This window comes from Streptomyces sp. NPDC002926, assembly GCF_053591755.1.
In genome coordinates, this window is sequence record NZ_JBSFUK010000010.1 from 112,773 (window position 1) to 170,443 (window position 57,671).

38 protein-coding genes (2 of these 38 cut by a window edge) are annotated in these 57,671 nt (G+C 69.2%); 24 read left to right on the forward strand and 14 right to left on the reverse strand.

Translation table 11 applies throughout. From position 1 onward, the window contains the following. The 6 genes from ACWDZ6_RS18395 to ACWDZ6_RS18420 all read left to right on the forward strand — a co-directional run. Window positions 1–143: the 3' end of an SMI1/KNR4 family protein gene (locus ACWDZ6_RS18395; protein WP_451503690.1), read on the forward strand. The gene continues 871 nt to the left of window position 1, outside the view; the window shows 143 of its 1,014 coding nt (coding positions 872–1,014); the start codon falls outside the window, past its left edge; it ends in the stop codon at window positions 141–143. A 7-nt stretch (window positions 144–150) separates the two neighbouring features. Next, window positions 151–2,805, forward strand: a complete 2,655-nt coding sequence (locus ACWDZ6_RS18400; protein WP_451503691.1) for an SUKH-4 family immunity protein — start codon at window positions 151–153, stop codon at window positions 2,803–2,805. Window positions 2,806–3,191: 386 nt separating this feature from the next. Beyond that, a complete protein-coding gene (locus ACWDZ6_RS18405; protein WP_451503692.1) occupies window positions 3,192–4,082 on the forward strand; it encodes a cellulose-binding protein in 891 nt (296 codons plus the stop codon). 136 nt (window positions 4,083–4,218) lie between these two features. Continuing rightward, entirely contained in the window at window positions 4,219–4,578 is a 360-nt protein-coding gene (locus ACWDZ6_RS18410) for a hypothetical protein (protein WP_326650420.1), read from the forward strand. After that, a complete protein-coding gene (locus tag ACWDZ6_RS18415; RefSeq protein ID WP_451503693.1) occupies window positions 4,575–8,894 on the forward strand; it encodes a DUF6531 domain-containing protein in 4,320 nt (1,439 codons plus the stop codon). The genes ACWDZ6_RS18410 and ACWDZ6_RS18415 overlap by 4 nt, the downstream gene beginning before the upstream one ends. Further along, window positions 8,894–9,364: a hypothetical protein gene (locus ACWDZ6_RS18420; RefSeq protein ID WP_451503694.1), complete on the forward strand. Its 471-nt coding sequence runs from the start codon at window positions 8,894–8,896 to the stop codon at window positions 9,362–9,364. The genes ACWDZ6_RS18415 and ACWDZ6_RS18420 overlap by 1 nt, the downstream gene beginning before the upstream one ends. Before the next feature lie 227 nt (window positions 9,365–9,591). On the opposite strand, the gene ACWDZ6_RS18425 is transcribed toward ACWDZ6_RS18420, so the two are convergent. Beyond that, window positions 9,592–9,939: a hypothetical protein gene (locus ACWDZ6_RS18425; RefSeq protein WP_366731819.1), complete on the reverse strand. Its 348-nt coding sequence runs from the start codon at window positions 9,937–9,939 to the stop codon at window positions 9,592–9,594. A 305-nt stretch (window positions 9,940–10,244) separates the two neighbouring features. On the opposite strand from ACWDZ6_RS18425, the gene ACWDZ6_RS18430 reads away from it, so the two are divergent. Together ACWDZ6_RS18430 and ACWDZ6_RS18435 are read left to right on the forward strand one after the other, a co-directional pair. Further along, window positions 10,245–10,718 (forward strand): hypothetical protein, encoded by a 474-nt coding sequence (locus ACWDZ6_RS18430; protein ID WP_451503695.1) that lies wholly within the window; start codon window positions 10,245–10,247, stop codon window positions 10,716–10,718. 5 nt (window positions 10,719–10,723) lie between these two features. Further along, window positions 10,724–11,062, forward strand: a complete 339-nt coding sequence (locus tag ACWDZ6_RS18435) for a hypothetical protein (RefSeq protein ID WP_451503696.1) — start codon at window positions 10,724–10,726, stop codon at window positions 11,060–11,062. A gap of 112 nt (window positions 11,063–11,174) precedes the next feature. On the opposite strand, the gene ACWDZ6_RS18440 is transcribed toward ACWDZ6_RS18435, so the two are convergent. The 3 genes from ACWDZ6_RS18440 to ACWDZ6_RS18450 are packed head-to-tail and all read right to left on the reverse strand — an operon-like array spanning window position 11,175 to window position 11,726. Continuing rightward, window positions 11,175–11,357: a hypothetical protein gene (locus ACWDZ6_RS18440; RefSeq protein WP_451503697.1), complete on the reverse strand. Its 183-nt coding sequence runs from the start codon at window positions 11,355–11,357 to the stop codon at window positions 11,175–11,177. A gap of 19 nt (window positions 11,358–11,376) precedes the next feature. Next, a complete protein-coding gene (locus ACWDZ6_RS18445; protein WP_389182442.1) occupies window positions 11,377–11,502 on the reverse strand; it encodes a hypothetical protein in 126 nt (41 codons plus the stop codon). After that, the gene (locus tag ACWDZ6_RS18450; RefSeq protein WP_451503698.1) at window positions 11,499–11,726 is read right to left on the reverse strand and encodes a hypothetical protein; all 228 of its coding nucleotides are present in this window, start codon (window positions 11,724–11,726) and stop codon (window positions 11,499–11,501) included. Before ACWDZ6_RS18450 ends, ACWDZ6_RS18445 begins: the two co-directional genes overlap by 4 nt. 116 nt (window positions 11,727–11,842) lie before the next feature. Here ACWDZ6_RS18450 and ACWDZ6_RS18455 point away from each other — a divergent pair, with 116 nt between their 5' ends. After that, complete coding sequence (locus ACWDZ6_RS18455; protein ID WP_451503699.1) at window positions 11,843–12,691, forward strand: helix-turn-helix domain-containing protein; 849 nt, start codon at window positions 11,843–11,845, stop codon at window positions 12,689–12,691. Next, window positions 12,667–12,873 (forward strand): DUF397 domain-containing protein, encoded by a 207-nt coding sequence (locus ACWDZ6_RS18460; RefSeq protein WP_451503700.1) that lies wholly within the window; start codon window positions 12,667–12,669, stop codon window positions 12,871–12,873. The genes ACWDZ6_RS18455 and ACWDZ6_RS18460 overlap by 25 nt, the downstream gene beginning before the upstream one ends. A gap of 67 nt (window positions 12,874–12,940) precedes the next feature. On the opposite strand, the gene ACWDZ6_RS18465 is transcribed toward ACWDZ6_RS18460, so the two are convergent. The 4 genes from ACWDZ6_RS18465 to ACWDZ6_RS18480 all read right to left on the reverse strand — a co-directional run bounded on the left by ACWDZ6_RS18465 (window position 12,941) and on the right by ACWDZ6_RS18480 (window position 18,104). Continuing rightward, entirely contained in the window at window positions 12,941–13,645 is a 705-nt protein-coding gene (locus ACWDZ6_RS18465) for a hypothetical protein (protein ID WP_451503701.1), read from the reverse strand. Between the two features lie 2 nt (window positions 13,646–13,647). Then, window positions 13,648–15,933 (reverse strand): DUF6571 family protein, encoded by a 2,286-nt coding sequence (locus tag ACWDZ6_RS18470; protein WP_451503702.1) that lies wholly within the window; start codon window positions 15,931–15,933, stop codon window positions 13,648–13,650. A 33-nt stretch (window positions 15,934–15,966) separates the two neighbouring features. Further along, window positions 15,967–16,407, reverse strand: a complete 441-nt coding sequence (locus tag ACWDZ6_RS18475) for a hypothetical protein (RefSeq protein WP_351453457.1) — start codon at window positions 16,405–16,407, stop codon at window positions 15,967–15,969. A gap of 152 nt (window positions 16,408–16,559) precedes the next feature. Continuing rightward, window positions 16,560–18,104 carry an MFS transporter gene (locus ACWDZ6_RS18480; protein WP_451503703.1) on the reverse strand — a complete coding sequence of 515 codons (1,545 nt, stop codon included), beginning with the start codon at window positions 18,102–18,104 and terminating at the stop codon, window positions 16,560–16,562. A gap of 347 nt (window positions 18,105–18,451) precedes the next feature. Here ACWDZ6_RS18480 and ACWDZ6_RS18485 point away from each other — a divergent pair, with 347 nt between their 5' ends. The 3 genes from ACWDZ6_RS18485 to mfd all read left to right on the forward strand — a co-directional run bounded on the left by ACWDZ6_RS18485 (window position 18,452) and on the right by mfd (window position 25,717). Next, on the forward strand, window positions 18,452–19,240 hold the full coding sequence (locus tag ACWDZ6_RS18485; protein WP_366731826.1) for an ABC transporter ATP-binding protein: 789 nt from the start codon (window positions 18,452–18,454) through the stop codon (window positions 19,238–19,240). After that, window positions 19,237–21,807 (forward strand): ABC transporter permease, encoded by a 2,571-nt coding sequence (locus ACWDZ6_RS18490; RefSeq protein ID WP_451503704.1) that lies wholly within the window; start codon window positions 19,237–19,239, stop codon window positions 21,805–21,807. The genes ACWDZ6_RS18485 and ACWDZ6_RS18490 overlap by 4 nt, the downstream gene beginning before the upstream one ends. Window positions 21,808–22,186: 379 nt before the next feature. After that, window positions 22,187–25,717, forward strand: a complete 3,531-nt coding sequence (gene mfd / locus ACWDZ6_RS18495) for a transcription-repair coupling factor (RefSeq protein WP_451503705.1) — start codon at window positions 22,187–22,189, stop codon at window positions 25,715–25,717. Here the strand turns inward: mfd and ACWDZ6_RS18500 are convergent. Then, on the reverse strand, window positions 25,695–26,303 hold the full coding sequence (locus ACWDZ6_RS18500; RefSeq protein WP_451503706.1) for a TetR/AcrR family transcriptional regulator: 609 nt from the start codon (window positions 26,301–26,303) through the stop codon (window positions 25,695–25,697). The two genes, mfd and ACWDZ6_RS18500, sit on opposite strands and share 23 nt — an antisense overlap. 94 nt (window positions 26,304–26,397) lie before the next feature. Between ACWDZ6_RS18500 and ACWDZ6_RS18505 the strand changes: the two genes are divergently transcribed. Both ACWDZ6_RS18505 and ACWDZ6_RS18510 read left to right on the forward strand, forming a co-directional pair. After that, window positions 26,398–27,264 carry an SCO6745 family protein gene (locus tag ACWDZ6_RS18505; RefSeq protein WP_451503707.1) on the forward strand — a complete coding sequence of 289 codons (867 nt, stop codon included), beginning with the start codon at window positions 26,398–26,400 and terminating at the stop codon, window positions 27,262–27,264. A 308-nt stretch (window positions 27,265–27,572) separates the two neighbouring features. Continuing rightward, window positions 27,573–28,358, forward strand: coding sequence for an HNH endonuclease family protein (locus ACWDZ6_RS18510; protein ID WP_451503708.1), 786 nt, complete (start codon window positions 27,573–27,575; stop codon window positions 28,356–28,358). A gap of 72 nt (window positions 28,359–28,430) precedes the next feature. Here the strand turns inward: ACWDZ6_RS18510 and ACWDZ6_RS18515 are convergent, their stop codons facing one another. Next, entirely contained in the window at window positions 28,431–29,285 is an 855-nt protein-coding gene (locus ACWDZ6_RS18515) for a DUF4352 domain-containing protein (RefSeq protein WP_389182412.1), read from the reverse strand. 225 nt (window positions 29,286–29,510) lie between these two features. Between ACWDZ6_RS18515 and ACWDZ6_RS18520 the strand changes: the two genes are divergently transcribed. The 3 genes from ACWDZ6_RS18520 to ACWDZ6_RS18530 all read left to right on the forward strand — a co-directional run bounded on the left by ACWDZ6_RS18520 (window position 29,511) and on the right by ACWDZ6_RS18530 (window position 33,901). Then, window positions 29,511–31,625 (forward strand): N-6 DNA methylase, encoded by a 2,115-nt coding sequence (locus ACWDZ6_RS18520; protein ID WP_451503709.1) that lies wholly within the window; start codon window positions 29,511–29,513, stop codon window positions 31,623–31,625. Between the two features lie 114 nt (window positions 31,626–31,739). Beyond that, window positions 31,740–32,387: a hypothetical protein gene (locus tag ACWDZ6_RS18525; protein WP_451503710.1), complete on the forward strand. Its 648-nt coding sequence runs from the start codon at window positions 31,740–31,742 to the stop codon at window positions 32,385–32,387. After that, on the forward strand, window positions 32,384–33,901 hold the full coding sequence (locus ACWDZ6_RS18530) for a serine/threonine-protein kinase (protein ID WP_389182403.1): 1,518 nt from the start codon (window positions 32,384–32,386) through the stop codon (window positions 33,899–33,901). The genes ACWDZ6_RS18525 and ACWDZ6_RS18530 overlap by 4 nt, the downstream gene beginning before the upstream one ends. 13 nt (window positions 33,902–33,914) lie before the next feature. Here ACWDZ6_RS18530 and ACWDZ6_RS18535 read toward each other — a convergent pair whose 3' ends face one another. From ACWDZ6_RS18535 to ACWDZ6_RS18545, 3 genes are all read right to left on the reverse strand, one after another. Further along, the gene (locus ACWDZ6_RS18535) at window positions 33,915–37,268 is read right to left on the reverse strand and encodes a LamG-like jellyroll fold domain-containing protein (protein ID WP_451503711.1); all 3,354 of its coding nucleotides are present in this window, start codon (window positions 37,266–37,268) and stop codon (window positions 33,915–33,917) included. A 130-nt stretch (window positions 37,269–37,398) separates the two neighbouring features. After that, the gene (locus tag ACWDZ6_RS18540; protein ID WP_451503712.1) at window positions 37,399–39,372 is read right to left on the reverse strand and encodes a tachylectin-related carbohydrate-binding protein; all 1,974 of its coding nucleotides are present in this window, start codon (window positions 39,370–39,372) and stop codon (window positions 37,399–37,401) included. 87 nt (window positions 39,373–39,459) lie between these two features. Then, a complete protein-coding gene (locus tag ACWDZ6_RS18545) occupies window positions 39,460–41,874 on the reverse strand; it encodes a YfhO family protein (RefSeq protein WP_451503713.1) in 2,415 nt (804 codons plus the stop codon). 124 nt (window positions 41,875–41,998) lie between these two features. Here ACWDZ6_RS18545 and ACWDZ6_RS18550 point away from each other — a divergent pair, with 124 nt between their 5' ends. Both ACWDZ6_RS18550 and ACWDZ6_RS18555 read left to right on the forward strand, forming a co-directional pair. Beyond that, window positions 41,999–42,976 (forward strand): glycosyltransferase family 2 protein, encoded by a 978-nt coding sequence (locus tag ACWDZ6_RS18550; RefSeq protein ID WP_451503714.1) that lies wholly within the window; start codon window positions 41,999–42,001, stop codon window positions 42,974–42,976. Next, the gene (locus ACWDZ6_RS18555; RefSeq protein ID WP_451503715.1) at window positions 42,973–43,404 is read left to right on the forward strand and encodes a GtrA family protein; all 432 of its coding nucleotides are present in this window, start codon (window positions 42,973–42,975) and stop codon (window positions 43,402–43,404) included. Before ACWDZ6_RS18550 ends, ACWDZ6_RS18555 begins: the two co-directional genes overlap by 4 nt. A gap of 46 nt (window positions 43,405–43,450) precedes the next feature. On the opposite strand, the gene ACWDZ6_RS18560 is transcribed toward ACWDZ6_RS18555, so the two are convergent. After that, window positions 43,451–45,346, reverse strand: a complete 1,896-nt coding sequence (locus tag ACWDZ6_RS18560) for a tachylectin-related carbohydrate-binding protein (protein ID WP_451503716.1) — start codon at window positions 45,344–45,346, stop codon at window positions 43,451–43,453. A gap of 279 nt (window positions 45,347–45,625) precedes the next feature. Here ACWDZ6_RS18560 and ACWDZ6_RS18565 point away from each other — a divergent pair, with 279 nt between their 5' ends. The 4 genes from ACWDZ6_RS18565 to ACWDZ6_RS18580 all read left to right on the forward strand — a co-directional run. Continuing rightward, a complete protein-coding gene (locus ACWDZ6_RS18565) occupies window positions 45,626–55,291 on the forward strand; it encodes a polymorphic toxin-type HINT domain-containing protein (protein WP_451503717.1) in 9,666 nt (3,221 codons plus the stop codon). Next, window positions 55,278–55,742, forward strand: a complete 465-nt coding sequence (locus tag ACWDZ6_RS18570) for an SUKH-3 domain-containing protein (RefSeq protein WP_451503718.1) — start codon at window positions 55,278–55,280, stop codon at window positions 55,740–55,742. Before ACWDZ6_RS18565 ends, ACWDZ6_RS18570 begins: the two co-directional genes overlap by 14 nt. Window positions 55,743–56,089: 347 nt before the next feature. Next, window positions 56,090–56,740, forward strand: a complete 651-nt coding sequence (locus ACWDZ6_RS18575) for a SurA N-terminal domain-containing protein (RefSeq protein WP_451503719.1) — start codon at window positions 56,090–56,092, stop codon at window positions 56,738–56,740. A 22-nt stretch (window positions 56,741–56,762) separates the two neighbouring features. Then, on the forward strand, window positions 56,763–57,671 hold the 5' portion of the coding sequence (locus tag ACWDZ6_RS18580; protein ID WP_451503720.1) for a nucleoside triphosphate pyrophosphohydrolase. 96 nt of this gene lie beyond the right edge of the window; only the first 909 of its 1,005 coding nucleotides appear in the window; the start codon lies at window positions 56,763–56,765; its stop codon lies beyond the right edge, outside the window.

Below are 57,671 nucleotides of genomic sequence, written 5' to 3' on the forward strand. Positions count from 1 at the left end.
AGCGGCTGCTGCTGCCGTGCGGCGACGACTTCGACGGTTTTCTGCAGCGTCTGGCGGGCAATCCGCCGGAGCTGGAGACCGTGGCGAACCTGATGGTGGACGGCGGCTTCAGCAGCGCCGTCCCGATCTCGGACGAGGGGTGACGGTCCGATGGTGACCTTCGCGCAGGCGCAGGAGCGCGCGGAAGAGTGGGTCAACGGCGATGTGCCCGCGTATCAGCACCGCGAGGTGCGGGTACGGGAGTTCGAGCTGGGCTTCGTGGTCTGGGCGGAGGACCGCGAGGGCGGGGTCCGTTCGGACGGCGGGCAGCAGCGGCTGGTGATCGCCCGGGACAGCGGTGAGGCGACGCTGTGGCCGGGACTGCCGGTGGGTGAGGTGATCCGCCGGTACGAGGAGGAGTACGGGATACAGGATGAGACCGCGGCGGCGCCGGAGCCGCCGCAGCGTATCGACCTGAATCAGACGTCGTTCCTGTTGAGCCCGCCGGAGTGGCTCCAGGAGGCGGCGGACAAGATCGGGATCCCGGACCGCAGGTCGCCGGAGCGCGCTTCGGGTGCGGCGTCCGGCGCGGATTCGGGCATGCCCTCGGGGCCGCCCTCACCTTCGGGGCCGTCTTCCAGTGCGCCTTCGGGGTCGCCGGAGCCCGCGGCTGCGGCTGCGCGCCCGCCGTCGGCGGGGGCCGACCGGTCCGCCCCCGGGTCACCCGCGCAGGACAGCAACGCCTCGCAGGCGGGCGGGAGTTCGTCCGCGCCGGGTTCGGCATGGCCCGAGGCCGGCTCCTCCGGTGGCAATGCCTCGCAGGGCGGGTCCGTGTGGCCCAGTGCCGGTGGTGGCGGCGACTACGAGCCGACGGCTTCCGAGGGTGTGCCCGCCACACCGTCCGGAGCGACTCCGTGGACGGACACCAGCGCCGGGTCCGAGGACGCGTCCGTCCCGTTGCCGGCCACGGTGTTCGCGCCGCCGATCTCCGGGTCCGACGACGACGACGCCCGGACGCCGGTCACCGGTGCGGATGCGCCCACCGCGCTGATGTCGGGCGGCAGCCAGCTGCCGCGGACCGCGGTCGCCCCGGCGCTGAACCCGCAGCCCGCCGGGTCCGAGACGCCTCAGACGCCCCAGACTCCTCAGCCACCGCAGGCTCCGTATGCGCTCCAGTCGCCCCGGACTCCGCAGTCGCCGCCGCCCGGTGCGCCCGCACGCCCGGGCCCGGGGGCCGGTGACATCGCCGACGCGGCGACGAGCAAGGCGGTCGTACCGCCGCGCGCCTCGCGCGGCAGCGGCCCCACGACTCCGCCGCCGCCCGGTGCCCCCGGTACTCCGGGTGTGCGGCCGGGAGCGACGCCGCCGCCGTCGGGTCCGGGTGCGCCCGGTGCACCGGCGGGCGGTTATCTGCCGACGCAGCTCGTCTCGCAGCTCGGCCAGGAGGGCCCGCAGCCGCCCGGTGCTCCGACGCCGCCCGGTCCGCCGGGCCCGCCGGCTCCGCCGGGTGGCGGTGTGCATCATGCGGCGACGATGCTGGCCGGGCCGGCGCAGATGGGTCCGGGCGCGCCTCAGCCGCCCGGTCCGCCGGGGGCTCCTGTTGCGCCCGGGGTCCCGCAGCCGCCCGGTCCTCCCGGTGCGCCTGGTGCTCCGACGCCGCCCGGTCCTCCCGGTGGCGGTGCCCACCATGCCGCGACGATGCTGGCCGGACCCGCGCAGATGGGTCCGGGCGCGCCTCAGCCGCCCGGCCCGCCCGGTGCACCTCATGGCGCGCCGCCCGGTTCCGTACCGCATGCACCGCTGCCGGGTGGCCCGCCGCCCGCGTACGGGTATCCGCAGCAGCCCAGCGGTATGCCGACCGTCGGCCCCGGCTATCAGGCCGTACTGCGCTACCGCGCGCCCGACGGCTCCGAAGCCCAGTTGATCCGCCGCTCGGCGCCGGGAACTCCGCACCCGGAGTGGCAGATCCTGCACGAGCTGCGCGCCATGAACGTGCCGCCGCAGCAGGTGCTCGAGCTCCACACAGAGCTGGAGTCGTGCGAGCTGCCCGGCGGCTACTGCGCCCGGATGATCCGGGAGACCTGGCCACAGGTGCGGATCACATCCGTCGCGCCGTACGGCAGGGATCACGCCAGCCGGCAGCAGGGCATGCAGCATCTGCTCACCCACCAGGGGGAGTTGCATCAGGTCGCGGACGGTCCGGCGCGCCCCGCGCCGGTCCGGGCCCCGCTGCCGCAGCTGCCGCCGGCCCCGCCGATCCCTCCGGAAGGGATCGCGCAGGAGCTGGTGGCCGCGTTCGGCCCGCAGGGCATCTGCCGGTTCGACCAGCGGGCCGTCTCGCGTCAGGGCGTACCGGAGATCGTGGCGGCCACCCTGGTCTGGGCGGGTCTGCCGGGCGACTTCAACCCGTTCTTCTGGGCGCAGCCGGCCCAGCCGGTCGTCCCTACGCTGGCGGAGCTCGCGGCGCAGCGTCAGCTGCAGCCGGCGGCGGACGCGGGCTCGTACCTGGTGGTGGGCAGCGACTTCGGCCGGGCGATCTGTGTTCAGTACGGCACGGCGCACATAGTGGCGGTACCGGTGGAGGCGGGCCCGGGCGGCCAGCCGGTGGCGCCGCAGTTCGTGAACAGCGGCCTGCCGGAGTTCGTACGGTGCCTGGCGCTGCTCGGCCGCATGTGGCGGCTGCGCTTCAACCTCAACCCGGAGCAGGCAGGCCGCTGGACGGTCGATTTCCAGGCACAGCTCGCGGCCCTGGACCCGGCGGCGCTGGCGTCGCCGGAGAGCTGGTGGTCGGTGCTGCTCGAGCAGATGTGGGACGGACTGCTGTAAGCGACGGTATGGATGAGGGGCGCCCGGCCTGTGCGACACAGGCCGGGCGCTTTCTTGTCCGCCGACGTGCTTGCCGTCGTCCGCCGCCGTCGTCCGCCGCAGTCGTCCGCCGCAGTTGTCGGCCAACGCACCGAGACGGTGCTCACCAAATCTTCACGAACATCACGCTCACTCAGGCGCCGGGGACGGGTTGGCAGGAGGGGCTGAGGAAGTACGGAGGGGCAATGGCGGGCCGGGCGCGCCGCCGTTTGTCCGGTTCCGGCTTCTTTCGCCGACTGGCGCATCCTTGACCGGTGCCGATGGGTAAAGTGTCGCGTTATGGCCACTTAGCTCTGATCCGGGAGGATGTGAGCCAATTGCGTTGTGCGTCGGAGAGGGCTTGAAGGATGAGTGCTGCATCGGTGTCACCTCACGGCTTCGTCGCCGTACGGGGCCGTGGCTACCACATGGGGAAGACCGACGCCTACGTCACCGCCCTGTCCCAGGACCGCGACGACGCCTGGGAGCGTGCCGCGCGTCTCACCGTCCTCGCCAGGGAGATGGAGGCGGAGGCCGTCGCCCTGCGCGAGGTCGTCAAGGCGCTTCCCCCGCAGACGTACGAAAGTCTCGGCAGTCGCGCCCAGTACCTGCTGGCGCTGACCGTTGAGCAGGCCGAGCAGCTGCTGGCCGCGACGCGGGACGAGGCCCAGGCCATCTGGAACGCTGCCGACGAGGGCGCTCGCCAGGTGTACGAAGAGGCACGTGTGTACGCCGAGGAGCTCCGGGCGGAGACCGAGGCGCGTGTTCAGCAGATCTCGCTCGCCGCGCAGACCGCGGCCGACGAGGCGCGTATCGAGGCCCGCCTCGAGGTGAAGGAGCGGCGTGGCGAGGTCGTGGCCGCCTGGAAGGAGACGCGCCGCCGCTGCGAAGGCCTGCTGGCCGACCTGGAGCGGGACCAGGCCGAGCGGTGGGAGGCGATGGAGCGCGAACTCGCGCACGACGAGGCCGAGTTGAATGCCCGCCACGCCGACCTCGCCGCGTATGCCGAGGCCGGGCTCGCCGAGGCCGAGCGGACCCTCGCCGAGGCGGACGAGAACACCCGCCCCGGCCAGGAGGACGCGGACGCGCGAGCCGCCGCGCTGATCGCCGAGGCCAGGGCCCGCGAGGAGCGGATCGCGCGCGAGACGGAGCGGGTGCTGCGCGAGCACGACAGGGCCCGCGAGGAGATGGACGCGCATATGGCGCACATCCGCAACAGTCTGGCGACGCTGACGGGCCGCGCGGCGGCGGAGGGCTGAAAGGCCGCGCGCCGCACGCGTGTTCGCGCAATTTGTGTCATCCATTGCCCTGGCATGGTCATCGCATGGGCAAATCTTGATCACGCTCTTCTAGGGTCGGGGTTTGCAGCGCGTGAAGACAACGGGGGTGCTTCGCATGGGCGATGGCAAGGGCGACGGCAAAGTCCTGGAAATCAACACGGCCGACATCAAGTTGACGGCGCCGGTCTTCCACGAGCAGGCCAAGAACCTCAGTACGGCTTTGACGACGCTGGTCACCACCCTGGACGGGCTCGGTGCGCCCTGGGGAGACGACGAGCCGGGCAAGAAGTTCTACGACGGATACCACCCCCAGCAGAAGGCCATCGAGCGGGCCGCCGGCATCCTCGTCCTCGGACTGACCAGCATTCACGAGGCGATGTCCGACATGGCGGACGGGCATGTCGACAACGAGCGTTTGATCGTCGGGATGTTCACCAAGGCGAAGGCGAAGATCGACGGCGAGGACGCCAAGTGAGCATCGAGGACGAGGCCAAGGAGATCCTGCTCAAGCTCGGCATGTGGTGGCCCGACGCCGATCCGGGCGCCCTGCGCAAGGCCGCCGACGCCTGGCGGACCTTCGCCGGTGCCGTCGACGACGTACGGACCCCGGTCAACAACGCGGCCACATCGCTCATCCACAACAACAAGGGTGAGGCGATCGACGCGTTCGAGGTGTTCTGGGGGCGCTACGCCAAGGGGAAGGACGCGGGCTGGCTCAGTGACATGGCGACGGCGGCCCGCAAGATGGCGGAGGTGCTGGACAAGCTTGCCGGCGCCGTCGATGACGCCATCAACAAGCTTCGGACAGAGCTGGCCATCGACGCCACCATCATCGTGGCAGGCCTCGGGCTCGCCTGGTTCACGGCGGGCATATCGGCGGGCGCCGCGGCCGTAGCGGCGGAAGCCATCCTCGAACTCGCCGGCACTCTGGGCATCGCCGTCACGGCCACGGTCGCGGAGATCGCCGCGGGCACGCTCGTCGCCGCGGCCTTCGGTGGCGTGGAGTCGGTGGCCGTCGATCTTGCCGTCGCCCAGCCGCTGAAGATCGCCACGGGGTTGCAGACGGGCTTCAGCCTGGACGAGATCAATGCCGCGGCGAAGGACGGCATGATCTTCGGCGGGGCGTTCGGCGCGGGGGGCGGTGTGGTCAAGGCCGGCGTCGAGGGGAGCCTGTTCGGGAAGTTCAGCGAGGTGCCGCTGATGCTGCGGCCGCCGACTCTGCGGCCCGACCTGGTCGAACTCGGACCTGCGGCCCGTCCGGCCAGGAGGACGCCGTGCGTCGGGGAGCCGATCGACGTGGCGACCGGCGCCATGCTGATGACGCAGACCGACCTCACGCTGCCGGCGAGCCTCCCACTGGTTTTTGAGCGCACCCACCTGTCCACGTACCGCGGGGGAATGTCCTTCGGCCCCACCTGGGTCTCCACCCTCGACGAGTGCATCCAACTCGACGCCGAGGGCGTCGTGTTCGCCGCCGCGGACGGCATGCGCCTCGTGTATCCGGTGCCCCGGGTGAGTGAACCCGTCCTCCCGGTGAAGGGCGCCATGTGGCCGCTGGAGTGGGACGGCAAGCCCGACGGTGTCATGACCATCACCGACCCGGACTCCGGGGTCGTACGAAGCTTCAGCAGTCCCGTTCCCTCGGACAAGCTCGGAACCGTCCACCTCCCCGTGGACAGCTGGCACGACCGCAACGGCGCGCGCATCGATGTCGAACGCACCGCTGACGGCATCCCCACCGGGCTGCGCCACTCCGGCGGCTACTACCTCGCCGTCGACACGCAGGGCCCGCGCATCACCGCCCTGCGCCTGCTCGACGAGACCCCGTCACGGTACGAGCCGACGCTGCACGACGGCGGCGGTACGGTCGTGATGCGTTACGGGTACGACGCGGCGGGCAACCTCACCGAGATCATCAACTCCAGTGGCGAACCACTGCGTTTCACCTACGACGCGGCGGGCCGGGTCACCTCCTGGACGGACCGCAACGGCACGTCGTTCGCGTACTTCTACGACGCCCGTGGCCGCGTCGAGCGCACCGAGGGCAGCGACGGCTTCCTTTCCGGAGCCCTCGCCTACGACGACGAGTCGCGCACGACCACGTACACCGACTCGCTCGGCCGGCGGTCCACGCATCGCCACAACTTTGAGGGCCAGGTCGTCGAGGAGACCGATCCGCTCGGCCACACGACGCGCACCGAGTGGCACGAGAGGGGCGACAGGCCGCTCTCGGTCACGGATCCGCTGGGCCGTACGACGCGCTACGCATACGACGCGGCGGGCAACCTCACCGCGGTAACCCTGCCGGACGGGTCCCTTGCCCGAGCCACGTACAACACACTCGGCCGCCCCACGGAGGTCGTCGAGCCCGGCGGTGCGACCTGGCGCCACACGTACGACGAACTGGGCAACCTGCTCATCACGATCGACCCCGCCGGTGCCGAAACGCACTGCGGCTACGACGAGTTGGGCCGACTGTCAGCGATCACCGACGCCCTCGGCGATACGCGCGGCGTCACGTCGAACGCGGCCGGACTGCCCATCGCCGTGACCGACGAGGTCGGGCATGTGACGCAGGTGCGCAGGGACACCTTCGGCCGGATCATGGAGGTGACCGACCCGCTGGGTCATGTCACCCGCATGGGCTGGACGACCGAAGGCAAGCCGGAGTGGCGCCAGTACGCGGACGGCGCCCGGGAGTCCTGGACCTGGGACGGAGAGGGCAACCTCCTCTCCCACACCGATCCCGCGGGCAATGTCACCCGCCACACCGCCACGCACTTCGACGTCCCGGCCACCCGGATCGACCCCGACGGCACGACGTACGCCTTCGCGTACGACACCGAGATGCGGCTGACGGGGGTCACCAACCCGCAGGGGCTGACCTGGTCGTACGCGTACGACCAGGCGGGCCGTCTGGTCGCGGAGACCGACTTCAACGGCCGGACGCTGACGTACACGCATGATGCGGCGGGCGGCCTGGTGTCGCGTACGAATGGCGCGGGCGAGACGCTGCGCTTCACCCGGGACGTGCTCGGCCGCGTGACGGAGCAGCGGACCGAATCGGGCGGCATCACCACGTACGCATACGGCACGACGGGCCATCTGACCCACGTGGCCAATGCGGACGCCGAGGTCGCCATGGAGCGCGACGCGCTGGGCCGTACGCTCACGGAAACCGTCAACGGCCGTATTACCAGCTACGCGTACGACGCTCTGGGGCGCCGGACCCTGAGGGTCACTCCGTCCGGGCTGAGCTCGGAGTGGACCTACGACCCGACAGGCCGCCCGACCGGACTCCGCTCCGACGCGGGTGAGCTGACCTTCACGCACGACGCCGCGGGCCGCGAGACGGAACGCCGCCTCGGGGAAGTCGTCACCCTCAGCCAGGCCTGGGATGTGGCCGACCGCCTCGCCACCCAGTCCCTGACGGCGCGCGCGGAGGACGCGGACCGGCTCCGCCAGCACCGCGCCTACGCCTACCGCGAGGACGGCTACCTCACCGAGATCCGCGAACTGACCTCCGGCACCCGCCGTTTCGACCTCGACCGCATGGGCCGGGTCACGGGCGTACGGGCGCACGGCTGGAGCGAGACATACGCCTACGACGCGGCGGGCAACCTGGCGCACGCCACGGCCCCCGCGCACGAGTCCCCGGGCGACCGTGAATTCGAGGGCACCCTCATCCGTCGCGCGGGCCGCACCTCGTACGAGCATGACGCGCAGGGCCGTCTGATCCGCAGGACCCGCAAGCTCCTCAACGGGCAGCGACACTCCTGGACGTACGCCTGGAATGCCGAGGACCGCCTGGTCGAGGCGGTGACTCCGGGCGGCGAGCGCTGGCAGTACACGTACGACCCGCTGGGCCGCCGAATATCCAAGCAGCGCTCGGCGGACGACGGCTCGTCCGCCGAGCGCACGGACTTCAGCTGGGACGACACCCGCCTGGCGGAGCAGACGGCGCCCGACGGCAGGGTCACCACCTGGGACTACGCCCCGGGCAGCCATCGCCCCCTCACCCAGACCGACCAGAAGCCCCTGGTCCGGGAGCCTGGCGCATCCCTGCTCTCGAAGCTGGCGGAGGACACGTCGGCCGACTACGGCACCCGCTTCCACGCCGTCATCACGGACGCGGTGGGTACCCCGACCGAACTGATCGCCCCCGACGGCGAATTGACCTGGCAACGCCGCACAACCCTCTGGGGCACGGCCTTCCCCGCCCCGACGGACGCGGCATCCGTGCACTGCCCTCTCCGCTTCCCGGGCCAGTACGCCGACCCTGAAACCGGCCTGAATTACAACCACTTCCGCTACTACGACCCGGAGACGGCCCGCTACATCAGTGCGGACCCGCTCGGTCTGGAGCCGGCGGACAACCATCACGGATATGTACACTCGCCCCAGTCCTGGGCAGACCCGCTGGGCCTATCGCCGTGTAACTATGGCGCGGATGACCTTTACAAAGCAGCGGCTGATATTAAGAAGGGTCAGCTTTCGCCGGCGGGCAGGGCGCTTCAGAAGCACGGTGATCCGAGTCCAGGAAATCTCGCCAAGCGTGGTCAGTCGCATGTGGACATGTACAATTTCGGCAAAGTAACAAACAGCGAGCGTACTGAAATCGCGAATGAGATGATCCAAGATATTCTGACCAATCCACGGGTTGTGGAAAAGGTCAACACTGCAGCTTCGGCGCAATATGGCGGGATTACCCGCGATTTCAGGGTGCCCGGCGGATGGGGTGCTCGGTGGAGTTGGCGGAATGGCACGCTCACATTTGAAGGGTTCCTGTGATGGGTGAGCGAGATGGCGTTGGGATGTCGTATCGCGCCGAGGATTTCGAGGTCGACGGGGCTCTCCGCGATGTCTGCATCCTTGATGCATCGATCGACGATTGGCAGCGTATCCTTGACGGGGTCAAGTCTGTTAATTGGCCCGTCTCCTTCGGGTGGACGTTGTCCGACTCGGACGATGAAGGTATTCCAGACGCTCGCGAATTGTTCAATCGTCTGGAGAGTGAGCCGGAGGAATCGGCCAGTTTGGCCGTAGAGGTAAGCGGTATCTGGTTTACTTGTTATTTCTTCGATATCGATGAAGTCGAATTCACATTCGATCCTGCCGATGTCGTAGACTCCGCGTCGTTTGGGCATGTGGAAGAATTTGTGCGGTGGCTTGGTGATGCGACACGTAAGCGGGTCGTAGTTACCATGGAAGGAACCGACCATAACGTTATGCCTGCGTTGCTCTACTATTCCCCGAGCTGATTGCGCTTCAGGTTCTCAATGTCGCTGCCATATCCAGGGTACGAATCTGTGTCACGCGTCGACGGTGAACTACTCGTCTACCCGAATTCAGTCCCGGCGGAATTGAGGTCTTATGGGGTGGAGGTGCGAGCCGCCGAATGGCCGGTGAGATTCGGTGCTCGCAATTCCGTGATTTCCCGCGTCGACCTCATGTGTCGATGGCAATCGCTCCGCGGGTTGGCCTATATTCAGGCAGTATCGGCTTCTTCCGCCTCGCCAGGACTATTGCAGGACATTGAGGTGCGTCCGAGCGGTTCGGTTATCGGCTCGGAGAGCTTTTCGCGATTGCTTGAGAGGCTGGAACGCAAGGCAAGGCAAGTTCCCGATGAGCTGCTGGAAATCATTCTGCGAAACTGCACTCCGCTGCTCGCGGGAGACCCGTATTCTGGATTTGCGGTGTCCGCAGGGTTGGCGTCGGGATCAATGCCATCCTTGGGAGATGGCATTGAACGAGCCGCGGCAATCAGCGGGTTCTGGTTCAGCGTGCCACAAGTCCGTCCTGCATTGGCCATGACATGGAATGTTTGCTCATTCATTGGGGAATGGTTGAGTTGGTCAGAGGGTGGACGGGGTGTGGACTCGGAGAAAAGTCTCGGGATCGGGATTCATCCCGCCCCGGAACGCCCTGGCCTTGAGGACTTGCCCAGCTGGCTCATGGAATTCTTCCCTTGGGGCTCTGCGTCGTCTGATCAGACGTGATCTGAATCGTTCGTTGACGGTCAGATATTGGGTTTTATGTACCTGGAAAAGCGGTGGGTATGACTCACGGAATGCGAGGCTTTGACGTGCAGTCGATCGCTGCGGCTGACGGTGCCGTCGCGAGCTTCACGAGCCTCACCGAATGAAATTCGTGAAAGCCGATTGGGACCCCGATCTGTGGGGGTTCAACCTGGACCCGAGCGCCTATCTGGCGGAACTCCCGAAAATGGGGGAAGTGTTGCCTGCCGGCGCTCGGGAGTTCGCCTTCGATGCTGGGCACTACAGCATGCGCAGCAGCCGGTGTGTGAAGGACCTGGAGCTGGCCGGGGTCCACGTACCGACGGATAAGAGCGGGGTTCTGACTCTCGAATTCGCGCCCAATCAATGGAAGCATGATTCGGGCCTCCAGATCCGATACTCGGGAGTGTCGCACTTCTCGATCGACTACGAAGGATCCATTGACTGGATGCAGGCAGATACGGTGCTGCTGGACGAGATCCTTCCGGATGGTGACGGTTGCGTTCATGAAATTGCTTTGACCGATGCGTCGATTATTGTTCGCAGTAGGGACTTGCGCGCTATCTGGGATGTCGCCGAGTCTCTTGGAAAGGTGTAACAGAAGTGAAACTTGAGACGCTGGCGGAGAACGCTGGGTTCGGCCCCGCTCAGGCCGCCGGGGCGCATGCGCCGTCGCCGGTGATCATCGCCGTTTTCGTCCTGGGCGGCCTGGTCGCGGTGTGGTGCGGTGCCAGCTGGGCGTTCAACGTGCGGGGGATCGCTACACGGCGGGCCGAGAACATCAGGCAGCGCTACCTGCTGGGCGGGGCGCAGCTGGGGCAGCTGGACAGGTCGCCCACGATGTGGGCTCAGCCGTGGTACCAACGGCTGATGGGGGCGTTCATGGCCTTCGCAGGCCTGGTGATGGTGCTCGCCGGCGGCGCGCTCTGGCATCTCGGCTGACGGAGGCACCTGCGCGGCCGGGCAGCGCGCCGGCCGCGCTTCCTGCGGGAGCACGGCCGCCCCGCTGCTCGGGCCCGGGTGAGCAGCGGGGCTGAGTTGCCGGTGGCAGCCCCTATGCCCGGGTCACTCGGATTGCGACGCGCACGCCGAGGACGTACGCATTGCCGTCCGCGAACTCCAGCCGCTTGCGCCGACCGCTCACCTCTCGTACGTCGCAGACGAGGTGCGGGATGCCGCCCACCGTGACCACGTCGCCTCTGCGTACCCCGTCAGCGGTGACGTTGACGATCTGCATGACTCACGTTCCTCTCGTCCTATCGGGGGCGGGCGAGGCTCTGTTTGTTGGCTTCCCGCACCTTGGCGAGCAGCTCTTCGCGGCGGCCGGCCTCGGCGTCGTCCTGTGCCGGCTGTTCGTCCGAATCGGGTTCGTCGTCGCTCATGGCGCGGATCCCCGCAGGACTGCTGCGAGTTGACGGGCGACGCTCGGGTTGCAGCGGCCGAGGTCCACGAGCGGCCGCGGTGCGTCGCGGGCAAGGGATGCGATGTCCAGTCCGAGCGAGGGCAGCACGACGCCGACCGCAGCGAGTGTGTCGCGCAGTTCGTCCCGCGCCGCCTCGGCGTCCTTGATCCGTTCAACTGCCGCTCTGTGTTCAGCCGTTCCCATGTCTGCGGTGCCTTCCGTGGTTACTCAACACCTTCCACTGATGAGCATCGGTGCGTAGAGCTACGATCACTAGGGGTAACAGTTTTCGAGGCGCGCGAGCGAAAACGGGGGCGGCCGTGCCTGCACCAAAGGAGCTTGATCCGTCGGCGTCTTTGGCCGCGCTGTACGGCACGAAGCTGCGCAAGCTCCGTGTCCGCGCCGGGTGGACGCAGCGGGACCTGGGCGACAAGGTCCCTATCGCCCACAGCCGGATCGCCCAGTTCGAGCTGGGCAACGAGACGCCTCCCGAGGACATCGACAGGAAGCTGGACGCGCTTCTGGGTGCGGATGGCGATCTGACCGACCTGTGGGGCCATGTCAGGCGGACGCCGTTCCCGGACTGGGCACGGACGTTCATGACGTACGAGGCCAACGCGAACGCCATGCATAAATACATGGCGCACAGCGTGCCCGGGCTGCTCCAGACCGAGGAGTACGCCCGTGAGGTGCTACGCCTCGGCCAGCCCTGGTGCACAGAAGGGGAGATCGAAGAGAAGGTGACTGCTCGGATGCGCCGACAGGACCTTCTGCGGGCACAGCGGCCCCCATTGCTTTGGGTCGTGCTCGACGAGGCGGTGATCCGGCGCCCCGTGGGCGGGTCGGCGATCATGTGCGATCAGTTGGCCCGCGTCGTAGAAGCGGCGAAGGTGCCCGGTGTTGAGGTGCAGGTCCTGCCCTTTGCGGCCGGTGGGCATTCGGCCATGGGCGGCTCGGTGACTTTGTTGTCATTCGAAAACGCGCCGGATGTGGCCTACCTTGAGGCGGGACACTCCGGGGAACTGGTGGAAGACAGGGCAGCGGTGGCCCGGCACTCCTATCGGTACGATCTTGTGCACGCCCGGGCGCTGCCGCCTGATGCATCAACTGCCTTGATCGAGCAGGCAATGGAGGCCTTCAGAGCATGCACGCCATACGACCTGGCTTGACTTCGGCTACCTGGCGCAAGAGCAGTTACAGCGACGGGGGCGGTGGCGACTGCGTTGAGGTCGCCGAGGGATGCCCCGGCCTCGCCCCCGTCCGCGACAGCAAGAACCCCCGCGGCCCTGTTGTGGTCTTCCCGGTCGGTGCCTGGGCCGCTTTCGTCGCCGGGGTGAAGAGCGCAGGGTAAGGACCCGGTTCCGCGTCCCGGCTCGGCGCGTGCCCCCGGCACCCGGCCTTCCGCCGGTTGTGCGGAGCTACTTCACCGACGCCGGGGGCTCATCCGGGACGACGGGCTTGTTCTCGCAGTCGAATCCGTCCGCCACCACCTTGGCGGAGTGCAGCAGACGGGTGAGATGGACTCGGGCGCTGGTGTCGCCGGTGAGCGTGTCGGCCATCAGCCCTTCGATCGGGATCTCGTTCTCCTGCTTCGCGGGCGTGCCGGGGATCTTGCACTTGACGTACACCCGGTAGCGGACCACCCCTTCATTGTCCTTCCCGTGGACAAGCTTGACGTCGGAGTTCACCAGTGTCTCGACTGTCTTGTCGCCGGTTGAGGAAACGTCATCGAAACGGGTGTCGAATGTGAAGTAGGAGGGACCGAACCGGATTTCGAGCTCCCTTCGTTCATCCGCGACGCTCGTCCTCGCCAGGCACACATCGGCCCTCTGGAATATTCGGACTCCGGTTTTCTCCGGGTCCCAGTTCTCCACCTGCCGGTAGAACAGGGCACGCGCGCTCTTCAGGTCGTCGGGGACCTTCAGGCGTGCCTTGCCCCCCGTGCGGTCCTTGAGCCATTTCAGTCCGGCGTCGCCCAGGAGTTCGTTGCACGTGGAGTCGTCGGGGGCAGCGTCCTCGGCCTTGTCCTTGGCCTTGCCCTCGGCCTGGTCCTTGTCGGCCGTGCACGCGCCCGCACCCAGCAGGAGCACGGCCACGGCGGCAAGCGTGAGATGCCTCTTCATGGTCACCAGCCCCGGGCGTCGTCAGTGTCGCCGATTTTTCCGCCGTCGTTGTACTTGGTCTCAGCCTGCGAGGCCCAGGATTCGAATTCCTTCCCGCTTATCCCGTGTGCCTCTGCGTAGTTCAGGAGAGGGGTCATCGCGTTTCTGCTTCCGTCGTACTTGGCCTTGTCGATGCCCGCGACCGAATCGTCGTAGTTGTCGAACTCGTGGTCCTGGAGCCACTGGAGCGTGTTCGTGGAGATTTGGGTGTTGGCTGCGCCCCCGATCGTCTCGATGGCAAGGGGGACGGCGACCAGCGCTGCACCTCCGGTGGGGACGATCATGGCGGTCGCAACGCCGACACCGACACCGACCGCGGCTTCGCCGGCGAACTTGCGCCACTCGCCCTGCTTTTCGAGTTCCAGATTCCTCTGGGTCTTGTCATCGGCGAATTCCTTGCCGATGGCCTCGGCGCGCGCCTCATCCAGAAGCCCGTGCATCCTGACGCTCTTCAGACCCGCGTTCATCGCGTCGTCGCGGTTGTCGCCGTGTGCGGACATCGAGCTGGCGCCGTACACCTGCTGGGCCGTGGAAACGGTCTCGTACGAACCCTCGTCGGAGGCCAGGGCGCGCAGGAAGTTCGTGCTGCTCGTCTCGCCGAAGTCATGGAGATGCCCCGCCTTGGCTCCGTAAAATGCGTCCCTGCCCGAAGCCTCGCCCGTGCCTCCCCAGTCGCCCATGGAGTAGTTGAGGCTGTCGATATGGCCGGCCGCCATATTTGCCAGGCTGTCGCGGATCCCGTCCTGCTTGTCGATCGTGTCGGCTGTCTTGTAGTGGTCGACGACCTGGTCCATGAGCAGGGTGCGCTGGTCCCGGGCCATCTTTTCCTCGTCGGTGTTCATCGGCGGGACGGACGGAGGGTCCTGGTCGTACGGGTACCCGAGCGTCCCCGACTCCAGTGCGTGACCCAGGTTCTTGAACCCCGTCGTCTTCCCGTCATCGTCGGTCGGCCACTCGCGCGCGCCCTCGCCGTCCTTGTTGACCAGGTAGTCCCAGTTGTTCATCGCGTCGTCGCCCTGGCCGGACGAGCCGTTGAAGAACTGCAGGGAGGCTTCCGGGTTGTGGCCGAGCGCCTCCATCAGGTTGGCGACCGGGTCGCTGTCCGGCTTGGTGCCGCCGGGCGGGTAGGAGAGCTGGGCCGGGTTGAAGCGGTTCTCCCAGAGCTCTTTAGGGCCGCCCAGCACCGGGTCGTCGGACTTGCGCTCGAACTCGAGCATCTTCTCGCCGTACTTGTTGAGGAAGTCCGTGTCCCACTTGCCTTCGGTCATCAGCGGGCCCAGGACCTGGAAGCCGTACGGCGCGCTGGGGATGCCGCTCCTGGCCTTGATCGGATCGTCGCCCAGCTCGATCATCCGGTCCTTCCACGCCTGCATTTCAGGGGTGTCGGCACGGGTGGCGTTGGCGAGGGTGATGCCCAGGTTGTCCTGCACCTTGGCGAGGATCTTCGCGCGATCGCCGTCCGGGTCCGGCGTACGCCCCTTGCCCGGGTCGGCGAGGCTGCGCCAGAACTCGAGCGTGCCTTCGGGTCCCAGCTTGGTCGCGAACCGCTCGGCGAAGGCGGGATTGTCGCGGTGGTACTTGGAGATCTCGTTGAAGCGCTTCAGCTCGTCGTCGGTCATCCCGTCGCCCTTGGACGCGAGCTTCACCATCGCGTCGGCGTCCTCGATGCCCTGCTGCCGGTCGGCGTCCTTGAGGCCCTTGTAGCCCGTCTCGTCGAAGTCGTACTTGCTCTGGGCGTGCTTGCGCAGCGCACGCGCGGCGATCCGGTCGGTCTCGTTCGCCGCCTCCAGGATCCTGCCGACCTCGCGTGCCGCCTGGTCGACCTCTTCCTGGCTGGTCTGCTCCTTGGGGCCGCCCTCCACCTCGCGTTGCGGGCCGGAGTACATCGCGCCGCCCTTGTCGTCGATGTAGACGTTCTTCTTGGCCCACGTGTCGATCGTGGTCTTCAGATCTTCCTTGTGCTTCTTCAGGTTGGCGTGGGCCTCTTCAAGGATCTTGTGGATGCTGCGGGCCTCGGTGACCATGTCGTCGAACTGGCGCGCCGTGGTGGTGGTGAACTGCTTGGTGACGGTGGCGTTGTCACCCTTCCAGTCCGCGGCGTTGGCCTTGCGCTCCAGATCGGCGGCGTTGATGCCGCCGTCACCGCCGTCGGCGAGGGTGACCAGCTTGTTGAGCATCTGCTGCCACTGCGTGACCGCGGTGTTCAGCTTGCTGAGGTTGAGATCCTGCAGTTCCTGGCACGTCACCATGTCGAGCTACCCGTTTCCCCGTTGCCCTCGTCGTTACTTGATCTGGTCGTAGATGCGCGAGATGGACATCGTCTTGCCGTCCGCGCCCTGCATTCCCAGAACGATCTTTTTCTCCTGCTTCGCGTGGGTGGAGCTCGAATAGTCGAGATGGTTGGAAATGTGCCCGCAGGCCTCCTTGAGGGTGGCCAGTTTGGTGCTCCAGGCGTCGTGCACCTCGAGGAGGCCCGCGCCCATGTCCAGACCGCCGTTGAAGAGCTCGTTGGAGGCTTCGAAGGTGGCCACGCGGGCATGGTCGCCGTCGGTCGACAGTTGCTCGCGCAACGAGCGCGCCATGTCGCCGAGCTTGCCCAACTCGTCGTCATGGACGGTCAGGTCACTGTTCCCGCCACCCGAGCCGCCGCCTTCGGCCGGCAGTTGATTCAGCCGGGTCTGCGCCGAACTGGACTTGGCCTGCTCCCACTCGTCCCATGCCATTGACAGCCCCCGTCACGTTCTCGTCATCTTCCTGCGATGTGCATGACCACACTCCGCTCCACGGTAGCCATGCGTCATGAGCAAAGGGCAAGGAGGGCCGTACTGGACGGAGGAACTTCACAGAGATCGCACAAAAGTGCGGCTCCTGATGCTCATTCGGGGTCGGCGAGGACCGGGAAGCGCCTCGGCGCGACGAGGACGAGGACCAGCAGTGCCAGGCCCGCCGCCGTTGCCGCGCCCAGGTAGACGTAGTCCACCGCCGCGTCCACCGCCCGCCGGAGATGGTCCGACGCCTCCGCCGTCAGCGAGGACGGATCAGCCAGGGCGTGCGCGACCGAGTCCAGGTCGCCCGCGGTGCCGAGGCGGGAGGCGAGGACCGTGTTGGCGATGGCGCCGAAGAGCGCGGCGCCCATGCTCTGGCCGACCTGGCGGCAGAAGAGGACGGAGGCCGTGGTGGTGCCGCGTTCCGACCAGCCGACCGTCGACTGGACGCCGACGATCAGCGGGAGCTGGAACAGGCCGAGCGCCCCGCCCAGCAGCAGCATGAGCAGGGCCGGCTGCCAGGGCTCGCCCGGGTAGGGGAGGAGCGGGAAGGCGGCAAGGATCAAGCCGGCCAGGGAGATGCCGATGATCGCGGTCTGCCGGAAGCCGACGCGGTTGTAGACATGGTTGGAGAGCGCGGCGCTGACCGGCCAGCTCAGGGTCATCACCGAGAGCACGAAGCCCGCCGCGATCGGGCCGAGGCCGAGGACGGACTGCGCGTAGGTGGGGAGGAAGACCGTGGGGGCGACCATCAGGAGTCCCAGCGCTCCCAGCGCGAGGTTCACCGCGGCGATGGTGCGCCGGCGCCAGACCCAGCCAGGGATGATCGGCTCCGCGGCCCGGCGTTCGATGACGACGGTGAGGGCGACGAGGACCGCGCTGGTGCCGAAGAGGGCGAGCGAGGGTGCGGAGAGCCAGGGCCAGGCGATGCCGCCCTGGACGAGTGCGGTGAGCATGAGGGTTCCGGCGCCGAAGATGGCGAGGGCACCTGGCCAGTCGATCCGGGGGCGGGTGGCCGGGCCCGTGCGGGACGGTTCGCGCAGATGGCGGGCGACCAGCCAGAGGGCGACCGCGCCGACCGGGAGGTTGATCAGGAAGATCCAGCGCCAGTCGGCGTACGAGGCCAGCAGGCCGCCGATCGCAGGTCCGGCCACCGCGGCACTCGCCCACACCGTGGACAACTTCGCCTGGATCTTGGGGCGTTCCTTGAGCGGGTAGAGGTCGGCGGCGATGGTCTGCACCGTGCCCTGGAGAGCCCCGCCGCCCAGCCCCTGCACCACCCGGAAGGCGATCAGCGCGGCCATGCTCCAGGCGCCGGCGCACAGCAGTGAGCCGAGGAGGAAGAGGACGATGCCGGCGATCAGGACGGGCTTGCGGCCGAAGGTGTCGGAGAGCTTCCCGTACACCGGAAGGGTCACCGTGACGGCGAGCAGATAGCCGGAGAAGAGCCAGGAGAAGACCGAGAAGCCGCCGAGGTCGCCGACGATCTGAGGTACGGCGGTGGAGACGATGGTGCCGTCGAGCGCGGCGAGCGCCATGCCGAGCATCAGCGCCGCGACGACCGGGCCGCGGCCGCGCGGGGTGGCGGAGGCCTCGGTCGCCGCCCCTGATGTCTCGCTGTCGGTGCTGTCGGTGCTGCCGCCGGTGGCGCCCACCCCTAGATCCTTTCACCTTGCACGTATTTCCCCGGACACCTTCTCACTTGAGCCTCACGCAGGGGGAGGGTGCACGCTCACCGAGTGCGGGTCCACCCGGAGGTGGAGTCCCCCTAGGGGCTCCTCCTTACTGATAGCCAGGGGACGTTCGTCCCGGGGGACGACGAGGAGGAGCGGCTCGATTCCTTAGCTTGTTCTTACGGCCGCAGCTGAGGACCGCACCACCGGGAGTGGGGAAAACCCCCGGTTCAAGACTGCGCTGCGCACCAGCGCGCCGGACCGCTTCCGCCGACAGACTCGAACCGCACGCGGCGACACCCGCTCATCACTGACTGAGGAGACATACCGTGACAACGGCTGTGACCATTCCCCCGCATGGGGACACCGGAGGGCGTACGGCCGTCGCCGCGCGAGGGCGTCAGGTCGTCAAGGCGTACGGCTCGGGGGAGACCCGCGTCGTCGCGCTCGACCACGTCGACGTCGACATAGCCCGCGGACAGTTCACCGCGATCATGGGCCCGTCGGGCTCCGGCAAGTCGACGCTGATGCACTGCCTGGCCGGCCTCGACACCGTCACCTCGGGCGAGATCTACCTCGACGACACCGAGATCACCAAGCTCAAGGACAAGAAGCTCACGCAGCTGCGCCGGGACCGGATCGGTTTCATCTTCCAGGCCTTCAACCTGCTGCCGACACTCAACGCCCTGGAGAACATCACGCTCCCCATGGACATCGCCGGCCGCAAGCCGGACGCCGGCTGGCTCAACCGGGTCGTGGAGACGGTGGGCCTGTCCGACCGCCTCAAGCACCGGCCCACCGAGCTCTCCGGCGGACAGCAGCAGCGCGTCGCGGTGGCCAGGGCGCTCGCCGCCCGCCCCGAGATCATCTTCGGCGACGAGCCGACCGGAAACCTCGACTCCCGCGCGGGCGCCGAGGTCCTGGGCTTCCTGCGCCGCTCGGTGGACGAGCTGGGCCAGACCATCGTGATGGTCACGCACGACCCGGTGGCCGCCTCGTACGCGGACCGGGTCCTCTACCTCGCCGACGGCCGGATCGTCGACGAGATGTTCCGGCCGACCGCCGACGCCGTACTGGACCGGATGAAGGACTTCGACGCGCGCGGGCGGACGTCGTGACTGTATGGAAGACCTCGATGCGCAACTTCTTCGCGCACAAGGGGCGGATGGCGCTCTCGGCGGTTGCGGTGCTGCTGTCGGTGGCCTTCGTATCGGGGACGCTCGTCTTCACCGACACGATGAACACGACGTTCGACAAGCTCTTCGCGGCGACCGCCTCCGATGTCACGGTCAGCCCCAAGGGCTCCGGCGACGACGACAATCCGCGTACCGGCAAGCCCGAGTCGCTGCCCGCCTCGCTCGTCGACAAGGTGGCGAAGGCCGAAGGCGCCAAGTCCGCCGAGGGCTCGGTCTCCAGCATGAGCGTGACCGTCGTCGACTCCGCGAACAAGGACATGGGTTCCAGCAACGGTGCCCCGACGATCGCCGGCAATTGGAACCAGAACGACCTCAAGGCGATGGAGATCAGCTCCGGCCACGCACCGCGCGGCCCCACCGAGGTGATGGTCGACGCCGACACCGCCGAGAAGCACCATCTGAAGCTCGGCGACGAACTGCGCACCATCTCCGTCACCGGCGACCTCACCGCCAGGATCACCGGCATCGCCTCCTTCAAGGTCACCAACCCGGGCGCGGCGGTCGTCTACTTCGACACCGCCACCGCGCAGCGTGAACTGCTCGGGAAGGAAGGCCTGTTCACGGGCGTCTCCGTGACAGCCGCGGCGGGTGTCAGCGACGAGCAGCTCAAGCGGAACGTCGCGAAGACCCTGGACGGCACATACAAGCTGCAGACGGCGAAGGAGGCCGCCGACTCGGGCCGTGAAGATGTCGGCTCCTTCCTCGACGTCATGAAGTACGCGATGCTCGGCTTCGCCGGGATCGCCCTCCTCGTCGGCATCTTCCTGATCGTCAACACCTTCTCGATGCTGGTCGCCCAGCGCACCCGCGAGATCGGCCTGATGCGGGCCATCGGCTCCAGCCGCAAGCAGATCAACCGTTCCGTACTGCTCGAGGCGCTGCTGCTCGGCATCTTCGGCTCCATCGCCGGCGTCGCCGCAGGTGTGGGGCTGGCCGTCGGGCTGATGAAGCTGATGGGTTCCATGGGCATGGAGCTCTCCACCAGGGACCTGACCGTGAAGTGGACGACCCCGGTGGTCGGACTCGTACTCGGCATCGTCGTCACCGTCGTCGCCGCGTACATTCCGGCCCGGCGGGGCGGGAAGATCTCCCCGATGGCGGCCCTGCGCGACGCCGGTACGCCGGCCGACGGCAAGGCCGGCCGGATCCGGGCCGGGATCGGCCTGCTCCTCACGGGTGCGGGTGCCGCGGCGCTCCTTGTCGCCACGCAGGCCGACAAGGCGAGCGAGGGCTCGATCTTCCTCGGCCTGGGCGTGGTCCTCTCGCTCCTCGGCTTCGTCGTCATCGGCCCGCTGCTCGCCGGTGTGGTGGTACGGGCGCTCAGCGCGGTCGTGCTGCGGATGTTCGGCCCGGTCGGGCGGCTCGCGGAGCGCAACGCGCTGCGCAACCCGCGGCGCACCGGCGCCACCGGCGCCGCCCTGATGATCGGCCTCGCGCTGGTGGCATGCCTCTCGGTGGTCGGCTCCTCGATGGTGGCCTCGGCAACGGACGAGCTCGACAAGTCGGTCGGCGCCGACTTCATCATCTCGTCCGGCAAGAACCAGCCGATCATGCCGCAGGTCGAGAAGGCCCTGCAGAAGGCCCCGCACATCGAACACGTCACCAACTACAAGGGTGTGGCGGCGAAGCTGACCGCCCCTGACGGCAGGACGGAGGACGAGGAAGTCATCGCCGCCGACCCGACGTACGCACAGGATCTGCGCCGCGAGACCGTCGCGGGCGAGCTGTCGGCGGCGTACGGCAAGGACGCGATGTCGGTGGGCGACCGCTACGCCAAGGAACACGGCATCAAGGTCGGCGACAAGATCGAGGTCGCGTTCAAGAACGGCCGGACCGCCGGGCTGAAGGTCGCGGCGATCACCTCCGACGACACGAACGTCGACAAGGGCGCGATGTACACCAACATCACGACCGCCGCGCAGTACGTCCCCGCCGACAGGATGCCGAAGAACATGATCATGTTCGCGAAGGCGGAGGACGGCAAGGAGAAGGAGGCGTACGCGTCCCTCAAGGCGTCGGTCGCCAAGTACCCGCAGTACAAGGTGCAGAACCAGACCGACTTCAAGCAGGACCTGAAGGACCAGATCGGCCAGCTGCTGAACATCGTCTACGGGCTGCTGGCGCTCGCGATCATCGTCGCGGTGCTGGGTGTGGTGAACACCCTGGCTCTCTCCGTGGTCGAGCGGACCCGGGAGATCGGCCTGATGCGGGCCATCGGCCTCTCGCGCCGCCAGCTGCGCCGGATGATCCGCCTGGAATCCGTGGTCATCGCGCTCTTCGGCGCCCTGCTGGGCCTCGGCCTCGGCATGGGCTGGGGCACGGCGGCCCAGAAGCTGCTGGCGCTCGAGGGCCTGGGAGTGCTGGAGATCCCGTGGACGACGATCATCACGGTCTTTGTGGGCTCGGCGTTCGTGGGTCTGTTCGCGGCACTGGTACCCGCGTTCAGGGCGGGCAGGATGAACGTCCTGAACGCGATCGCCACGGAGTAGGAAGCGTGGCGATACGGTAGGGGGCCCGGCCCCGGGGAGTTCCTCCAAACTCCCCGGGGCCGGGGTTTTTCTTGCGGCTTCGGGCCCGGTGCCCGAGGCGCCCCGGTCGGCGTGCCCGGCGTCGGCCCCGGTGGCTCCTGGGCGATCCGGTCGGCCCCGTCGGCCCCGTCGACCCGGTGAGCCGCGCCGCCGCCGCGCCCCCGTCATGGCCACGACATGGACAAGGAACGCGGCCGTGTCCGTACGCCGGCGGGCCGTGTCCCCGCCCCGCGAGGGTTCCGGACGCGGCTGTCAGTCGGCGGCCGTAGGCTGGAAGCACCCCGGCCCGTTCGACGTGTCGGGCCGTTCGCGTTGCCCACTCCCCGGATGGAAGCCCTTCATGAGCCTGCACGGTCTGCTCGATGCCGTCGTACGTGACCCGGCGCTCGCCGAAGCGGTGAAGGCTGCCGCGGACGGTCACCGTATGCATGTCGACCTGGTCGGCCCGCCCGCCGCGCGCCCCCTCGCGGTGGCCGCGCTCGCCCGGGAGGCCGGGCGCCCGGTGCTGGCCGTCACGGCGACCGGGCGCGAGGCCGAGGACCTGGCGGCCGCGTTGCGCTCGCTGCTGCCCGAAGAAGGCATCGCCGAGTACCCCTCGTGGGAGACCCTCCCGCACGAGCGGCTCTCGCCGCGCTCCGACACCGTGGGCCGCAGGCTCGCGGTGCTGCGCAGGCTGGCCCACCCGGCACAGGACGACCCCGCCGCCGGGCCGGTGTCGGTCGTGGTCGCGCCCATCCGCTCCGTACTGCAGCCGCAGGTCAAGGGGCTCGGCGACCTGGAGCCGGTGGCTCTGCGCACCGGGCAGTCGGCCGACCTCGGCGAGGTCACCGAGGCGCTCGCCGCAGCCGCGTACTCCCGGGTCGAACTGGTCGAGAAGCGCGGCGAGTTCGCTGTTCGCGGCGGCATCCTGGACGTCTTCCCGCCGACCGAGGAGCACCCGCTGCGGGTGGAGTTCTGGGGCGACGACGTCGAGGAGATCCGTTACTTCAAGATCGCGGACCAGCGTTCGCTCGAGGTCGCGGAGCACGGGCTGTGGGCGCCCCCCTGCCGCGAGCTGCTGCTGACCGACGACGTACGGGAAAGGGCCGCGGCCCTCGCCGAGCAGCACCCGGAGCTCCGTGAGCTGCTCGGCAAGATCGCCGAGGGCATCGCGGTCGAGGGTATGGAGGCCCTCGCGCCGGTCCTCGTCGACGACATGGAGCTGCTGCTCGATGTACTGCCCAAGGGCTCGATGGCCGTGGTCTGCGACCCGGAGCGGGTGCGGTCGCGGGCCGCGGACCTGGTGGCGACGAGCCAGGAGTTCCTGCAGGCATCCTGGGCGGCGACGGCCGGCGGTGGCGACGCCCCGATCGATGTCGGCGCAGCCTCGCTGTGGGGCATCGCGGATGTACGGGACCGGGCGCGCGAGCTCGGGATGATGTGGTGGTCCGTCTCGCCGTTCGCGGCCGACGAAGAGCTGTCGGACGAGACCGTCAAGCTGGGGATGCACGCCCCGGAGACGTACCGCGGCGACACCGCGCGGGCGCTCGCCGACACCAAGGGCTGGCTGGCGGAGGGCTGGCGCACGGTGTACGTGACGGAGGCGCACGGCCCCGCGGCCCGCACGGTCGAAGTGCTGGGCGGCGAAGGCATCGCGGCCCGCTTCGACGCCGACCTCGACGAGATCTCCCCGTCCGTCGTCCATGTGTCGTGCGGCTCGATCGACTACGGCTTCGTCGACCCGGGCCTCAAGCTCGCCGTGCTGACGGAGACCGACCTGTCGGGCCAGAAGGCGGCCGGCAAGGACGGCCAGCGGATGCCCACCCGCCGTCGCAAGACCATCGACCCGCTCACTCTGGAGGCGGGCGACTACGTCGTTCACGAGCAGCACGGTGTGGGCCGCTACATCGAGATGGTGCAGCGGACCGTGCAGAACGCCACCCGCGAGTATCTGCTCGTCGAGTACGCCCCGGCCAAGCGCGGCCAGCCCGGCGACCGGCTCTACATTCCCACCGACCAGCTGGAGCAGGTCACCAAGTACGTCGGCGGCGAGGCCCCGACCCTGCACCGGCTCGGCGGCGCGGACTGGACGAAGACCAAGGCGCGTGCGAAGAAGGCGGTCAAGGAGATCGCCGCCGACCTGATCAAGCTCTACTCGGCGCGGATGGCGGCGCCCGGCCATGCCTTCGGCCCGGACACCCCCTGGCAGCGGGAGCTGGAGGACGCCTTCGTGTATGTGGAGACGCCCGACCAGCTCTCCACGATCGCCGAGGTCAAGGAGGACATGGAGAAGACGGTCCCGATGGACCGGCTGATCTGTGGCGACGTCGGTTACGGAAAGACGGAGATCGCGGTACGGGCGGCCTTCAAGGCGGTCCAGGACGGCAAGCAGGTCGCGGTTCTGGTGCCGACGACACTGCTGGTGCAGCAGCACTTCGGCACGTTCTCCGAGCGCTACTCCCAATTCCCGGTGAATGTACGGGCGTTGAGCCGTTTCCAGTCGGACGCGGAGGCGAAGGCGACACTGGAGGGCCTGCGGGACGGCTCGGTCGACATCGTCATCGGCACGCACCGGCTGTTCTCGTCCGAGACCACGTTCAAGGACCTGGGACTGGTCGTCGTCGACGAGGAGCAGCGCTTCGGCGTCGAACACAAGGAGCAGCTGAAGAAGCTGCGTGCCAACGTCGACGTACTGACGATGTCCGCGACACCCATCCCTCGTACCTTGGAGATGGCGGTCACCGGCATCCGCGAGATGTCGACGATCACCACGCCGCCGGAGGAGCGCCACCCGGTGCTCACCTTCGTGGGGCCTTACGAGGAGAAGCAGCTCGGCGCGGCGATCCGCCGGGAACTGCTGCGCGAGGGGCAGGTCTTCTACATCCACAACCGAGTGGAGTCGATCGACCGGGCGGCGGCCCGGCTGCGCGAGATCGTGCCCGAGGCCCGTATCGCGACCGCCCACGGTCAGATGCCCGAGGCGGCGCTCGAGCAGGTCGTGGTGGACTTCTGGGAGAAGAAGTTCGACGTGCTCGTCTCCACGACGATTGTCGAGTCCGGCATCGACATCTCCAACGCGAACACGCTGATCGTCGAGCGCGGCGACAACTTCGGTCTCTCGCAGCTGCATCAGCTGCGCGGCCGCGTGGGCCGGGGCCGCGAGCGCGGTTACGCCTACTTCCTCTACCCGCCGGAGAAGCCTCTCACCGAGACCGCCCACGAGCGCCTCGCGACGATCGCCCAGCACACCGAGATGGGCGCGGGAATGTATGTCGCGATGAAGGACCTGGAGATCCGCGGCGCTGGCAATCTGCTGGGCGGCGAGCAGTCCGGCCATATCGCGGGTGTCGGCTTCGACCTGTACATCCGCATGGTGGGCGAGGCGGTGGCGGACTACCGCGCCGCGGTCGACGGTGGCGTGGAGGAGGAGCCCCCGCTCGAGGTCAAGATCGAGCTCCCGGTCGACGCGCATGTTCCGCACGACTACGCGCCGGGCGAGCGGCTGCGCCTGCAGGCGTACCGCGCGATCGCCTCGGCGAACTCCGAGGAGGACATCAAGGCGGTCCGTGAGGAACTCACCGACCGCTACGGCAAGCTCCCGGAACCGGTGGAGAACCTGCTCCTGGTGGCGGGCCTGCGGATGCTGGCCCGGGCGTGCGGGGTCGGCGAGATCGTGCTCCAGGGCCCGAACATCCGCTTCGCGCCGGTGGAGTTGAGGGAGTCGCAGGAGCTGCGGCTGAAGCGTCTGTATCCGCGTACGGTGATCAAGCCGGCGATCCACCAGATCCTGGTCCCGCGCCCGACAGCGGGCAAGATCGGCGGCAAGCCGGTGGTGGGGCGCGAACTGCTGGCGTGGACGGGCGAGTTCCTCACGACGATTCTGGGTTCGTAGGGCTCCTGTCGTCGCCGGCCGTCGAACCCTTCGGCCGGGCTCCGAAGGTCACGCCGGTCAGGGCGCGGAAGACCTCCTCGGGGTCACGGTCGCCCACCGGCCGGTCCAGGTTGTGGCTCAGCAGCAGCGTGGCGAATCCGTGGGCGACCGACCACGCCGCGATACCCATCAGGCCCTCGTCCTCGACGGGGGTGCGGTCCGCGACTCCCGCGCGGAGTTCCTCCGCGGCCCGGGCCTTGGCCGCCAGGAGCTCCGGGTCGTCGGGGCGGTACAGGTCCGGTTGGAACATCACCTGGAAGTGCGCGGGGTGCCCGATCGCGAAACGGACGTAGCGCACGCCCCGTTCGCGCAGGTCGGGGGCGTCGGCCAGGGAGGCGGCCAGGAGGTCGTAGCCCTCCGTCGCGATCGCCGTGAGCAGGCCGCTGCGGTCCTTGAAGTGGTGGGCCGGGGCCGCGTGGGAGACGCCCGCGCGACGGGCCAGGTCGCGCAGGCTCAGGGCCGAGGGGCCTTCGGTGCGGATGACGTCGAGGGCGGCGGTGAGGACGGCCCGCCGCAGATCTCCGTGGTGGTACGTGCGCTCGCTCATGGGATCAGGCTACGCGGAATCTAGTCATTGACAAGTTCGGAGTGGAAGGGCAATCTTGTCGGTGGCAAGATAAGAGATGGGTGGAGGAGGAGACATGTCCGAGGAACTGGGCCGGGTCCGTCAGATGTGGCATCTGCTGGAGCCTCTGCACGCCGTGCTCTACTACGCGCCGCAGGTGTTCGACGAGGTGGCCGCGCTGGGCTACGAGACCGGGGAGCGCTGGCCGAGCTACTTCGCGCTGCGGTCCGCTCCGCTCGGTTCGCCCGGAGCCCGGCGGGTGGCCTCGGCGTTCTACAGCTTCAGCCCGCGCATGGTCGCCGAGCATGTCCCCGCCGCGTGGGACATCGCCGCGCCGGACAAGGTGCTCGCGGCCCGGCTGCGCGGGATCGACCGGGCGTACCGGACGATATTCGGCGAGAACGTGGACAGCCCCGAGTTCGCCGAGGCCGCCGCCCTCGCCCGCAGGGCCGCTGAGGCTGTGAACACCGAAGGGCGGCCCCTCGCCGCCGCCAATGCCGAGCTGTCCTGGCCCCACGCACCACACCTCGTGCTCTGGCAGGCCGCGACCATCCTGCGCGAGCACCGCGGGGACGGCCATCTCGCCGCACTGCTGACCGCCGGTCTCGACCCCGTCGAGGCGCTGGTCTCCTTCGCGGGCATCGGAGCGGCCCCGGCGGAGACCTTCGCGAGCCGCGGCTGGAGCGGGGAGGAGTGGGACCGGGCGCGTGAACGGCTCGTGGCGCGCGGGCTCCTGGACGCGGACGGTGCGGCGACCGAGGCCGGGCGGGAGCTGCGGGCCGAGGTCGAGCGGCGTACGGACGAACTGGCCGCCGCGCCCTGGGCGGCTCTCCCGGACGAGGACCGCAACCGCCTCGTCGAGCTGCTCGGGCCGCTCTGGGTCGAGGTGCTGGGCACGGGCCTGCTGCCCGGAGTGACCACGCTGGGCATCGGCAAGGTGTGAGGCCACGGACAGCACCGGGCCGCAGCGCGGCGGCCCGGCGGCACAGGCCCGGAACGGCACACCGCCCGCGGGGGCCGGCTCGGCTCCGTGGGCGGTGCGTGTGTGGATGTGTATCTCTGTGCGCGTATCGCTGTTGCTCTCCTCGGGACAGGTGGATTGCAGACTTGCTTTCGACGCTACGCGCCCCCTCCGCCTTCCGCGCGCCGAAGCGCGGCGTGAACGGTCCCATAGCGGCGAATAGCAGAACATACGCTCCGTAACGCACCCGAACTGTCCTGCTCCGCACGGGACTTGAGTAGGGTGCGAGCGTGAACAGACTCGGGGTACGAATATCGCGCGTGCTCGCAGGCGGACTGACGGCAGTCGTGGCGGGGACACTGCTCGCAGGCTGCGAAGGCGGACTCACCGGGGACGCCAAACCCTCGGACGCCGCCTCCGCGCCCGCCGCCGGCGGCCCGGGCTCCGGCACCAGCCCGCTCGTCAACCCCCAGGGGACGAAGCCCGGCCTCGCACCCCTCGCCTCCGAACAGGACAGGGCCGCCGCCCGCCGGCTGATCGAGAAGGTGTCCACCAAGGGCCGCGGCCCGAAGACCGGTTACGCCCGGGACCGCTTCGGCTACGCCTGGATGGACACGGCCGACGGGGTGCCGCTGGCACGGAACGGCTGCGATACCAGGAACGATCTGCTCGCCCGCGACGGCCGCGAGCTGCGCTACCGCTCAGGATCCGACTGCGTGGTCATCGCGATGACGCTGAACGACCCGTACACCGGCACCGTCATCGACTGGAAGAAGCAGAAGGCATCGGCGGTCCAGATCGACCATGTCATCCCGCTCTCCTACGGCTGGCAGATGGGCGCGGCCCGCTGGGACAGGACGAAGCGGCAGCGGCTGGCCAACGACCCGTTGAACCTGCTGCCCGTCGAGGGCAGCGCCAACAGCTCGAAGAGCGACTCGGGCCCGGCGTCCTGGCTGCCGCCGAACAAGCGGATCCGCTGCTCGTACGCGGTACGGGTCGCGCAAGTGGCGGTCAAGTACGAACTGCCGGTGACGACGGCGGACAAGAAGACGATGCTCGCGCAGTGCGGCGGCTGAACCGGGCCGTGCCGGGGGAACGAAAAGAGGCCGCCTCGGAGGCGGCCTCTTCGCCCGGGGGGCGGCGGCGGGTCAGAGCTTCAGCTCCCACTGCGACGCGTCGTAGGAGATGCCGGGGCTGACCTCGACCGTGAGGATCGTGGCGTCGGCCGGAGCGTCGAAGGCGTACTTCACCGTGGCCTTCTTTCCGGGCAGGATCTTGCCGTTGAAGCCGTCGCCGACCCCTTCGTCGAAGATCTGCTCGGACTTGACGCCGTCCTTGCCGGCGCGGGCCTCGGCGGTCAGCAGGGCGGCGTCGAACTTCTCCTTGCCGGCGTTCTCGATCACGACGGTCACCACGTAGGCCTTGTTGCCCTTGGTGTGCCCGGCGGCGAACTCGCTGGGCGTGAAGTCCTTGGGCGCGGAGACGGTGACCTTCAAGTCGTCGTCGTAGATGGAGGTGTCGCCCGCCGCGAGGGTGTCGGCCGCCTTGGCCTTGTCGTCGCTCTTGGGCTTGTCCGCCGTGTCGCTCTTGCCCTTGTCACCCTTTCCGGCGGCCGGCGCCTTCGACGCCGTGGTGCCCGAGGTGGCCTTGTTGATCTCGTCCACCGCGTCGCCCACGGCCTTGAAGGTGATCACCGCGCCGACGATCGAGAGGATCAGCGCGACCAGTCCGAGGATCGCTCCGGTCGTGGTCACGCCCTTGTTGGCGGCCTCGCCGCGCTTGACGCGGCCGCGGCCCGACAGGCCCAGAATCAGGGCGATCAGGCCGAGAATGCCGGCCAGCCAGAAGAAGAAGGGGATCAGGCCGGAGATGGTTCCGATGATCCCGAGCACCAGCGCGGCCGTGCCGAGCCCACCCCGCAGCTGCTGCGGGGCCGGAGCGTAGGGGCCCGCGCCGGGCGGCTGCTGCGGGTCGTACTGGGGCTGCTGCGTGGAGTGGGACATGGGTGCCCTCCCTGACGTGGAGTGTGGTCGGGACCTCGGCGTGAGCCCCGTTCAGCGCGCCGTGCGGCGACGGGTCAATAAGAGCAGAGGCTGTGAACCGAGTCAACATGGTTCACAGAATTGTGCTTTGCTCACACTGTGAAGAGGTTTCTCTTGTATGCGCGGCTATGCTCGGCGACACAACAGGCAGGTGCGGATCAGCGCTCACGCGAGGGAGTCAGCCAGGTGCCGGACAGATCGAGCGAGGTGACGGCGGCCGAAATCGCCCGGCTGGCGGGAGTCGGACGCGCCGCGGTCAGCAACTGGCGGCGCCGTCATGCCGACTTCCCGAAGCCGGTCGGCGGCACGGAGACAAGCCCGTCGTTCGCACTCCCCGAGGTCGAGCAGTGGCTCCGTGACCAGGGCAAGCTCGCAGAAATCCCGCTCCGTGACAGGGTTTGGCAACATCTCGCGGATCATCTCGCGGGCCCCGTACCGGCGTTGGTGCAGGCGGGCTGCACACTGCTGCTCGTGAGGGACCGTCACCCGGCCTGGCTGGAGCTGACGGCGGTCTCGGACGAACGCCTGGCGGAGCTGCTGCCCGCCGCGCTGGAACAGGTCCTCACGGCACGCTTCGGCGAGGACGCGGTGGGGCTCTTCACGGAAGTGTTCACAGCACGGACGGGCTCGGCGACGCGCACGGAACCGTCCACCGAGGCAGTGGGCTCCTCCTCCGGACCGGAGGCTCCGTTGCCGGAGTCCGTTCCCTTCCTGCGTGGTGTCGCCGAGCTGGCCGCCGAACTCGGCGCACGTCAGGCCTTCGAGTTCCTGCTGGGGCGGTACCTGGACGCCAACCCGCGGCAGTACACCCTCACCCCGCCCGGACCCGCCGCGCTCATGGCCGGGCTCGCCGGGGCCGGCGCCCGCGACGTGCTCGATCCCGCCGCCGGGACCGGGACACTGCTGCGCGCCGTCGAACGCCCCAACGCCCTGTACGCACAGGACGCCGACCCCGACCTCGCCGCGCTCACCGGTCTGCGCCTCGCCCTGCACTCCGACGCCACCGTGCGCGCCCGCGCGGGCGACACCCTGCGCGGCGACGCGTTCCCCGAGCCCGCCTTCGACGCTGTGCTCTGCCACCCGCCGTTCAACGAGCGCAACTGGGGCCACGACGAACTCGCCTACGACCCCCGCTGGGAGTACGGCTTCCCGGCCCGTACCGAGTCCGAGCTGGCCTGGGTCCAGCACACGCTCGCCCGGCTGCGTCCCGGCGGCGCCGCCGTGCTGCTGATGCCGCCCGCGGCCGCGTCCCGCCGTTCCGGCCGCCGTATCCGCGCCGGGCTGCTGCGCCGCGGTGCGCTGCGTGCCGTCATCGCCCTGCCCGCCGGTGCCGCGCCCCCGTACGGCATCCCCCTGCACATCTGGGTGCTGCGCAAGCCGGATCCGGGCCGGGCGGCCCCGCCCGAGCTGCTGTTCGTCGACACCGCGGAGCTCGCCGGGGCGGGCGGTGGCCGCGACAAGCTCGACTGGCAGGCCGTCCACAGCGCCGTACTCGACGCCTGGCAGCCCTTCGACAAGCACGGCACGGCCGAGGAGCAGCCGGGCGTCAGCCGCTCGGTCCCCGTCATCGAACTCCTCGACGACGACGTGGACCTGGCCCCCGCCCGGCACCTGCCGCCCCCGGCCGCCGCCGGCGGCGCGGACGAGCTGCTGCGGGTGCGGGACCGGCTGGCCGACACCCTCCGGCTGACCCGAGAGCTCACTCCCGCGCCCGCCGCCCACGCGGAGCCCGTGCCCTGGCCCGCCACCACCGTCGGTGAACTGGCCCGCGCGGGAGCGCTGGTGATCAGCGCGGGCGGCACGGGCAGTACGAGCACCGAGGCCGTGCCCGTACTCACCGAGCAGGACGTGCTCTCCGGCACCGCGCCCTCGGGCACGCTCCCCGAAGGCCCCGACGAGGAGCCCGTACGCCTCGAGGAGGGCGATGTCGTCGTGCCCGTGCTCGGCGGCGGATCCGTTGTACGCGTCATCGACGAGGCCACCGCGGGAGCGGCCCTGGGCCGTAACCTCCAGCTGCTGCACCCCGATCCGGCCGCGCTCGACCCCTGGTTCCTCGCCGGCTTCCTTCGCGGCACCGCCAACACCCGGCAGGCCAGCAGCTATGCGTCGACCGCGACCCGACTCGATGTCCGCCGGCTCCAGCTGCCCCGGCTGCCGCTCGCCGACCAGCAGCGCTACGGCGAACGCTTTCGTGCGCTCGCCGAATTCGAGGACGCTCTCAAGCAGGCCGGGCGGCTCGGCGAGCAGCTCGTCCAGGGGCTGTACGACGGCCTGACGGACGGCACGGTCACGCGGGAGTGAGAGCCGGGGCGTGACGCATCGGACATCGGGTCCGTACAACCCAGGACCCGATGTCCGTGTCGGTGTATACGCTCGTCCCCTATCTGCCTCGTCCCCAGGCCCCCAGGAGCAGTAATGCACGGCCACGGCTATGCGCCGCCGCAGCCCAAGCGACCGCCCACCGCGCTGCTCATCGCCATACGCGTACTTTTCGTGGCGCTCGCGCTGCTCAGCTTCGGCATGCTCGCCTGGGGCACGATGCTACGAATAGCGATCCTGCGCCGCGGAAGGCTCGACTGGCTGCTGTTCTGGGTCAGCCTCGCCATTGCCGTCACCGCGCTTGTCGTCATCGGCGAGTTCGGTCCCGACGCCGGGGCAGAGTCGGCCAAGCAGGACGAGATGACCGCCCTCGACCTTGTGTTCCTGCCGCTTCTGCTCGGGCTCGCGATCGGAGTGCCCACGCACTATCTGGTGGCTGACATCCGCCATTACCAGGAACCCCGGACGGGCTGGGCGCCGCCGCCCTACGCCGCGCCGACCGTGCCGTACGGGCTGCCGCCCCAGCCGGGGCAGCCGCCGCACACATCCCGGACGCCGCACACGCCTCACCCATCCCAGAGGCCGGGATACGGCTACCCGCCCGTCCCGCCGCACTCCCAGCCCCAGGTCCCGCCGCAGCCCCAGCTTCCGCCGCAGTCCCCTGCCGACAAGCCCCGTATCGACCAGGTCCGTGCCGAGCTCGACGAGCTCAGCGACTACCTCCGCAAGGAGCAGGGCCGGTGAACGGACGCGTCATCGGGGGCCGTTACGAGCTCTCGACCGTCATCGGCCAGGGCGGCATGGGCCAGGTCTGGACGGCCTACGACGGCCGCCTCGACCGCCGCGTCGCCGTCAAGCTGCTCCGCCCCGACCACATGGCGGCGGCCACCGACGCCGACGAGATGCGCCGCCGCTTCGTCCGCGAGTGCCGGGTCACCGCGCAGGTCTCCCATCCCGGCCTGGTCACCGTCCATGACGCGGGCAGCGACGAGGACGACCTCTATCTCGTCATGCAGTACGTCGAGGGCGCGGACCTCGCCGACCATCTCGCCGAGCACGACCCGTACCCGTGGCAGTGGGCCGTCTCGGTCGCCGCCCAGCTCTGTGCCGTGCTCGCCGCGGTGCACGCCGTGCCGATCGTCCACCGCGACCTCAAACCGCGGAATGTGATGGTCAAGCCCGATGGCACGGTCACCGTCCTCGACCTCGGTGTCGCCTCCGTCATCGACACCGACACCACCCGTCTCACCCACACCGGATCGCCCATCGGCAGCCCTGCCTATATGGCCCCCGAGCAGGCCATGGGCGGCGCGGTCGGCCCGTACACCGATCTCTACGCGCTCGGTGTGCTGCTGCACGAACTCCTCAGCGGGAACGTCCCGTTCGCGGGCTCCACCGCCCTCGGCGTGCTGCACCGCCATCTCTACGAGCCGCCGCTCCCGGTCCGCCAGCTGCGCCCCGAGATACCCGAGCCGCTCGAAGCGCTCGTGCTGCGCCTGCTCGCCAAGGACCCGCAGCACCGCCCGTCCGGTGCGCAGGAGGTGTACGAGTCGCTCGCACCGCTGCTGCCGAACCGCGGTGCGCCCGGCGGTCCGCTCGACCCGACCCGCCCTTTTCTGCGCCCGCACGCTCCGTGGCCGGACCGGGTCACCAGCCCGCCCCCGGATCCGCGCTCCGCCGCCCCGGTGGCGCCCCGCCCGGACGTGGCGGCCGCGGTCGACGAGGTCAAGCGACTCCTCGGCGAGGGCAGTATCACCCAGGCCGTGGACATCCTCGGCGGGATCCTCCCGGCGGCCGCCGCCGAGCACGGTGAGCACTCGCCGGTCGTACGGATCCTGCGCAAGCAGTACGCGACGACGCTGCTGGACGACGGGCAGTACCGGCGCGCGCTGCCCGAGCTGCGGCGGCTCGCCGACGACCGGACCGCCGAGGCGGGCCCGGCCGACCCGCAGACGCTGCAGTTCCGCTACGACGCCGCACTCTGCCTCGAACAGCTGGGTGAGGCGGCCGCCGCGCTCGCGGAGTACCGGGCCGTGCTGCCGTACTACGAGAACCAGCAGGCCTGTGACCCCGCACGCGCCTTCGACGTACGCCACCGCATCGGGAATCTGCTGCTCGCGGTGGGCGACCATGCGGCGGCGCGGCAGCAGCTGCAGGCCCTGCTGTACGACGCGGAGCGGACGTACGGGCCCTACCACCAGCTGCCGGTCGAGCTGCGGCGTGCGCTCGACCGGCAGCAGCAGTTTCACAGCGGCTGACCGGGCCGGCCGGTCACATCCGGGCGTGCCCCTGCGGTGACAGCGTGTCGAAGGGCAGCCGGACGGTGGTGGCCGTCCCGGTGTCCGCGTTCGACGACCGCAGCGCGGTCAGCTCCTGATCGCTCAATGCCCGCCGCACCAGGCGGAATTCGTCCAGGGAGCCCTTGAACCGTTCCACGCCGTCCGGCCGCGTGCCCAGCTGTATCCCGGACACCGCGAAGCTGTCCCCGTACGTCACCGAGCCGGCCGGCACCGGAGCGTCGTCCAGCACCTTGCCGTCCACCGAGAGGGACAGCAGACCGCCGGAGCGCTCGAGTGCGACATGGTGCCAGGCGCCGTCGCCGAAACCGGACGCGCTGCCGCTGTCGGCCCCGTACAGCTGGACCGTGGCGGTGTCCGTCTGGAGGAGCGCGGTGAGCCGGTCCTGGGAGGGCTGGGCCCGCAGCCACAACTGCCGTTCCGCGCCGCCCATCCCGTAGGACCACAGGATGACCTGGCTGCCGGTTGTGGGGCCCGCGGTGTACTTCAGCCAGGTCGCGACCGTGAAGTCGCCGCCGCCCAGCGCCTTGTCGGCGCCGTAGGGCAGTTCGACGCTGTCGTCCGTGCCGTCGAGGGGCAGCCCGGGGCCGAACCTGCCCCCGCCCGACCAGGACGTGGGCAGTGCACCGCCCCGGACATAGGCGTGGCTGCAGTGGACGGACGAGTCGGGCGTCGCGGGCCCGGCCGCCGGCCGTGCGACCGAATGGACCTCGGTGTTGCCGGCCTCCATCGACCACCACAGCGCGGGCGCGTCGGCCGGATAGCCGCCGGCCGAACCCGCCGCGGACCCGGCCACCTTCTTCAACTCGGCTTCCGTGAGGGCACGCCGGTAGAGCCGGACGTCGTCGAGACGGCCGGTGAGGATGTCGAGACTGCCCGGCTTGGACCCGACCCGGACGCCCTCCGGATTCGCCGCGCCGGTCAGGGACCCGGACAGACCGCCCGCCTCGGTGGCGGGGGTCCCGTCCACGCTCAGCCGCAGCCGGTCACCGCTGCGGCTGACGGCCAGCAGATGCCATGTGCCGTCGCCGTAGGCGACCGAGGTCCCGGGGTCGGGCAGAGCGATCTGGACCGGCCCCGCCGCGGTCTCCGCCCAGGCGAACAGCCGGTCCTGGGAGGGCTGGGCGCGCACCCACAGGGCAGGCTGCCCGGACGTGGAGCCGTAGGCCCACAGCAGCGCCGAGTTCGGGGTCGACGCGGTCGCCGAGTACGAGAACCACAGTGTGTAGGTGAAGTCGTCCGCCCCGACATCGAGGCTGGGGACGTACGGCGTCTCGACACCGGGCCGGGTGGCCGAGACGCCGATCGCGCCCTTGCCGATCCGGCCCGCGTCCTCGTCGGGCAGTCCGCCGAGGAGGGTGCCGTCGGCGCAGTGCCCGGAGACGTCGTCCTCGACGCCGACCGACGTCAGCGCTGGCACGTCGGCGGTGTCGGCGACCTGGAAGGCCAGCCGGACGGACTGGGCCGCCTCCGCGTCCCGCGCGCTGTTCGCCGTACGCAGCGCATCCAGCTGAGTGTCGGTGAGGACTGTCCGGTGGACCCGGAATTCGTCGATCGAGCCGGTGAAGTACTCGCCGGCGCCCGCGTCCGGCTTGGCACCGAGACGGATACCGTCGACGCCCTTGGCGCGGGTGTCGGTCAGCGAGCCGGTGACCCCGGTCGCGATCGCGGGGAGCCTGCCGTCCACGGAGATACGGATCTGATCGGCGGAGCGCACCAGCGACAGCTGGTGCCAGGCACCGTCGCCGTACGCCGTCGAGGTCCCGGCGTCGGGCAGCGGTATCTGCACCGAGCCCGCGGCGGTCTCCGCGAGGGCCAGGATCCGGTCCTGGGCGGGCTGCGCGCGGATCCACAGCTGCGGCTTGCCCGTGCCGAATCCGTACGCCCACATCAGCGCCTGCTGGGGGCTGCTCGCGGTCGCCGAGTACCGGAAGAAGAACGAGTATGTGACATCGCCCGCACCCGGATCGAGGGACGGTGTGTAGGGGAGGTCGGCGAAGTCGCCCGTTCCGTCCAATGCCAGGCCCTGGCCGAAGCGCCCGGCGCCGAGCGCCGAACTGCGGCCCAGATAGGCGTCGTTCGCCTCCGGACCGGAGTCGGGCGTGGTGCGGCCGGCGGGCGGTGACGGCTGCGGATTCAGCGAGCCCGTGAAGGTGCCCGGCACGCCGACCGAGCCGGGCGTGAAGCGGTTGAAGTAGATGTTCGCGGCGGAGAAGTCGGTGCCACCCTCGTAGACGAGCCCGAGCTGTCCGTCACCGAGCTCGGCCATGTCCGAGTAGCCCGCGCGCTTGTTGTTGATCAGACCGCCCGACGCGTCGCGCCAGGTGGCGCCGCGGTCCGTCGAGTAGCGGATGCGCATGGACTGCCGGTCGGTGGCATGGGAGGGAGCGGCGAGGACGAGCGTGTCGCCGGGCACGCTCCGGTAGGTCTGCCGCAGCGCGAGCACGGAGCCCTGCACCTGAGGGGTGACCAGGCCGGGCACGAGCCGCTGCGCGGGGACGGTGACGCCGCCGTCGGTGCTCACCGCATGGCTGCGGTGTCCTGCGTCGGTGTTGTTCCGGGCGGCGATGTAGACACCGCCGTCGTCGAGTTCGGCGACGGCCGGCTCGCCCGGCAGCAGTACGTCCTTCTCGAAGGAGTCGGCCGTTTCGCTGGTCTTCCAGTGAGCGCCGTGGTCGTCGCTGTAGATGAGGCCGACGTACTGCGAATGGGACGTGGGACTCTCGTACGCGCCGACCACCAGCCTGCCCTTGGCGGGGCCGTTGCGCAGCTGGATGCCGTGCGCGGGCCCCGTGCCGTACCAGCCCACGTCCCCGCCGCTGAACCGCGGCAGGGGCACCGGAGTATCGAAGCTGAGACCGTCGTCCGTGCTGCGCTGCAGCCACGGCAGACGCTTGCCGCCGGGCTCGGCGGTGGCCGGCTCCGAGGTGGAGAGCAGGAAGACCTCCCCGGTCGTCCCGTCGGCGACGGGCGAGGCGTTGCCCCTGGTGTACGGAGCCTCCCGGTCGCTCTCGCTGCCGGAGAGCGCCACGCGCACCGGTCCCCAGGTGCGCCCCTCGTTGGTGGAACGGCGGACCACGATGTCGATGGCACCGCGGTCGGCGCACGAGGGGGACTTGCGGCCCTCGGCGAAAGCGAGCAGCGTGCCGGCCTTGGTGCGTACGAGGGAGGGGATGCGGAAGCAGCCGTAGCCCGCGGTACCGGAGCGGAAGAGGATCTGCTCGGTGCCGGTCAGGGCGTCGGCGGACTTCTGGGTGCCGCTGGCCGCGGCGGGTGGTGCGGTGACCGAAGGGGCGGCGGTGGCCGCGAGCAGGAGGCTCAGCCCCACCAGGGCGGTTCTGAGCCGGGTTCGTATGTGGGCCAAGGGATTTCGGGCCTTTCTCGTTATGGCCTCGGGCACAACGCCGACCGCCGTCCGGTCCTTGCGGGACCGGACGGCGGTGGGTGCGGTGCGCCGGTTACGGGCGGGGCAGCGCGCGGCCGCTGAAGGCCGGTGCCTTGTCCCCGGCGCGCATCGCGCTCAGCGACGAGGTCTGCTGCACCTGGTAGACGCGGGTCTGGTTGTCGGCCGTACGGAAGGAGTACGCCCAGGTCGGACCGGTCGCGTTGGTGTAGGTGAACGCGGTGGGCTCGGTGGCGGAGGCCTCGAAGGAGGCCTGCTGCCAGGTGCGCCAGGTGCCGCTGCCCTGGACGGTCTCACCCGTGTTGTAGGTGTAGCCGTCCTCGCCGCGTACGACGATCTCGGTGAGTCCGGTGAGCGGGGAGATCACGGCGCTGGGGGAGCCGTTGGCGGTGACCCCCTCGACGGTGCTCCACTCGCCGTAGGTGCTGCCCTCGGCGGACTGGGCCGTGGTCACCACCTTGCCGAGACCGTCCGTGGCGAAGACGCGGAGACGGTAGCCGGGGTAGATGACCACGGTCGGCGTGCCGGTGACGGCCTGCGCGCCCAGCGACGACCAGGAGGAGAGCGAACCGGCCTCCTTGAACAGCGCGGTGCTCAGGACACCGGAGGCGCTCTTGCCGAAGAGCTGGATGCCGTCCCGTACGGTCACGGCGGTGAAGGGGCCGGTGAATCCGGAGCCCGCGAGCGGCGTCCAGCCCATGAAGTCCACGTTGGCGCGCTGCTGGATGCGGTACCAGGGCTTGCCGTCCGCGTCCGCGGAGAACTGCACCAGGAGACCGGACGGGGTCTTGGCGGTGACGGCGTGCTGCGCCATCGCGCCCGCGAGATCGATCCAGTTGCCCCAGTCCGCACCGGACTTGGCGGTCTGGTTGCGCTGCCAGACGCTGCCGGAGGTGTTGTGCCCGGTGACGACCACGCGTCCGTCGGTGTGCTCGGCCAGCGTCGGCTGCCCGGAGAACGCCTCGTTGCCGGAGATGGTCGTCCACTGGACGCCGTTGATGTCGTTCGGATCGCCCACCCGGCCGTGCACGAGACGGCCGATGTTGTCGGTGTACGCCAGTTCCAGGGAGCCGGCCGAGGACTGCATCACCGAGGCCCGGCTGTAGTTCTCCAGCGGCACGGACGGCGAGGCCGGGGTGTGGTTGACATCGATCCGGCAGGCGTCGGGCGCGCCGGACACCGAGGTGAACGCGGCCCAGCCGCTCGCCTCGAGCTGCTTGTTGTAGACCGGGAAGTCGCGGATGCCCTCGTCGAAGCGGTAGTACGTGACCGCGCCGTTGCCCTTGATACGGAAGAGCGTGTCGCCGCCGAAGGAGGTGATCGTCCTGGAGTCGCTCCAGTCGGCCGCGGACTCCAGGACGTGCCGCTCGATCCAGCGCTGGCTGGTGATGTCGTAGCGGGAGCGGTAGAGCTTGCCGTCGGTCGCCGAGCGGCCGTAGATCACGCCCTTGTCGGCGGCGTAGATCGCGTCGTAGCGGTCCCAGCCCATGTCGACGATCTTTCCGCTGCCGGTGATGAAGTCCCCGGCAGCGGCGTCGTACTTGTACCAGCGCAGTCCGCCGGTGCTGCCGGCCAGTGTCCAGATGTAGCCGCCGCGGTCGATGGTGATCTCGTCGGTCTTGCCCGCGGCCTTGAACTCCGTGAAGCCGGAGCTGATCTTCTTGTGGTGGACGTCCCAGGTCGCCGAGGCGCTGATGCGATGGGAGTAGTAGAGGCCGTCCGACTTGATCCCGTAGAAGGTGGCGGCCGGGCCCGCCATCATCTGGCCGTAACCGGTCCAGGTGGTGTCGATGACGCTCCCGTTCGGCAGGGCGGCGCCCGTCATGGGCGTCGGCATGTCCTGCCGGTACAGCTTGCCCGCCGAGTCCAGCGTGTACGTCGGGCCGGTGGTCGTGCAGGTCACCGGCGCGTTGGCCGCCTGGGCGGTACCGGCGGGCAGCGCCACGAGCACGGGAACGGCGACGGCGACGGCAAGGGCTGCGGTCAGGGCAGTGCGTCTTATGTGAGCACGCGGTGAAATCCTCGTCATGGGCTGGACGTTAGGCGTCGAATGGTGAACGGTGCGGTGGCCCTCGGATGAACAAGATCTTTTGCAAGTTCACGAATTGATGAACAGTCAGTGTGCCTTCTGTGGTTGGCTGTTGTTTGTGTTGCTGGTGGTGTCCGCGGCTTCCGGAGCGCGGCGCGGCCGCTTGCGGACCCTGGTCAGCAACGCCATCAGTACGAGCCCCAGCAGGCCCGTGGATCCCATCGCCGCACCCGCCTTCAGGCCGGGAGGGCGGAACGAGCAGTCCACCCTCGTGGTGGAGCCGTCCAGCGGTACGGCGACGAGCCCCAGGTGGGAGCCGGCCGGCCTGCCGTTGCAGGTCCAGCCGGCGATCCGGGTCGCGGCGATGACGGCCGTCCCCTTGGTGCCGGGCGGGAGCTCTGCCCGTACGCCGCTGTCGGAGACCTCGACCGAGACCGCGCCGGTCTTCTTCAGCCGGTCCACGGCGGCGGTCAGCGTCGCCCGGTCCAGACAGCCGAGCGTCGTGCGATGGGGGTCCTTGCTGTAACCGACCTTCTCGTCCGGCGAGTTCACCGTCCCGAGCGAAGTGAGCGCGGCACGCCGCTTCGGCTGTCCGCCGCGCAGCGTCACCCACGGCGAGTCGCCGAGCCTTGCCCTGCCGGTGTAGTCGGGTGCCCAGAGGAAGACCTCGCTGCCGACCGGGCAGGAGCCACCGGCCGGGTTGTCGTAGACCGGGGAGCCGAGCAGCCGCTCCTGGTTGCGGAAGGGGTTCCAGTCGTACCGCGGCTCGGCCCCGGGCGGCCGCACGGTCACCAGCGGCGGCACCTGCCCGGCCCGGGTCACCTCCGGGTGCTTCCCGGGAGCGGTGCGCACCCGTGCGCCGACGGCGAAGATCGCGTCCGTGACCGGGTTGTCGAGGGACTGCACACTGCGGCCGTTGGACGTCCAGCCCGCGCCGAGTGCGGCCAGCGTGCGCGTGTACACATCGGGGGTGTGGCTGCTGTAGTACTGACCGCCCTGGCCGCCCAGCAGGACCGGATCGTTGCCGGTGATCTGGTCGCGGCCGGGGTCGGTGCGGTAGCGCGGCCAGCCGTCGGCCTTCGCCACCGCCGCCGCGCGCTCGCTGTGGGGCTCGCCCCAGGCCGGGTAGTCGTCCAGCCTGCCGAGCTTCATCCGGTCGGCGTATGCGGTGGTCGCCGCGGCCTGGCCGACCAGCGCGCCGGTGAACAGCAGCGCGGCGAGGACGGTGCATGTGCCACGGCCGGCCAGGAGCAGACCGCCGACGACCGCCGCGAACCCGGCCGCGAACAGCAGAAGCGTCCAGACGGTGACCAGCTCACTGGTGGCGCCGGCGAGCGCGGTCGCCGTGACCACGGCGCCGCCGCCGAGCAGGGCGCGGCGCCCCGGCCAGTCGGAGGAGAGACAGATCCAGGCGGCGATCACCAGGATTCCGGCGAGGACGAAGGTCTGCCGGTACGGGCTGCCGTTGGGCGTCGCGAAGACATGCCACACCAGATGGGTCGGCCCCCACTGGAGGGAGAGCGCGACCGACACGGCGAGACCGGTCCACACCCAGCGCTCGCGCCGCGGGACGGCGCCGTTGAAGGCGAGCGTGCACGCCAGCAGCAGCGCACCGCTGCCCAGGAAGACGGCGGGAGTGAAGAAGCTGTACGTCGCGGGCAGCGTGCGCGCGAACACATCGGCCCAGCCGGCCGGCGAGAACTGCCTCGTCCACCCCGGATAGGCGTGCTGGGAACCGAGAAAGACGGGGATGAGCACGGGCCCTGCCAGCGCGATACCGAGCAGTACGGTCCGGGTGGCCCGCAGCAGCGCCCGCATCCGCTCCCCTGCGTCCGTATCCGCCAGTAGCAGCCGCACCGCGAGAACCAGTGCGGCCCCGATGGTCGCCATGTAGGCGGTGTAGAAGTTGGCGATCCACGCCACCGCGACGATCAACGGGCCGAGCAGCGGACGCCGTGCCGTGCGCGCCCACTCGCCGGCCATGCACAGCAGGGGGAAGGCGACCAGGCCATCCATCCACATGGGGTTGTACGAGGCCTCGACGACCGACCAGCCGCACAGTGCGTACGAGCCGCCGAGCACCGCCGCCATCCACCAGCGTCCGCCCTGGTGCAGGGAGAACAGCAGCCAGGTCATGGCAGCGGCCGCCGCCGCCATCTTCAGCAGCGTGACCACATAGACGGCGAGATCGATCTCGTCCCGTGGGAAGATCCCGACCAGCAGGGAGAACGGGCTGGTCAGATAGGTCCCGAGGTCGGGAAGGAAGCTGGTTCCGTAGCCGGACTGCCAGTTGAGCAGCAGCCCGCCGTCCGCACGGCCGTGCAGCAGATCCCACAGATGGGCATGGAACGGCACAAACTGATTGCCGAGGTCGTTCACGCTGCGGGTATGCGGTCCGAAGGGGAAGCTGCGGGCGACGGCGTCACCGCCGCACACGGTCCCCACGGTGATCAGCGCGGCGAGGGCGGCGGCGCGGCCACGCGCGGATTGCAGAGTCGACATGATTCCTCGAATATGCCAGCGCCGATCGTGAAAACATCCACCGGGAAGCCCAGTTCACGCAATGGTCGCCTACGCGTCACGCAGGCAATCCGCACGGGTCATTCGGGTGGGATGTTGTTCTTCCGTGCTGATCTCGATAGTTGTTCCGTGCTTCAACGAAGAGGAGATCATCGGCCGCTTCCATGAACATGTGACCGCAGAACTCTCCCTGCTCGGGGAGGAATTCGAGTTGGTCTATGTGGACGACGGAAGCCAGGACCGGACTCTCCCTCTCCTCGAGGAGATCGCCGCGGCCGACCCTCGTACCCGCTATGTCTCCTTCAGCCGCAACTTCGGCAAGGAAGCGGCGATGCTCGCCGGCCTCCAGCATGCCGAGGGAGACACCGTCGTCATCATGGATGCCGACCTCCAGCACCCGCCGGAGCTGGTCCGGCGCATGCTGCAGCTGCACCGGGAGGGATTCGACCAGGTCATCGCCCGGCGCACCCGCAAGGGCGACCGGGTTACCCGCACCGTCACCGCCCGCGCCTACTACTGGCTGATCAACCGCCTCGTCGACGTGGAACTCGTCGACGGCGTGGGCGATTTCCGGCTGCTGTCGCGCCGTACCGTGGATGCGATCCTCGAACTCACCGAGTACAACCGATTCTCCAAGGGCATCTTCGCCTGGGTCGGATTCCGCACCACGACCTTCGAGTACGAGAATGCGCTGCGTGAGCAGGGCCGCTCCAAATGGAGTTTCGGAAAGCTGCTCAACTACGGCCTCGACGGACTTCTCTCCTTCAACAACAAGCCGTTGCGGGCCGCCGTCTATCTCGGGCTTCTGCTTGTCACGCTGGCCATGGCGTATGCCGCCTGGATTGTCGGTGTCGCCCTGGTGAACGGCGTGGACACCCCCGGGTATGTCACCCTTCTGGTGGCGGTCACCGCACTCGCCGGCGTGCAGATGCTGATGCTGGGGGTGGTCGGCGAGTACGTCGGCCGTATTTACTACGAGGTGAAGCGGCGACCGCACTTCCTGGTGAAGGCCACCAACGCCGACCTTCCGCACCAGCAGGAAGGAGAGCGGCGTACACGCACGGGGGAGCTCGTAAGACGATGACGGTCCAGGTCCAGATGGTCAGATTCGCCCTGGTAGGGGTGGTGAACACCGGGACGTACTACGGGATCTATCTGGCCCTGCTGACCTGGCTGCCGTATGTCGCGGCGCATGTCATCGCCTTCGCGCTCAGCATGGTCGGGTCCTTCTTCCTGACCTCGTACTTCACCTACAGGACCCGGCCGACCTGGCGGAAGTTCCTGCTCTTCCCGCTCACCAACGCGGCGAACTTCGTCGTCACCACGATCGGTGTCTATCTGCTGGTGGACGTACTGCACTTCGGAAGCCGCTACGCGCCGCTGATCGCGGCGGGCGCGGCGATCCCGATCACCTTTGTGGTCTCCCGGACGATCATGCTCCGGCCGGAGCCGGCCCCACGCGGGCGGGAGCCGGAGCCGGAGCCGGAGCCGGAGCGGGTCCCGCAGGCCTGACGCGGGTCGGACTCACTGGGGCGGCCTGGTGGCCGCCCCCGAGTCGTCACTGCTGGACCTGGTAGATACGGGTCTGGTTGTCGGCCGTACGGAAGGAGTAGGCCCAGGTCGGGCCGCTCGCGTTGGTGTACGCGAAGGCCGTGGGCTCGGTCGCCGCGGTCTCGACGCTCACCGACCTCCAGGTGCGCCAGGCTCCGCTGCCCTGAGTGGTCTCACCGGTGCTGTAGATGGTGTCGTCGGCGCCGCGGACGACTATCTCGGTGATGCCGTTGAGCGGGGAGATCACCGCGCTCGGAGAGCCTTTGGCCGTCAGGTCGCCGACCGGGGTCCAGTCGCCGTACGCCCCGCCCGCGGTGGACTGGGTGGTGCTCACCACAGTGCCGTTCGGGTCGGTGGCGAAGACGCGGATGCGGTAGCCGGGATAGACGACCGGGGCCGGGTTGCCGGTGATCGCCTGCGCGCCCAGCGGGGTCCAGGCCGAAAGGGTGCCGTCGTCCTTGAAGAGGGCGGTGCTCAGCACGCCGGAGGCGTCCTTGCCGAAGAGCTGGATTCCGTCCTGCACGACCGCGGTCGTGAAGGGGCCGGTGAAGCCGGTGCCGACCAGGGGCATCCAGCCCTTGAAGCTGCCGTTGGCCGCGGCCTGGAGGCGGTACCAGGGCTTCCCGTCCGTGTCCGCGGCGAACTGCGCCAGCAGCCCGGAGGGGGTCTTGGCGGTGACGGCCTGCTGCGCCATCGCGCCCGCGAGGTCGGTCCAGCTGCCCCAGTCCGCGGCGGACTTCGCGGTCTGGTTGCGCTGCCAGACACTGCCCGAGGTGTTGTGTGCGCTGACGACCACCCGGCCGTCGGTATGCTCGGCCAGCGACGGCTGTCCGGTGAAGGCGTTCTCGTTGCCGGAGAGCGTCGTCCACTGCACGTCGTTGATGTTGGACGGGTCCTTTATCCGGCCGTGCACCAGACGGCCGATGTTGTCCGTGTACGCGATCTCCAGCGATCCGGCCGAGGACTGCATCACCGAGGCGCGGGTGTACGTCTCCTGAGCACGCGCGGGTCCCGCGGGGGTGTGACTGGCCAGGATCTTGCAGTTGTCGGGCGCGGCGGAGACGCTGAGCAGGTTCTGCCAGCCCGAGGTGCCGACCTGGACCCTGCTCACCGGCCAGGTCCGGTTGTTCTCGTCGAAGCGGTAGTAGTACGCCTCGCCGGTGGTCTTCACCGCCAGCAGGGTGTCACCGCCGTTGGAGCCGAGCGACTTGAACTGGCGCCAGTCGCTCGTGCTCACCTCCACATGTCGCTCGGTCCAGCGCTGGCTGGTGGCGTCGTAGCGGGAGCGGTAGAGCTTGCCGTCGGTCGCCGAACGACCGTAGATCACGCCGTCGTCGGCCGCGGTGATCAGGTCGTAGCGGTTCCAGCCCGTGTCGACCACGCCACCGGTGGAGGCGGCGTTCCAGGCGTTGCCGGAACCGTCGTACTGGTACAGGTTCAGCTGGCCGTTGTTGAGCAGGACCCACATCCGTCCGGCTCGGTCGACGGTCACCTGGTTGCGGTCCGCCGCATCCGCCAGCCAGCCGAAGTCGCTGGTGATCTTCCTGACGCTCACGGGCCAGGTGCCGGTGGCGTTGTCCCGCCGGCCGTAGTACGTGCCGTCCGCCTTGAACAGGTAGAACTTCCCGTGCGGACCGGCGAGCACCAGCGGGTAGAGGTTCCAACTCGACCCGATGGTAGTGGGGTTGAGATAGCCGCCGGCCCCGTCGATCGGGGCCTTCAGCTTGTACTGGAGCAGCGATCCGGCACTGTTCACGGCGTACGTGGGGCCGCCCGCGACGCAGCTCGCCGCGTCGGCGGCCTGTGCGGTACCGGGAAGCGCGATGAGCAGTGGCAGGGCGGCGGCTGCGGCCGTGGCCACCACCGTCAGCCGGCGAGGTCTGCGGTGCAAGTTGAATGCCATGTGAATCCTTGCTGTCTTTCCGTCAAATACCGTGGTGCAGCTGCCTCTTGAGGCTCCAAGGCGGCGGAAGCCCCCCCATGTCAGCTGTGCCGCATGTGGCGACCACGAAACACTATGGCCGGGCGTGGGAAGGAAGATCACGACGAAATAACGCTCAGGTGAATGGTCTACACAAGCAGTCGACATGGTCATCACAAACAGTCAGGCTCCTTTTGCTCATTGACTCTTCGTCCTGTGGGGGGACCGCCGGTGTACCGGAGACTCGCGCGCAATTTCCTGATGACCAGGCTGCGCCGCAGCAGATGGTCGAAGGTCATCGGCGTCGCAGTCGCGATGGTGATCGCTGTCGGCTCACTGGCCGTGGCCGGCACTGGTTTCCCGTTCTTCCCCGATCCGCTGCCCGCCGCCAAGGGCCCCGGCCAGCGCTGGGGCAGCGCGGAGGGGCGCGGCCATGTCGCGGGCGGTGGGAGCAACACCGAGGCACCGCAGTCCCTGCGCGCCAAGTACCCGCTGAAGAGTCCGGCGGCGGCCAGGCCCGCGGCCGGGCGGAACACCGTCGCGGTGGGCACCGCGCCCGCTGCCAAGGTCAAGGGCTTCGACCGCAAGACCAGCAAGGAGATCGTCTCCGAGCGGGACGCGCGCAGCCGTACGTACGCCAACGAGGACGGCACCCGCACCAGCGAGCTTTCCACCACGCCCATCAATTACCGGGACGCGCACGGTGTTTGGCGTCCCATCGACGCCAACCTGGTCGAGCGGAACGGCAACTGGGTCAACACCGCCGACTCGGTGGACCTGCGGATCGCGGACCGCGCGGACGCGGCGCAGCTCGCCGCCGTCACCCTGCCCTCGGGCGAGTCCTTCGGCTACGGGCTGAGCGGCGCGGCCGCCGTCAGGGGCAGCGCGGAGGGCAGCCGGGTCTCGTACGAGAAGGTTCTGCCCGGCACCGACCTGTGGCTGGACTCGCAGGCGGGCGGCGTCAAGGAGACCCTTGTCCTGCGCTCCCCGGATGCCCCCGGAAGCTTCGTCTTCCCGCTCAGCCTGAGCGGACTCACGGCGAAGGCCAGTGCAGAAACGATTGTTCTCGCCGACGCCGAAGGCCGTACCAAGGCCGTCGTCCCGGCCGGCTTCATGGAGGACGCCAAAGGCGCGGTCTCGCACGCCGTCCGCTACGAACTGATCCAGCAGAGCGGCGGCCAGGCGCTCAAGGTCGGCGTCGATGCCGGCTGGCTCGCCGACCCGGCCCGTGCCTTCCCGGTCCGCGTCGACCCGTCCGTCGACACGACGGCCGCCTCCACCTCCATGTATGTCAGGAACGGCGGCGGCTCCGTCGTCGGCTCCAGCGAACTCCAGGTCGGCAAGAGCCCCACCGGCGCCACCTACTCCTTCCTCGGTTTCCCCGGCCTGGACGAGGAGTTGAAGCACCACAGGATCTTCGGCACGCAGCTGCAGATCGTGAACTTCGATTCGGCGTCCTGCAAGCCGCGTTCCGTCTCCGTCCACCCGGTGACCGGCGCCTGGACGGCCGGCACCGGCACTTCCTATCCCGGGCCCTCGGTGGGCCCGGCCCTCGCATCGAAGTCCTTCGCGTACGGCTATGTCGCCTTCGGACAGTCGCAGTCCGCCTGCCCCGCCGCCGGTGAGCTGTTCGACCTCGGCAAGGGCGGCCGCGACCTCGTGCAGCGCTGGGTTGACGGCTCCCAGCCCAACTACGGTCTGTCGCTGCGCGCTTCGGCCACCGACTCGCTCTCCTTCAAGAAGCTGACCGGCCACTCCACGGCCAACCCGCCGAAGCTGTTCGTCACGCACTCGCCGTACAGCGCGGCCTACGCCTTCCCCAAGCCCGTTCCGGACCCGCCGGTCCTGCAGAACCAGGCCGGCAAGGTGAAGGTCACCGTCACCAACAAGGGCGCGGAGACCTGGACGCCGAGCACGTACTACCTCGCGTACCGGGCCTACGACTCCAAGGGAAAGCTGGTCACCCAGCAGCGCGCCGCCAACCTGACCGGCAACGTGGCCTACGGCGGGAAGACCACCGTGGACGCGACGATCAAGGCGCTGCCGCCGGGCACGTACATGCTCGACTTCACGATGGTGCGGCAGGGCGGCAAGGTCTTCACCGACGAGCAGGTGCCGCCGGGCCGGCTGACTCTGCAGGTCTTCGACATCGCGCCGGTGGTCAAGGAGCAGTACCCGCCGAACGGTTACCAGGCGCAGACGCTGACCCCGCAGCTGTGGGCGAGCGGTGTGGACATCGATGCGCCGCCCGGCTCCGCGCTCCAGTACAAGTACGAGATCTGTGAGGCGGACAAGGACGGCAAGCCGACCGGCTGCACCACCTCCGCCTACCAGACGAGCTCGGCCTATCCGATTCCCGCCGGACGGCTGAAGTGGGGCAAGACCTATCTGTGGCGCGGCTTCGTCAAGGACGCCTCCAACGAGGTGCCGACCGCGCAGATCGCGCTGGTCGCCGCCGTGCCGCAGCCGGAGATCACCTCACGGCTCTCGGAGGCGCAGGGCAAGGAGTTCGACCCGAACGTCGGTAACTTCACCAGCGCGGCGATCGACGCCTCGGCCACCGGTGTGGGCCCCGAGCTCACCCTCGTACGGACATACAACAGCCTCGACCCGCGCCGTGATCTCGCCTTCGGCGCCGGCTGGTCGACCCGCTACGACATGCGGCTCACACCCGACGACGACGGCACCGGCAATGTCGTCATCCGCTACCCGGACGGCCAGGACGTCCGCTTCGGCAAGAACACGGACGGCACCTTCGCACCGCCGCCCGGCCGTTTCGCCAAGCTGACCTTCGACTCCACGGCCAACACCTACAAGCTCCAGGACAAGTCCGGCACGAGCTACGACTTCAGCACCACGGGACTGCTGACCAAGGTCACCGACCAGTACTCCAACGCCGTCACCTACACCTACAGCGGCGGCAGGCTGTCGACCGCGGTCAACGCCCGCAACAGCCGTTCGCTCACCTTCACCTGGACCGGTCCGCATGTCACCAAGGTGTCGACGAACGCCGTCGACGGAGCGGCGCTGAGCTGGAACTACAGCTACACCGGCGATCTGCTGGACAAGGTCTGCGATCCGCAGGGCGGCTGCACGCAGTACACGCACAGCACGGGCAGCCACTACGGCACCAGCGTGCTGGACTCCCGTCCCGAGTCGTACTGGCGCCTCGGCGAGGACGAGGGCGCCGCCGCGAACAGCACCATCGAGGCCAACCTCGGCAAGGACCGCGGCACGTACTCCAACGTCACGCTGGGCGCGGCCGGTGCCATCACCGGTGACCCCGGTACCGCGGCCACCTTCAACGGCACCACCTCACGCGTCGACCTGCCCAACGGCACCCTGAAGAAAGCCCGCGACGCGGCCGTCGAGGTGTGGTTCAAGACCATCGCGACCGGTGTCGGCGGACCGCTCGTCGGCTACCAGAACAAGGCGTGGGGCACCGCCCCCGGCGTCGGAGTCCCGGCACTGTACGTCGGCACGGACGGAAAGCTGCGCGGCCAGTTCTGGACCGGCACCGTCGCCCCGATCACCGACATCACCAAGAATGTCAACGACGGCAAGTGGCACCACGCCGTCCTGTCGGCATCCGGCTCCACACAGAGCCTCTACCTGGACGGCAAGCTCTCCGGCACCCTCTCCGGCCAGCTCGTCCAGAGCGATCTGACGTACAACCAGATCGGCTCGGCGCATGCGAGCACGCCGGCCTCCTGGCCCGGCTGGGGCGCCACCGGCGCCAAGTCCTTCGCGGGCACCATCGACGACGTCGCCGTCTACCACCACCCGCTGGGCTCCTCCGCCGTCGCCGGCCACTACCGCGAGGGCGGCCGCGCCGCCGACGTCCTGACGAAGACGACGCTGCCCTCGGGCCGTATCGCCTCCGAGGTGCAGTACGACACCACCCGCGACCGCGTCGAGGAGTACACCGACCGCAACGGCGGCACCTGGAAGATCGGCACCCCCGCCGTCTTCGGCAACGACAAGGAGCTGCGGCGCACCATCGAGGTCCACGACCCGATGGACGCCCCGTACTTCTACGAGTACGACGGCATGACCTCGCGGATGCTGCGCTACGGCGAGCCGATGGCGCTCGGCGCCCGCGAGCCCGCCACACCGTCGCCGTCCCCGTCCGGCACCAACCCGCCCGGTCAGATCTGCACCCAGCCCGACCCGGGCGACCCGGCGTTCTGCACCAACCCGCCCGGTGACGGCGGCAGCGAACCCGACTTCATCAGGCACCCTGCCGACGGCGTCGCGATCCGCCTCTTCGAGTACAACGACAACGGCTTCCAGACCGGGATCACCAGCGAGAACGGCGACAAGGTCAGCCTCGGCTACGACGACCGCGGAAATGTCACCAGCCGTACCACCTGCCGGGCCAAGGACGACTGCCAGACCTCGTACACCACCTACCCGGCGGCGACGGGCGACTTCGACCTGCGGGCCGACCAGCCCTCCGAGACCCGCGACGGCCGCTCGACCGGTCCCACGGACAACCGTTTCCGCACCCAGTACACGTACAACACGAGCGGCGCGCTGCTCCAGCAGACCGCGGCCGACGGCGGAACGGTCAAGCACACCTACACGACCGGCGTCGAGCCGGCCGTCGGTGGCGGCAACACACCCACCGGGCTGCCGCTGACCACCACCGACCCGCGCGGCAAGGTCACCCGCTACCAGTACTTCAAGAGCGGTGACCTGGCCACCGTGACCGAGCCGTCCGGCGAGGTCTCGAAGTTCACCTACGACGCGCTCGGCCGCAAGCTCACCGAGACCGGGATCAGCGACGCCCAGCCGGCCGGCGTCACGACGACCTTCACCTACGACAAGCTCTCCCGGGTCGCTTCCTCCACGGACCCGGCGGCGACCAACGCGGTCACGCTCGCCAAGCACCAGCAGAAGACGGCCACGACGTACGACGCCGACGGCAATGTGGTGCGCACCGAGATCACCGACCTGCTCGGCGGCGACCCCCCGCGGGTGATGACCTTCGAGATGGACGACCACGGCCGCCCCGAGAAGGCGATCGACGCCGAGGGCAGCGAGACGACATACACCTACGACGCCAACGGCAACAAGACCTCGATGGTCGACGCCAACGGCAACAGGTTCTCCTACGCGTACACCGCGCGGAACATGATGGCGGAGACGCGGCTGCACGACTGGGAGGACGACGGTGGCGACGACGACTACACGGTGATCCAGTCGTACGCGTACGACATGGGCGGCCGGGTCGCCCGGCACACCGACACCATGGGCCGGACCCTGAACTACGAGTACTTCGGGGACGACCTCATCAAGTCCATCACCATGAAGGACTTCCGCAACCCCGACGGCTCCAAGCGCGACATCGTCATCGAGTCCAACACCTATGACGGCGCGGGAAACGTCCTGACGGAGACGGCCAACAACGGCAAGCTCGTAACGCAGCACACATACGACGCCGTGGGCCGCGAGAAGTCGGTGGTCACCGACCCGAACGGGCTCGCCCGGCGCACCACGTTCACCTACGACCTCGCCGGCAATGTGGAGACCTCCGCGTCCAACGGCGCGCCCTCCAATGTGCCGTGGCCGACGAGCGTGACCCCCGAGACGGTCCGCTATGTCTACGACGACTCGGGCAACGCGAAGCAGGAGACGATCGAGAACGGATCCGACTCCCGCACCACGGTCTACGACTACGACCAGCGCGGCCTGATCAAGGCCAAGACCGACCCGGCGGGCAGCAGGACGGAGTACGGCTACGACGAGCTGGGCCGCTCGATCTCCACCAAGGCACCTGCCGTCCGGACCGAGTCCAACGGCAGCGCACCCGTGACGTCCCAGCCGATGACCTACACCGGCTACGACACCTACGGTGCGGTGACCGAGTCGGTGGACGCTCTGGGCAACACCAACCGCTCGACGTACGACCGACTGGGCCGGGTGCTGACCAGCACCGCGCCCTCCTACACGCCCCCCGGTTCGACCGAGACGATCACTCCCAGCACCAGCAGCACGTACGACGCTCTCGGCAATGTCGTGGAATCGACCGATCCGCTGGGCCGGGTCACCAAGTTCACCTATGACCGCCAGAACAGGATGACGGTCAAGGACGTACCGGTCGGCACGGGCGACGAGCGCGCCCAGTGGAAGTACACCTACACCCGCACCGGCGAGGTGCTCACGGTCACCGATCCGAACGGGTCGCGCGCCGAGACCACTTACGACGACCTGGACCGGCCGGTCACCTCGACACAGATCGAGCGGAAGCCGGTGCCCGGCGCCTTCACCACCCGCCACGAGTATGACGACGCGGGCAATGTGGTGAAGCAGACCGCGCCGGGCGGCGGCGTCAGCCTGTTCACGTATGACGCGCTCGGGCAGATGACGCGGATGGCCGACCCGTCCGGAGTGCTCACCCAGCTCGGCTACGACATGACCGGCCGCGAGGTGCGTCGCACCGACGGCCTGGGCCGTACCTCGTCCAAGCTTTACGACGGCCTCGGCCAGCTGGTCCAGGACGCGGACCTGGATCCGACCAACAGCCAGTTGCGCAAGGTGGGTTACGGCTACGACAAGGCCGGCAACCTCATCAGCTCGACCGACCCGCTCCAGCGGGTGACGACCTACGCCTATGACGCGCTGGGCCGGCTCAGCAGCCAGACCGAGCCGGTCTCGGCCACCAAGTCGATCACCACGTCGTTCGGCTACGACGCGGTGGGCAACCGCACCCGCTACACAGACGGCCGCGGCAACAGGACGCTCTACACGGTCAACACCCTCGGGCTGCCGGAGTCGGTGATCGAACCGTCCACCGCGCGCGATCCGTCGCCGGAGGCCCGCACCTGGACGACGGCGTACGACAAGCTCGGCCAGGCGGTGAAGCTGACCGCGCCGGGCGGGGTGGTGCGCGAGCGTGAGTACGACAAGGCCGGGGAGCTCGTTCGCGAGACCGGGACGGGAGCCGAGGCTGCCACCCCGGAGAAGAGGTTCCAGTACGACCCGGCGGGCCGCCTCACCAGGGCGTCGTCCCCCAAGGGCGACAACACCTACGAGTACAACGACCGCGGCTCGCTGCTGAAGGCGGACGGCCCCTCGGGCAAGGCGGAGTACGGGTACAACAACGACGCACAGCTCACCAGCCGCACCGACGCATCCGGCACGGCGACCTTCGGCTACGTCAAGCAGCAGCTGAACTCGCAGACGGACCCGCTCACGGGCGCGTCCCAGACCTACGGATACGACGGCGCGGGCGCGGTCAAGTCGATCAACTACGGTGCGGGGCAGTCGCGTTCCTTCACGTACGACGATCTGGGCCGCCTCGACACCGACACGGTGAAGAGCAGCGGCGGCGCCACGGTGGCTGCCACCGACTACGGCTACGACACCGACGACCACCTCACGTCGAAGAAGACCGCCGGAACAGCCAAGGCCGGGGAGAACACCTACGGCTACGACGACGCGGGCCGGCTCACCTCCTGGACGGGCGACGGCAGGACGACTGAATACGACTGGGACGACAGCGGAAACCGCGTCAGGAACGGTGCCAAGACGTCGACGTTCGACGAGCGCAACCGGCTGCTGTCCGACGGGGACTACACCTACGACCACACCCCGCGCGGCACGCTGGCCACGCGTACGAGTGCGGGTCTGACCGAGAACTTCACCTTCGACGCCTTCGACCGCATGACCAGGGCGGGCGAGTCCGGCACGGAGTACACCTACGACTCGATGGACCGCGTGGCGTCCCGCAACAACGCGGACTTCAGCTATGCGGGCTTCTCGCCGGACCCGGTGAAGGACAACAACTCCACCTACGGCCGCGGCGCGGCCGACGAACTCCTCTCGGTCGCCGAGAGCGGCGGCCCGGCCCAGCTGACGGTCTCCGACAAGCACGGTGACGTGGTCGGCGGCATGTCGCCGACGGACGGCGCGGCGGCGTCCCTGGCCCAGTCGGCGGCGTTCGATCCGTTCGGCCAGTCCATCGCCACGACGGACATGGCGGGCAACGCCGGCTACCAGGGCGACTACACCGACCCGGCCACCGACCAGGTGAACATGGGGGCGCGCTGGTACGACCCGGGCACGGGCGCGTTCGACTCGCGCGACTCGTACAACTACGCCTCGGGCGCGTCGGTCCTGGCCAACCGGTACACGTACGGCGCCGGCGCACCGATGGACTACACCGACCCGGACGGCCACTGGCCGAGCTGCGGCTGGTGCAAGAAGGCCTGGAACAAGGTCAAGAAGAACAAGTACGTGCGCGCCGCGTACAAGGGCGCCAAGGCAGTGGTGAACGCCGTGGTCTACACGGTGCGCCACCCGCTCTCGGCGCTGAGGATCGCAGCCAGGTATGTGGGCGCGGCGGCCAGGTACGTGTACGAGAAGTCGGGCCTGAAGCGAGTCGTCGACGCCGGCATCAGGGTCGCGAAGGACATCGGCCGCAGAACCGGCCTCACCGAGTGGGCGAAGGAGAAGGCCGCGCAGGCCCGCCAGGCGTACCACGAGGCGAGAGCGGCGATCACCCGCAAGGCCAAGGAAGCGGTCGCCTACGCGGCCAAGCACAACCCGATCCCGGAGATCATCGCCGCGGCGAAACCGCTGATGGCGGTCGCCAAGGCCATCGTCACGGCCGACCCGAACCTTCCGGCGATCCTCGTCGGCGCGGCGCGCGATGTGATCGCGGACGTGGCCAAGGCGGCGGACTCGATCCGCGACGCGGTGGTCGCACAGGTCGGCGCGGTCGTCGAGGACGTCAGGGACGCGGTCGACTGGGGCGCGGTCTGGGACGGCGTCAAGACGGTCGGCAATGTGATCGGCGAGGTCACCGGTTTCAACGACATCAAGAACTGCGTCACCAAGGGCGACATGGAGGCATGCGCCTGGGCGGTCGCGACGGTGGCGGGCATGGCGCTCGGCGGCGCGGGCGCGGGGCTGGTCCGGGCGGCGAAGGCCGGGCGGATGGGCATGAAGGCGGCGAAGTACGCCGACGACATCGTCAAGGCCGCGAACAAGCTCGACAAGGCGGCTGAGAAGGCCGAGGACGTGGCCGACCGGGTCGAGTCGGCGGTCGAGTGCGTACAGCTCGCCTCCGACCTGGTCGGGAACAGCTTTGTGCCAGGCACCGAAGTGGTGATGGCCGACGGCACCCGCAAACCGATTGAGCAGGTCCAGGTCGGTGACCAGGTGATGGCCACCGACCCGACGACCGGCAAGACCTCCCATCGGGAGGTCACCGACACGATCGAGGGCAAGGGCCTGAAGAGGCTGGTCAGGCTCACGGTCGATACTGACGGCGACAAGGGCGGGGCGACCGACAAGATCACCGCGACAGAGGGCCACCCCTTCTGGGTCCCCTCGCTCGGCAAGTGGCTCAAGGCCGGCGAACTCAGGCCGGGCCAGTGGCTCCAGACGGGCAGCGGCACCAGGGTCCAGGTGGAGTCGGTCCAGGCATGGACGCAGCAGGCGACGGTCTACAACCTGAGCGTCGACACCGCCCATACGTACTTTGTGGCGGCCGGTGCGGCCACGGCTCTCGTCCACAATTGCCTCAGCGCCAAGCCAGGTCGGGCGCGGGACGGGTCTACCCTCGAGGACTATGCAAGGGTCAACCGTGGGGCGAATCAGGATTCCACTCCGGATTTCGTCACGGAATACACAGCTCCGTCCGGCAACAGGTACTACGGGCGTACGACCAAACCTCACGTCGACATAGAGCCGGGATCGCATCTTGATGACGCGATGCGGACGCATCACGGCGGGTGTGCCGAAGTGTGTGCGGTGAATGAGGCGCAGAAGGCCGAAGGCGGTTTGGCCATCTACGGAGGGTCGTTCCGCACGCTGCGAGTCAGGCCCACAGGGTCGCCGATGGAGAGCGGAACGCCTGCCGCTCCCTGCGAGGACTTCTGCCAGCCGTTGATCGGGAGGATTTATGGAGCATTCTGACGGTCTTCTGCCGGCAGGGAGTGCAGTCTCATCCGCCTTGATGTCGGCCGGCTGGCACAGAGGCCGAAGGGTCGATGCGTCCGCGTGGGTCGACACCTTGGAGGCGGCGGGTTTCGAGGTTCATGATCTGGCCCGCCTGTTGTGGGAGGAGTTCGGCGGGCTGCTGATCCGCAGTTCCAAGGAGCGCGACCCAGGGTCGTCTCTCCGGGTGGATCCCGTGGATGCGTGCATCGATTCACTGAGTGAGTCGGCCAGGCTGCGCGAAAACTATGGAGAGGTCTTCTCCCCGTTGGGCATGTGGTCGATCCAGTACAGGTCCTATGTCTCGGCCAGTGGTCGGGTTCTGGCGATCGGACCGGGGCTCGAGTGGGAATTGGGCAGGAACTTCGGTGAAGCGCTGGAGTTCGTGGTCTGCGGCGGGCACGAAGCTCGGATCGTGAGGCGGTTGTGAAACCGCAGAGCCCGTTCCGGCCGGGTGTGACGAGCACCGGTCGGAACGGAGGCAGGCCGTGCCGGCCGGGCGACATGTTGTCGAAGGACCGGCTGATGCCGTGCAGCGGGTAGCAGCGGCTGCCGCCCAGTTCACCGGTCTCGACCGGCAGCGCTTCGAGTATTTCCGGTCCGCCCTTGCCGCCCGCCTGAAGCGGCATCGGTCGTAGCGGCGGCGGTCCGTCGCACGTGCATCCGCAACCGTGGGCGAATCGTTCGGCGAATCAGTGGCCCAGGTCACCAAGACTGCCTACCATCGATCACCGCAGGGTCTTGTGCACCGAAGCACAATCACGCCGGGAGGCTCCTTTGCACCGCCGCCGTCGCACCGCGCTCATCGTCTCCGCCGCGCTCCTCACCGCCGCGCCCGTCCTCTCCGCCTGCGGCAGTGACGCGCACCCAGGGGCCGCCGCCGTCGTCGGGGGCGAGCGGATCGAGGTGGCCACCGTCCAGGCGAAGGTGAAGGACGTACGCGCCGCCCAGCAGCGCTCCCCGCAGTCCGCCCAGCTCATCAAGGACAGCGGGCAGCTCAGCCGCGCCAAGCTCTACGACCTCATCGTCGACCAGGTCGTCCAGCGCGCCGCCGACGATGCCGGCGTCAAGGTCAGCCGTAAGGAAGTCCAGGACGGCCGGGCCACCCTGGCCAAGCAGTCCGGTGGCGAGGAGCAGCTCTCCGCCATGTATCTGCAGCAGCGCGGTGTCGCTCCGGCCCAGCTCGATGGCGTCGTACGCCGCGACATCCTGGTGAACAAGCTCGCCGTCTCCCTCGGCGCGACGAACACCCCCGAGGGTCAGCAGAAGCTCAACCAGGCCTTCACGGCCGCCGCCAAGGCGCTGCACATCGACGTCAACCCGCGCTACGGCGCCTGGGACAACCAGAAGCTCGAGCTCGGCAGCTACAAGGCGCCCTGGATCACCCAGGTCACCAAGGAGCCGGAGCCCGTCGAGGCGGGCGCGTAACGGTGCGAGGTAGGTTCGACGGGTGACCACAGAAGCGCCCGTTGCCTTTGGCCGTATCGTCCTGCTGACCGCCAGCCACCGCGTCGCGCCCGGGCTGCTGTCCTGGCCCGCGTGGCAGACGCTGCACGCCGGGGACCGGGTGCTGTGCGCAGACGAGGGGCATCCGCAGCTGCCGTATCTGCGCGACGCGGGCGTCGACGTCGAGATCGCCGCGCCCACCGCACAGGAGCTCGTCGACTTCTGCGCCGGGGGCACCTCCCGGGCCGAAGGCTCTGGGGGAGGCCGTACCGTCGTGGTCGTCCAGTCCGGCGAGGGCGACCGGGACCTGACCGACGGGCTCGCCCGGCTTGCCGGGTCCGGGCGGGTGCAGATGCCGGATCTGGAGCTGCTCCCCGGTTCGTACGACCTGCCCGGCGCACGCCTCATCGACCTCGTCCAGGTCATGGACCGGATCAGGCTCGAGTGCCCGTGGTCCTCGCAGCAGACCCACAAGGGCCTCGCCAAGTACGGCATCGAGGAGGCGTACGAACTCGTCGAGGCGATCGAGGACGGCGACCGGGACGAGCTGCGGGAGGAGCTCGGGGACGTACTCCTCCAGGTCGTCTTCCACGCGCGTATCGCGGAGGAGGATCAGGACGAGCCGTTCTCCGTCGACGACGTCGCCGGGACGATCGTGGAGAAGTTGATCCACCGCCATCCGCATGTGTTCGGTGACGAGAGCGCCGAGACGCCACAGGACGTGAAGGAGCACTGGCTCCGCACAAAGGCGGTGGAGAAGCAGCGCGACTCGGTCACGGACGGTGTGCCGCTGGGCCAGCCGGGCCTCGCGCTCGCCGCGAAGCTCGCGGGCCGGGTCCGTACCGCCGGCCTGAGCGTGGCGCGGCCCGTCGGAGAGGGCATCGGGTACGAGCTGCTGGCCCTCGCCATCCAG

Bases quoted from the DNA above. Each gene is read 5' to 3' on its own strand.
- ACWDZ6_RS18505 (WP_451503707.1), top strand. From the start codon at position 26,398: ATGTCCGAGGAACTGGGCCGGGTCCGTCAGATGTGGCATCTGCTGGAG.
- ACWDZ6_RS18540 (WP_451503712.1), bottom strand. From the start codon at position 39,372: ATGACGAGGATTTCACCGCGTGCTCACATAAGACGCACTGCCCTGACC.
- ACWDZ6_RS18425 (WP_366731819.1), bottom strand. From the start codon at position 9,939: ATGAATGAGCAAACATTCCATGTCATGGCCAATGCAGGACGGACTTGT.
- ACWDZ6_RS18405 (WP_451503692.1), top strand. From the start codon at position 3,192: ATGAGTGCTGCATCGGTGTCACCTCACGGCTTCGTCGCCGTACGGGGC.
- ACWDZ6_RS18570 (WP_451503718.1), top strand. From the start codon at position 55,278: ATGGAGCATTCTGACGGTCTTCTGCCGGCAGGGAGTGCAGTCTCATCC.
- ACWDZ6_RS18400 (WP_451503691.1), top strand. From the start codon at position 151: ATGGTGACCTTCGCGCAGGCGCAGGAGCGCGCGGAAGAGTGGGTCAAC.
- ACWDZ6_RS18445 (WP_389182442.1), bottom strand. From the start codon at position 11,502: ATGAGCGACGACGAACCCGATTCGGACGAACAGCCGGCACAGGACGAC.
- ACWDZ6_RS18440 (WP_451503697.1), bottom strand. From the start codon at position 11,357: ATGCAGATCGTCAACGTCACCGCTGACGGGGTACGCAGAGGCGACGTG.
- ACWDZ6_RS18450 (WP_451503698.1), bottom strand. From the start codon at position 11,726: ATGGGAACGGCTGAACACAGAGCGGCAGTTGAACGGATCAAGGACGCC.
- ACWDZ6_RS18515 (WP_389182412.1), bottom strand. From the start codon at position 29,285: ATGTCCCACTCCACGCAGCAGCCCCAGTACGACCCGCAGCAGCCGCCC.
- ACWDZ6_RS18470 (WP_451503702.1), bottom strand. From the start codon at position 15,933: ATGGTGACGTGCCAGGAACTGCAGGATCTCAACCTCAGCAAGCTGAAC.
- ACWDZ6_RS18560 (WP_451503716.1), bottom strand. From the start codon at position 45,346: ATGGCATTCAACTTGCACCGCAGACCTCGCCGGCTGACGGTGGTGGCC.
- ACWDZ6_RS18430 (WP_451503695.1), top strand. From the start codon at position 10,245: ATGAAATTCGTGAAAGCCGATTGGGACCCCGATCTGTGGGGGTTCAAC.
- ACWDZ6_RS18555 (WP_451503715.1), top strand. From the start codon at position 42,973: ATGACGGTCCAGGTCCAGATGGTCAGATTCGCCCTGGTAGGGGTGGTG.
- ACWDZ6_RS18525 (WP_451503710.1), top strand. From the start codon at position 31,740: ATGCACGGCCACGGCTATGCGCCGCCGCAGCCCAAGCGACCGCCCACC.
- ACWDZ6_RS18500 (WP_451503706.1), bottom strand. From the start codon at position 26,303: ATGAGCGAGCGCACGTACCACCACGGAGATCTGCGGCGGGCCGTCCTC.
- ACWDZ6_RS18465 (WP_451503701.1), bottom strand. From the start codon at position 13,645: ATGAAGAGGCATCTCACGCTTGCCGCCGTGGCCGTGCTCCTGCTGGGT.
- ACWDZ6_RS18460 (WP_451503700.1), top strand. From the start codon at position 12,667: ATGCACGCCATACGACCTGGCTTGACTTCGGCTACCTGGCGCAAGAGC.
- ACWDZ6_RS18545 (WP_451503713.1), bottom strand. From the start codon at position 41,874: ATGTCGACTCTGCAATCCGCGCGTGGCCGCGCCGCCGCCCTCGCCGCG.
- ACWDZ6_RS18475 (WP_351453457.1), bottom strand. From the start codon at position 16,407: ATGGCATGGGACGAGTGGGAGCAGGCCAAGTCCAGTTCGGCGCAGACC.
- ACWDZ6_RS18410 (WP_326650420.1), top strand. From the start codon at position 4,219: ATGGGCGATGGCAAGGGCGACGGCAAAGTCCTGGAAATCAACACGGCC.
- ACWDZ6_RS18420 (WP_451503694.1), top strand. From the start codon at position 8,894: ATGGGTGAGCGAGATGGCGTTGGGATGTCGTATCGCGCCGAGGATTTC.
- mfd (WP_451503705.1), top strand. From the start codon at position 22,187: ATGAGCCTGCACGGTCTGCTCGATGCCGTCGTACGTGACCCGGCGCTC.
- ACWDZ6_RS18565 (WP_451503717.1), top strand. From the start codon at position 45,626: ATGACCAGGCTGCGCCGCAGCAGATGGTCGAAGGTCATCGGCGTCGCA.